Source organism: Actinoplanes sp. NPDC051861, from assembly GCF_040681145.1.
Taxonomy (GTDB): domain Bacteria; phylum Actinomycetota; class Actinomycetes; order Mycobacteriales; family Micromonosporaceae; genus Actinoplanes.
In genome coordinates, this window is the sequence record NZ_JBFAYE010000028.1 from 1 (window position 1) to 56,472 (window position 56,472).

Genomic DNA, 56,472 nt, shown 5'->3' on the forward strand with positions numbered 1-56,472 from the left:
ACCATCAACCCCTGCAACCTGCAGCTTCTCTACCAGGGTCGTTCGCCCAGCTCGGGCGGCGACTACGGCCTCCTGCCGTACCGGCCGGGCCTGCTGACCCTCCAGCGATAACGCAGAAAAGTGGCGGGGCACCGGAGAGGTGCCCCGCCACTGTCATGTCAGCAGCGGCCCAGGTCCTGCCACTGCTCGGTCCAGCCGGGCTCGGAACCCTGGGTCCACCACCGGGCCTTCCACAGGTGCACGCCCTGGCCGGACTTCGGCCCGGACGGGTCGCCGTACTTGCTCTTCTCGTGCTTCACCACGCTGCCGCCCGGATAGGCGGTCGCGAACTGCCAGTTCGCGGCGCTGGAACAGTTCCCGGCGGGCGGCGGCGTGGAGACCGACGGGGAGGCTGTCGGGGAGGACGGCGGCGTCGTCGGGTTGACGCACGGACCCGAGGAGGCGACCGTGTCGGCGAACCGGGTGCCCGCCGACCGGTAGGACGCCGTCTGCGACGACACCTGGGCCGGAGTGAGCACCTGGTTCTTCGCGAACAGCACCCAGTCCACCTGCTCGATGTACGTGGAGAGCCCGCCGCTGTGCGTGGCCGTGTCGATGAACCACAGGTTCCAGTTGATGGTCATCGTCTGGCGCGGGAAGTACTTGCCTCCGTGGTCGCCCACCTGCACGCCGTCGATCCAGTAGACGACGTGCCCGTTCGCCACCTGCGCCACCAGGTCGTGCCAGCCGTCGAGGCTCGACCGCTGTTCGGAGTGCAGGTTGTCGGCGTACCAGGGGTCGGCGCGGTACGTGTACCAGGTGGTCTGGTAGTTGATCGGCCCGGTCTCGCCCCAGCCGCCGTTCGGCAGGTACTCGGAGATGTCCAGCTCGCTGTAGGTGGGATCCATGTCCCCGTTGAGCGGGCTGATCGTGAAGAACGTCTGGTTGATGTGGTCGCCGTCGTTGCCGCTGACCGGTGCGTCGGTGAACCGGACCCGGCTGGCGTAGGTGCCCTCCAGGTAGCGCTTCTGCGTCGAGTACAGCTCCGCGTGGTTGGTGCCGGCGGCGGTGCCGTCCGTCGACGCGGTGAGCTGCAGGACCTTCTGACCGGCGTTGGTCGGGAAGGTGATGTTGCCGGCCGACCAGTTGGCGCCGGGCACGCCCGGCCCGCCCTGGTAGCTGCGCGGCGTCCAGCCGTTCGCGGTCAGGGCCGGGTCCGACGACGAGTTGTAGTGGAAGTCGTCGAACAGGTATCCGCAGTCAGCGGCCGAGGCCGAGCCCGAGGTGAGTGCAACGGTGCCGCCGGCGACGGTCAGCACCAGCGCGGCCAACGATGCCAATCGATGTTTCATGGACGGACTCCTCCCGAGGGGGAATGGGGCAAAGGAGTGTTAACGGACCGCGCCGGCGGTCATACCGGCTCGGATGTGCCTCTGAAACGCGACGTAGGCGACGAGCACCGGCAGCATGGCGATGGTCAAGCCGGCGAACAGACCGCTCCAGTCGCTGCGATACCCCTGGCTGACCGACAGGGCGGCCAGACCCTGCGCCAGGACGTACCGGTCCGGGTCGGGATTGAGAACCAGGGGGAGCAGGTACTGGTTCCAGAGCCCGAGGAAATTGAAGATGCCGACCGCGACCAGGCCGGGTCGGGCCAGCGGCAGCATGACGCGGAAGAACACCGCGGTGTGCGAGCAGCCGTCGAGCACGGCGGCCTCCGCGACCTCGTTGGGCAGGGTGCGGAAGAAGGCATGAAGGAAAAAGACCGTGAAGGGTACGGCGTACGCGCTGTACACCAGGATCAGGCCGGGATACGTGCCGAGCAGCCCGAGTTGCTGCACCACGAAGAAGAGCGGTACGAGTGCCAGGAACACCGGGAAGAACATCGCCGCGACGAACGTGTAGTAGATGAACCGGTTGCCCCGGAACGGATACCTGGCCAGGGCATAGGCGACCATCGAGCCGAGGAACATGGTCAGCACCAGAGCGCCGCCGACCACGATCAGGCTGTTCAGGAAATAGCGGCCGATGTTCGCCGCGGTCCAGGCCCGCGACCAGTTCTCGAAGTGCAGCTCACCGGGCATGCCCCACGGCTCGTTGAGGATCTCCTGATCCGTCTTGAGCGAGCTGATCACGGCCCAGAGCAGCGGCAGCGCGGTGACGACCGCCCAGGCGAACATGGCGAGGTGCGGCAACGGGTTGCGCCGCTCCTTGACGACATCGGCCGGCGAAACGACACGGGACGGGCGTTCCATCAAAGTGGTCATGCCATCTCCACCTGGTTGCGGCGGCCCCAGCGCAGCGCGAACACCGCGAGGGTCAGCGCGGCGAAGAACAGCGCCACCCCCATAGCCGTGGCGTAACCGAACTTCCCGTACGTGAACGCCGTCCGGTACAGCGAAAGCCCGACCACCTCGGTGGCACCGTCCGGACCGCCCGGCCCGACCGTCATCACCTGGACCAGCACGAAGCCGTCCAGCGCGGCGATGCCCAGATAGACGAACGCCACCTGCACGCTCTCCGCGACCAGCGGCAGCGTGACACCGCGGAACGTGGCCCACCGCCCGGCGCCGTCCAGGACCGCCGCCTCGAACAGCTCCTTCGGTATGCCGTCGATGGCGGCGCTGAACAGGACCACGTAGAAGCCGACCGAGGACCAGACCACGACTGCCATCACCGAGATCAGCGCGAGCGACGGCTCGGCCAGCCAGCTGCGGGTCAGGCCGTCCAGCCCGACCGCGCGCAGGCCCGAGTTGAGCAGCCCGGTGTTCGGGTTGTAGACGAAACCCCAGAGCACCGCGATGATCACCAGGCTGAGCATCTGCGGGAAGAAGTAGACGATCTGGTACGCCGACGAGCCGCGAACCGGCCGCCGCCCGTGCAGCATGCTCGCCAGGAACAGGGCCAGCGTGATCGTGGCGGCGGGCACCACCAGCAGCATGACCGCGTTGTTGCGGACCGCGTCGAGGAAGAGCGAGTCGCCGCCGAGGCGGACGAAGTTGTCCGCCCCGACGTAGTGCGCCTCGCCGGCCACCCCGGTCCAGTCGGTCAGGGAGAGGTAGAACGCCTGGGCGTACGGGGAGAGCACGAAGACGACGTGCAGCACCAGCGCCGGCCCGAGCGCGGCGAGCAGGAACCGCCACCGGCCGTGTCGCATCAGCGCGTGTACTTCACGACGGTGGTGTCCTTGGCCAGCGAGTCCGACGCCTTCTGGATGCGGGTGGACCAGTCGGCCGGGCTGATACGGCGGTTCACCAGTTCGCCCGTGGCGTCGTCGACCGCCTTGGCGAGCGGTGCGTACCACGTACGAAATCGGTAGTTGAAAGCGTCACCACCCGCGGCCTTGACCGCGTCACGCACCGAGCCCAACCCGCTGGAAAGCGTCAGCCCTTCGGTGGCGCCCGCCACCGCCGGAAGGGTGCTGTTGGCCTGCGCGAACGCCGTCGCGGACTCCTTGGAGAAGAGGATCCGCAGGTACTCCAGGCCGCCCGCGACATTCTTCGCCTTCGCCGGCACCAGGTAGGACTCGCTGCTCGCGGCCTGGATCGCGGTGACCGGGAGCGCGCTGCCGGCGGGCACCGGAACGGTACCCATGACCATGTCGAATCCGGCCGGCGTGACGTCCTTCTGCTCGCTCTCCAGCCAGGAGCCGCACGGGATGAACGCGGCCTTCTTCTGACACCACGCGGCCTGCGCCTCGGTGTGCGACAGTGCCTCCGAGCCGGACATGAGATAGCCCTTGCCGGCCAGCTCGGCGAAGGCCTCGGCGGCCTGGGTGAGACCCGGCTGCGTCCACGCGTCCGGCAGCAGGTTGTCGACGGCCTTCACCAGGTCCAGTCCGCCGATCTTGGCGGCCATGGTGAGCAGCGGGTCGTTGATGTACTCCGGGTACTTGCCCTGGTAGGTCCAGGGTGCGATGCCGGCCTTCTTGATCGTCTCGCAGAGCGCGAGCATGTCCGACCAGGTCGCCGGGTACGCCCAGCCGCGCTCCGCGAACAGCGACTTCGAGTACCAGACACCCCACACCGTGTACGTGAAGTTCAGCGTGACCGTGCTGCCGCCGAACGTGCCGTCGTCGACCACACCGGGCAGCAGCGTGTCCCGCACCTTCTTGCCGGGCTGGTCGAACGCCGGGGCGTCGAGCAGTTCGGCCAGGTCGGAGACCTGCTTCGCGCTCACCAGCGTGGCGATGTCCAGCCGGCCCGCGCCGGTGTTGTCGACGACGTCCGGTGGGTTGCCGGCCACGAAGCGGGGCTGCATGGCCTCGCCGACCTTCTGCAGTCCCTTGTGGTCGATCTTGGCGGCCGGGTACTTCTCGGTGTACTTCTGCTCCGCCTTGATCGCGTACTCGTCGCCGTACCCCCCTTTGAAAACGACCACCTCGAGAGGGGCGTCGGGCTTGACCCCCAGGGGGTTGTCGGCGCTCTTGGCGCCGCCGCCGTTGTCCGCCGGCGCGTCGTCGTCCGCGGCCGTGACACAGGCGCTGAGCAGGGGTGCGGCAAGTGTCGCGGCACCCGCCGTCCGGAGCAGGCTTCGCCGGGTGGGGTACGGTCTGTGCAGGGATTCAGGGTTCATCAGCGGGCTCTTCTTTCCCTATGCGGTACGCCGGATGCGCCCGGCGTACCGCGCCTCGAGTTCTGCGTTGTGTTCCTTGCCGCCGGGCACGTTGTCCGACAGATAGACCGGCGGGGTGACCCCCGCCGCGAGCAGACGGGCGACCACCTCGGTGACGATCTGCTGGGCCAGCAGCGCCGCGGTGATCGAGGAGACCGCGCCGACCGCGCCGCCACCGGGCAGCGGCAGGGTCGCGTCTCCGTAAGGTGCGCCGTTGTCGAGCACGACGTCGGCGATGTCGCCGAGCTTGCGGCCGCTCGGGTGCCGCGACGCCACCCCGGCCGAGTGCTCGGCCGACGTGATCGCGATGAGCGGGTGACCACGTTCCTTGACCAGCAGCGCCATCTCGACGACGGCGCCGTTGATGCCCGAGTTGGACGCGATGACGAACGCGTCGTCGGGCTTGACCGGTGCGAGCTGGTAGAGCTTGTGGGCGATCTCCGGCTTGCGCTCGACGGTCGGGTCGGCGAGAGCCTCCAGGGGCTCGCCGCCGTACAGGACGATGTCGCGCAGGGCGATCCGGTTGGTCGGCACGAGGCCGCCGGCCCGCCCGGCGATCTCCATGGCCAGGGCCTCGGAGTGGCCGCAGCCGAACGCCTGGATCACGCCCCCGTTGCGGACCGCCTCGGTGAGGAGATCGGCCGCGTGATCCTTGCGCTCCTGCTGGCCGCGGCCGATCCGCTCCACCGCCTCGGTGATGCGCTGCAGGTAGTCCCCGCTGGTGATGCTCACGGTGTTCCTTTCTCCGACCTGCGTTTGCGGGTCGGCATCTTTTCCGGCAACCGGTGCGCGTCGACGGCCCGGACGGTCAGCTCCAGCGCCTCCGCGGTCCGCTCGTATGTGCGCTGCGCCACCGCCACATAGATCAGGTCGAGGACCAGCAGCTGCGAGTGCAGGGCGGAGAGCGCGGCAAGCCGGAACGTGGTCTCCAGCACGCTCGTGGTGAAGACGACGTCGGCGACCTCGGCCAGCGGCGAGCGGTTGAAGCTGGTCACCGCGACGGTCAGCGCGCCGTGGTCGGCCGCCTCGGCGAGCGTCTCGATCACCTCGCGGGTCCGGCCGGAGTGCGACAGCCCGATCGCGACGTCACCCGGCAGCAGCAGCGCGGCGTTGGTCAGCGCGGTGTGGCTGTCCTGCCGGTGCCAGACCGGGACCCTGATCCGCTCCAGCCGGAACGCCATCTCGCGGGCCGCGGTGCCGCTGCTGCCGAGCCCGAACAGCTCGACCCGCTGGGCGCCGGCGATCGTCGCGGCAACCCGCTCGATGTCGGGGATCGACAGGCCGGCCGCGGTGCTCTGGATCGCCCGGGTGTCGGCCGCGGCCACCACGCTGAGCACCTGATCGAGCGGGTCATCCGGGGTGATGTCGCCGCTGATGTCGGTTTCCCAGCGGGCTTGCTCGGCACGACCGGTCTCGGTGGCGACCGCGACCCGAAGGCTCGCGTAGCCCTTGAAGCCCAGGGTGCGACTGAATCGGGTCACCGTCGCGGTCGACGTCCCGGAGCGCTCGGCGAGATCCACGATGCTGGCGTGGGCCGCGGTCTCCGGGTCCGCCAGAATCGCCTCGGCGATCCGGCTCAGCGCTTCCGGCATCTGCGGCCCCTCGATGCGCAGCCGCCCCAGCAGCCCGCCGCTCTCACCCGTCATCCCGTGGACATCCTTTTCATCGATTGCCTTTGACGATGAAAATTACGACCGTTGCGTGAGCTAGTCAACAATGAATTTCTGTGCTTCGATCCTCGGCATGGCATTCGTGGTAGGCGTCGACGCTGGTGGGACAGCGTCGCGGGCGGTGGTCGCCACTCTCTCCGGTGCGGTGGTGGGCCGCGGCCGCGCCGGTCCCGGCAATCCCTTCGCCGCCGGTCCGGCCGCGGCTTCGTCGATCGCCGACGCGCTGCGTCAAGCGCTGTCCGGTGTGGACTCCGACCTTGTCACCGCCGGGGTGCTCGGCCTGGCCGGGACCGGTGCGTGCGCCGATCCGGCGATCACGAAGGCTCTCGACGACGCCTGGCGATCAGCCGGCCTGTCCTGCTCCTGGGAGGTCGTCGGGGATGCGGTGACCGCTTTCGCCGCCGGCACCCCTTCGCCGTCCGGGGCGGTGCTCATCGCGGGGACGGGCGCGGTCGCCGCCCAAATTCAAAACCATGCAACGGTACGGGTGGCAGACGGCCTCGGTTGGCTCCTGGGCGACGAGGGGTCCGGCCACTGGTTGGGAATGAGCGCCCTGCGAACAGCCGTCCGATCCTGGCCGTCCCCGTCCCCGTCCCCGTCCCCGTCCCCGTCGCCGTCGCCCTTCGTCGTCGCCGTCGCCGAGCACGCTGGTGTCGACGACCGTGACCAACTGATCTCCTGGGCGCAGCGGTTGCCGCACGCCCGGATCGCCGCCCTCGCCCCGCTGGTCTGCGCCCACGCCCGCCTCGGCGACCCCTCCGCGACCGCCATCGTCACCGCCGCGGTCGGCCACCTCACCGCAACCCTCGACGAGGTCGCCTCGGTTGGCCCGGTAGTCCTGGCCGGCAGCCTCCTCACCGCCGACACCCCCATCCGCGACGGCGTCCTCACCGTCCTGCGAACTCGCGGCACCACCGTATTGACCAGCGGAGACCCCGCCGCAGCCGCCGCCTGGCTAGCCGCACGCCCCCTACCAGGCACCAACCCCACCGCACTCCACACCACTCTCCTAACCCCTCGCGTGTGAATTTCGGGTGCGCAGCGGGGCCGAACTCCACACGCAGGATGGTGCGACTTCTTGTGTGTGAAATAGGGGTGCGCAGCGGGGCCGAACTCCACACGCAGGATGGTGCGACTTCTTGCGTGTGGATTTGGGGTGCGCAGCGGGGCCGAACTCCACACGCAGGATGGTGCGACTTCTTGTGTGTGGATTAGGGGTGCGGAGCGGGGTCGAAATCCACACGTGGGGTGGGGGCGTGGGAGCATGAGGTGGTGACAGCCGAGAGCGTCGTGCGGCGCGGGCGGCGGCGGGATGCCGAGGAGAATCGGGACCGCATCCTTCGGGCGGCGCGGAATCTGCTGGTGACGCATCCGAACGCCAGCATGGACGACCTCGCGCAGGCCGCGGGCGTGGTTCGGCGGACGCTCTACGGACACTTTCCTAATCGGGACGCGCTGCTCGCCGGGCTGGCCGACAAGGCGACCGCGGATCTGCTGGACGCGCTGAGCCGGACCGACCGGGCGGACCTGGATCCGGCGGTCGCGCTGGCGGAGTTCTCGCTGACCCTGTGGCGGGCCGGCGATCAGTATCGTCTTCTCATCTCGCTGGCCGAGAGCGAGTTCGGCACCGCGGCCCTGCGTGACCTGCTCACCCCGATCCGGGAGCAGGCCCTCGAGCTGCTCACCCGGGGCCGGGAGGCCGGCCGGTTCGCGACCCACCTGCCGCTGCCGGTGCTCAGCACCACGCTGCAGGCCATGACGATCGCGTTGCTCCAGGCGGTCAACGACGGTCTGTGGACCTGTGACGGTACCCAGTCCTCGATCGCCATCCTGATCGCCGCCGGGCTGCCTGCCGCCGAGGCCGAGGCCGCGATCCAGCAGGCCCGTTCGCTGCGGTAAGAGGTCACTCTCACATTAAATTGCACGCCTCTGAGCAAGCTCGCTAACCTGCACATGACTGTGCATGTTCGTGCGTGTTCGGAGGCACCGTTGTCGTCCTCTCTCTTCCGCCTCGCCGCGGCCGTCGTCCGGCATCGCGGGCGGACCGTCGCCGTCTGGCTCGCCGTGATCGCGCTCCTGGCCGGCGCCGGGAACCTGGTCTCCCGTGGCACCGACGACGCGTTCACCATCCCCGGGTCGTCGTCGCAAACCGCGCTGGACACCCTCAAGCGCGTCTTTCCACAGGTCAGCGGCGCTTCGGCTCAGCTGCTCGTGACGCTTCCGCCGGGTCAGGATCCGCGCGGTGATCAGGTTCGGGCAGCCGTCGCACGTGCCATCACGGAGGCCGAGCGCGTCGACCGGGTAGCGGCCGTCGTCTCTCCCTATGACGAGAAGGTCAAAGGCGCGGTGAGCGGACAAGCCGCGATCATCGTGGTCCAGCTGGAGGTGCCGATCACGGCGGTCGAACCCGGCACCCGAGAGGCGTTGGCCGAGGTTGCCGCCGGACTCCAGGAGCGGCTCGGGCCGGGCGCGGAGGTGCTGGCCGGCGGCGACGCGTTCTCGAACCGGGTGCCCAAGCTCAGCCCCACCGAGGGACTCGGCCTGCTCGTGGCGCTGATGGTTCTGCTGATCACGTTCGGCTCGCTGCTCGCCGCCGGGATCCCGCTGCTCACCGCGGTGCTCGGTGTGGGGCTGTCGGCGTCGCTGCTCTACGGGCTCACCGTGGTGGCCGGGGTGCCGTCGACGGCCGTGATGCTCGCGGTGATGCTGGGGCTGGCGGTCGGCATCGACTACGCGCTGTTCATCCTGTCCCGGCACCGCGACCAGCTGCGCGACGGCCTGGCGGTGGACGAGTCGATCGCGCGGGCGGTGGCCACGGCCGGCTCGGCGGTGGTGTTCGCCGGGCTCACGGTGATCATCGCGCTGGTCGGGCTCGTGGTGGCGGGCATTCCGTTCCTGACCACGATGGGGCTGTCCGCGGCACTGTCCGTCGCGATCGCCGTCCTGATCGCGATCACCCTGATCCCCGCGCTGCTGGCGCTGGCCGGTGAACGCATGCGCCCACGCCGTCGCCCGAGCGCCGGCGAGGAAGGGGGCGGCGAGGAGAGGGGCGGCGAGGAGAGGGGCGGCGAGGAGAGGGGCGGTGGGCGCGAGCGGCCGGAGGCCCCCGGCAACGGAGGTGGCCGGCAGGGACTCAGACAGAGCTGGGGCAGACAGAGCTGGGGCAGGCGGGGCTGGGGTCGGCGGGGCGGCGGGGGTCGGCTGGCGCGCGTTGACCTGGGTGGGCGCTGGGTGCGTGCCGCCACCCGCCGGCCGGTGATCACGGTTGTGGTGATCGTGCTCGGGCTCGGTGTGGCCGCCCTGCCCGCCGGCGAGCTGCGCCTGGCCCTGCCGGACAACGGCAGTGAGGAGCACGGCAGCGCCGCGCGGGAGACGTATGAGGCGATCAGCGAGCACTTCGGGCCCGGGTACAACGGGCCGCTGCTGGTCACCGCGAACATCATCTCCAGCAGGGACCCGGTCGGCGTGATGGACCGGCTCGGTGCCGAGATCGGCGAGCTGCCCGGGGTGGCGCTGGTCGCGCTGGCCACGCCGGATCCGAAGGGGCAGGTCGGCATCGTCCAGGTGATCCCGGCGAGCGCACCGGACTCGCGGGCCACCACCGAGCTGGTGCACCGGTTGCGCGACCTGGAGCCGCACTTCCACGACGCGTACGGCGTGCACACCGCGGTCACCGGCATCACCGCGGTCGGCATCGACGTCTCGGCCCGGCTGGGTGCCGCGCTGGTGCCGTTCGGCCTGCTCGTGGTCGGGCTCTCGCTGGTGCTGCTGACCATGGTGTTCCGGTCGATCGCGGTGCCGATCAAGGCCACCGCGGGCTACCTGCTCTCGGTCGGCGCGGCGTTCGGTGCCACCGCGGTGGTGTTCCAGCGGGGCTGGTTCGGCGACGCGCTGAACGTCTCGCACACCGGCAGCGTGATCAGCTTCCTGCCGATCATCCTGATGGGCGTCCTCTTCGGACTCGCCATGGACTACGAGCTGTTCCTGGTCTCCCGGATCCGCGAGGAGTACGTGCACACCGGCGACGCCCGCCACGCCGTCGACGCCGGGTTCCGCGCCTCGGCCCCGGTCGTGGTTTCCGCCGCCGTGATCATGCTCGCGGTCTTCGCGGCGTTCGTCCCGGACGGCAGCGCCACCATCAAGCCGATCGCGTTCAGCCTGGCCGTCGGCGTGTTCGTGGACGCGTTCCTGGTCCGGATGACGCTGGTCCCGGCCGTGCTGGCGCTGCTCGGCGACCGAGCCTGGTGGCTGCCGGCCAGGCTTGACCGGGCGCTGCCCGCACTCGACGTCGAGGGCGAGGGCATCACTCGTGAGCTGGCGCTCGCCGACTGGCCGGAGCCGGACTCGGCGTATGTGGTGGCCACCGAGAACTTCACCGTGGGCGACGGGCTCTTTCCTCCGCAGAACCTCCGGATCGGTCCGGGCGAGATCGTCGAGGTCATCGGCGAGGAGCACCAGACCAGGGCGTTTCTGCTTGCGCTGGGCGGGCGGCTGGGCCAGGTGCGGGGCACCGCGAAGGTGGCGGGCCTGCTTTTGCCACAGCGTGCTTCCAGCGTACGCAAAAAAGCCCTTCTGTCCGCACGAAGCGTGCCCCTCGCCGCCGCCGCACCGCTCCTCCTTATCGACGGTCTGGACCACGTCGTCGGCCGTCAGGCGCGTGCCGAAGCCTTCGGTGCGCTGAGCGCCGCGGCGGCCGCCGGCACCACCGTGATCGTCACCGCCCGTGACCACGACCCGGATCTCTTCTCCACCCGCACGATCGAGTTGACCCCTGCCGAGGTGTACGCATGAAGCCGCTCCGCACCGCGATCCTGCTGGTCCCCGTGCTGATCGCCACGGTGCTGCTCGCCGCCGCCGACAGCCCCGCCCGCCAGCTGCACACCGTCACCGCCGCCGTGGTCAACAACGACGAGCCGGTGCAGCGCGACGGGAAGACCGTTCCGCTCGGCCGCGAGCTGGCCGCGCGGCTGGTCGATCACAGCGGCGACAACTACACGTGGGTCCTCACCGACGCGGAGGACGCCGCCGCCGGCCTCGACACCGGTGAGTACGCCGTGGCCGTCACCATCCCGGCGAACTTCTCCGCGGCGGCCGTCTCCACCGGCGGGACCGATCCCAGCGCCGCCGAGCAGGCCAGGGTCCAGGTGACCGCGTCCCGTGCCACCGCCGGTGTCGACCCGATCGTCACCCGCGCGCTGACCGGCGCGACCGTGGAGACCCTGAACCGGACCGTCGTCGAGACCTACCTCGACAACGTCTACCTGGGCTTCAACGGGATGCACGACCAGCTCGGCGAGGCCGCCGACGGCAGTGACCAGCTGGTGGTCGGACTCGGTGAGCTGGCCGACGGCACCGGTGACCTGGCCGACGGGCTGGGCCGGCTCACCTCCGGCAGCCGTGATCTCGCGAACGGGGTGTCCCGTCTGGACGACGGCGCGGGCCGGGTCGCGGACGGCGCGGGGCAGCTCGCGGACGGCGCCGGACAGCTCGCCGCCGGGCTCGGCACGCTGCGGAAGAGCACCGCCACCCTGCCGGCACAGACCCGCGAGCTGGCCGACGGCGCCCGGCAGGTCGCCGACGGCAACCGCGAGCTCGCCGACACCGTCGTTCCGCTCGCCGACCGGGCGGTCGACGGTATCGACCGGCTCCCGGACCTGCGCGCCGAGGCGGCTCGTGCCCGGGAGCTGGCCGAACAGTGCGAGACGCCCGAGGAGCTCTGCGGGCAGCTTCGGGAGATCGCCGATCAGCTCGTCGCCGAGGCCGATCGCGCGGAGTCGGCCAAGGACGACGTCCGTGGCCGGGTGGTCGAGGTCCGCACCGGCATCAGCGCGCTCGCCGACGGCGCGGAGCGGGTGGCCGACGGCACCGACGCCCTCGCGAAGCAGACCCCGCGCCTGGTCACCGGCATCAAGCAGGCCGCGGGCGGTGCGACCCGGCTGGCCGGCAGCGCCGGTCAGCTCGCCGTCGGCGCGGACCGGCTTGCGGACGGTGCCTCCGACGCCGCCGGTGGCGCGAAGCGGCTCGCTGACGGCACGGCCACCGCGGCCGGCGGTGCCGGGTCCCTCGACGACGGCGCGCACCGGGCCGAGGACGCCGGGCAGCGGCTCGCCGACGGGTCCGGAAAGCTGGCCTCCGGCGCCGACGAGCTGGCCGGGGCTCTCGGTGACGGCCGGGACCGGGTCCCCACGTACACCGAGGCCGAGCGAGAGCATCTCCGGACGGTCGCGGCCACGCCGGTGACCAGCGATCTGGACCTGGGCGACGTCGGCGGCCGCGTCGCCGGGGCGATTCTCGTGATCGCCCTCTGGGTCGGCGCGATGCTGATTCTGCTGGTCGTGCCGCCGGTCGCGCAGGACCCGCTGACCTGGAGCGGGAGCACCTGGCGACTGGCCGTACGCAACGCCTGGCACCCGTTCCTGCTGGCACTCGCCCAGGCGGCCGTGGTCACCGCCGCGGCGCAGGTCTTCCTCGGCCTGCACGCCCTCGAACTGCTCGCACTCCTGGTCGTCGACATCCTGGTCAGCGTCACCTTCGTGATCGTCAACCAGGCCCTGGTCGCCGGGTTCGGCAACGCGGGCCGGATGCTCGCGACCGTCGTGCCCGCGGTCACGCTGGCCACCGCGGCCGTCTCGGGCGTGCCGGGCTGGCTCGCCACAGTGGACGCCCTGCTGCCGGGGCAGGGTCCGGCGTACGCCATCCGCGCGGTCACCGCCGACGCCGGCCTCGGCCCGTACGGCATCGCGCACACCCTGGCCTGGCTGATGCTCGGCACGGCCGGATACCTGATCGCCACCGCTCGGCGACGCAGTATCCCCGTATTGCGCCCGGCGGCGGGTATCTTCGGGCCATGAGAACGGTGACCAGGCGTTTCGCCCTGCAGCGGGTGGATCTCGAGGGTGCCGTCTGCCCGGTCCCCGAGGAGATCGCCGAGGCACTGCGGGGCCGGGAGTCGGTGTCGATCGTGCTTCAGCACCGCTATCACGGCGTCACGCCGGTCGAGGGGACCGTCGAGCTCCCGCCCGGGCCGGAGATCGCGGTGAGCTGGCCGGACGACATGCGACCCGGGGTACTGGTCACGCTCTCCTGGCGGCCCGCCAAGGACGACCTCCTGATCAAGACCGTGCCGCTGGACGACGCGCTCGCGATCGACGGCGTGGAGTATTTCCATGAGTACGACGCGGCCGCCGTCACCCGCGACTTCGATCCGGGCCGCTCCAACCACGGGCAGGTCCTCGGTGTGGTGCGCCGGCTGGGCCGCGTCTTCGAGGATGGCAGCGCGGTCTTCGCCGAGGACGGTCTCGTCGCGAAGTCCGGGCTGGGCCGCGGGACCAAGGGCAGGTTCCTGCTGGCCAACGCGGTCGAGCAGCTGATCCGCGAGGGCTTCGTGACCCGCGTGACGGGCAGCCTGGACGCGGACGGAGAGCCGTCGTACCCACCGGTGGACGGCGAGGAGACGGCCGACATGCTCTTCTATGCCCCGCTGGTGGAGCCGCTGCCGCACGCCAGTGATCGCGGCGAGCACTGGGTCAACGGGTTCGTCCGGAAGCTGCCGCGCGGGGCACAGCCCTCGGAGAAGCAGCTCGCGATGTACGAGCAGCTCTCCGAGGAGACGCTGGCCCCGGGTTACACCTTCGTCAAGAAGCACCATCGGACTGGATGACCGGTGCGGGCTGGGCCGGCTCCGGCGGTCCGTCGTTGGTCTGGGCGAAGAAGAGGAACCCGGCGCAGAGGACGAACAGCAGGCCGATCGCCGCGATCGTCGCGAGGATCCACAGTGGCCGGCGGTCCGGCGGTGTCCTCACCGGCGAGGCGACCGGCGTTGCAACCGGGATGTCCTCGGCCGCGACCGCGGCGATGACCGCGGGCTCGCCCAGCCGCTCCAGGATCTCCCGGACCTGATGCTCGGTCTCGTCCGGCAACTCGGCCCGGCCGGCCTCGATGTGCTCGCGCAGATCGCGGACCAGCTCGTCACGCCGGTCCCGCGGCAGGCCGGCCGTCGCTCGCGCCACGGCGGCCAGATAGTCCGCGACCAGCGAGTCGTTGCGCTCGGTCATGGCTGCTCCGTTCCCCATCCCGATACTCATAGCTGCCCCGTTCCCAAGATCCGGTCGACCCCGGCGCGGAAGGCGGTCCACTGCACCCGGAACTGATCGAGTGCGACCTTGCCGGCCGGGGTGAGGGTGTAATAGCGGCGCGGCGGCCCGCTCGGCGACTCCCGCCAGCCGCTCTCGATGCGCCCGGCCCGGCGCAGCCGGGAGAGCAGCGGATACATCGCGCCTTCGCTGGTGGTCAGTTGCAGCTCGGCGCTGACCGTGCGGACCAGCTCCATGCTGTACATCTCCTGCTCGGCCAGCAGGCCGAGCACGCAGTACTCCAAAGTGCCGCGTAGCAGCGCGGTGGTGGAAGGTTCCTCACTCACGCCACGCATAGTACCTTGCGATGCAAGGGTCAGGCCCTGCCTGACAAATCAAGATCGTCAGGCGTAGCCTGACCGCCATGCCAGACCGTGACGATGTGTGGAACCAGACCGACGAGGCCTCGCCGTACACCGACGAGGCCCGCGCGCTCGTCGAGCTGGCATCGATCGCCAGGGAGCTCTCCGACGCCTCCCGCACGTTCGTCGCCGCGGGCGGTCAGCCGCAGGTCAGCCTGATCGAGAAGGCGTCGCGGACGGTCACCGGCGCGGAGCGGCTGCTGTCGGCGGCGGTGGTCGCGTGCCGCGCGGCCGGCATCTCCTGGAAAGACATCGGGGAGTCACTGGGAGTGACCAAGCAGACCGCGCAGGGCCGCTTCACCGGCGCGGTGAACCAGTGGACGGACGCGCCGGCCACGGACTGGTTCGCCCGCGCGGCCGAGCTGGACGCGTGGATCCCGTTCTCCGGCGGACTGCGGCGGATGGGCCCGTTCGAGGAGCAGCTCGAGATCTCCGACCGCCGCCGGCGACTGCTGGAGGGGCACATCTTCCCGGCCGCTCAGTTGGCGCCGCTCTACGACCGGGAGGCGGTGCTCTATGACCGGCTGGCCGCCGGTGGCGTCGACGTGGCGACCAACATGGCCGCCGCGGACCGGGCTCGCCGACGGGCCCAGGAGTGCCGCGAGCACCTGGCCAAGGAGTACCCGCCGCTGACCATCGAGACCGCGAACGGGCCACGGATCGCCGCGACCTGGGAGTCGGACGCCGGGAAGTACCGGTGTCCGGTCTGCCCGGCGCTCAGCGCCACCACCTCCGAGGCGATCAGGCACGCGGAGACCGGTCACGAGCTGCCGGTGCCGCCGGGCTTCTGAGCGGCACCACCAGCGGAACACCCGTGACCGGATGGGGCAGCACCTCGACGGGATGCTGGTAGACGTCGGTCAGCAACCCCTCGGTGAAGATCTCGGCGGGTGGGCCGGAGCTGCGGACACGGCCCTCGGCGAGGATGTAGGCGCGGGTGGCGTACGCGGCGGCCAGGCCCAGGTCGTGCAGCACGACGACCACGGCCGCGCCCGCGGCGGCACGATCCCGGGCCGCCGCCATGACCAGCTCCTGGTGCCGCAGGTCGAGTGCGGCGGTCGGCTCGTCGAGCAGCAGGGCCGGCGTGCGCTGGGCGAGCACCCGGGCGAGCGCCACCCGGGCCTGCTCACCGCCGGAGAGCGCCGGGAACGGGCGGTCGGCGAAATCGGCCGTCTCGGTGAGCCGCATCGCCTCGGCGACCTCGCGCTCGTCGTCGGCCGCCTCGGGACGGCCGAGCCACGGCGCCCGGCCCATCCGGACGACCTCGCCGACCGAGAACGGGAACGACAGCGCGGCCTTCTGCGGCAGCACCGACCGTCGCCGGGCCAGGTCGATCGGCTTGCAGGTGGTCACGTCCCGGCCGTCGATCTCGACGGTCCCGGTGTGCCGCACGTCGCCGGCCAGAGCCGCCAGCAGCGTGGACTTGCCGGCACCGTTCGGCCCGACGAGCGCCACCACCTCGCCGGGGCCGGCGTGCAGATCCACCCCGTCGACGACCCGGCGCCCACCGAGGTCGACGGAAACACCTGTCGCTCTCATCCCCAGCCTCCGGCCCGGGCGCGGGTGCGGCGCAGCAGCCAGAAGAAGGCCGGGCCGCCGACCACTGCGGTGAGCACCCCGAGTGGGAGTTCCTGGTACTCGATGGCGGTCCGGGCGATCAGGTCGCCGGTCACCACGACGACCGCGCCGGCCAGCGCGCTCGCCGGGATCAGCACCCGGTGCCCGGGACCGGCGATCATCCGGATCAGGTGCGGCACCACCAGGCCGACAAAGCTGATGATGCCGGTGAACGCCACCGCCGACGCCGTGAGCAGGGCGGTCGCGACGATCGCGGTGAGGCGCAGCCGCTCGGTGTCGACGCCGAGGTGGCGGGCCGGGCGTTCGCCGAGGGCCAGCAGGTCGAGGCGGCGGGCGCAGACGCCGGCCACCGCGAGACCGATCAGGGCGCAGGGTGCGGCGACGGCGACGGCGTTCCAGGTGGCCTGGGCGAGGCTGCCCAACTGCCAGAAGGCGATGGCGCGTACGCCGTCGTCGTCGGTCAGGAACATCAGCAGGCCGAGCACGGCGCCGGCTGTTGCGTTGACGGCCACACCGGTCAGGACGAGGGTCACCACCTCCGTGCGGCCGGCGGCGCGCGACATCGCGTACACGATCAAGGTTGTCACCATGCCGCCGGCGAACGCCGCGGCCGCGATGCTCCAAGCCCCGAAGATCGTGATGCCGCCGACGATGGCCGCGGCAGCGCCGACCGCCGCGCCCGCCGAGACACCGACGATGCCCGGCTCGGCCAGCGGGTTGCCGAAGACGCCCTGCATGAGCGCACCGGCGCAGCCCAGCGACGCACCGACCACGACGGCGAGCACCACGCGCGGGAAGCGGACCAGCCAGAGCGCGTTCTCGCCCTGCACAGCGGCGGGCAGCGGCCCGACGTCGAGACCCAGGCGGTGCGCCAGTGAGCCGAGCACCTCGGCCGGGGAGATCGGGACCTGGCCCCGGCCTGCGGCGATCATGGCGACGGTAAGGAGCGCGACGCCCAGCAGGCCGATCGTCGCCACCCTCTTGTTGATCAGTTGCACGGGCCGTAGACCGCCTTGGCCAGCGCCTCGACCGCCTTGCCGGTACGCGCACCGAAGTTCAGCAGAATGCCGTCCTCCATGTCCACGATCCGCCGGTTGATCCCCGCCGGGGTCTGCGAGACACCCGGCAGCTTCAGCAGACCCTCCACGCCGTCCACCGACTTCAGCCCCTCGGTCATCACGAGGATCACGTCCGGTGCCGCGTTGATCAGGCCCTCGCTGGTCAGCGGCCGGAACTTTTTCAGCCCGGCAGCGCTGCCCGCGTCCACCGCGCCGATCGCCTCGATCATCGCGTCGGATCCGGCGCCGTCACCGCCGATCAGGAACACGCCCGCCGTGCCGCGCACGTAGAGGAACGCGATCCGTGGCGGCGTGCCGTCGCGCGGCTTCTTCGCGGCGTCGATCTCCGACTGGACCTGCTCGACGAGTTGCTCGCCCACCTCGGGTACGCCGAGCGCCGTCGCCACCGCCCGGATGTGCCGGGGCACCGACTCCAGGTTCTGCTCGTCGTCGACGATCACGACCGGGATGCCCGACTTGCGGATCTGATCGAGAACGGCCGGCGGCCCGATGCTGTCGTCGGCGAGCAGCACCGTCGGGTTCAGCTTGAGGATCGCTTCGGCGGAGAGATCGTGCCCCTGGGGTGTGACCAGGGGAAGGTTTGCCGCGCTCGGAAAGGTCGTCGACGTGTCCCGGCCGATCACCCGGTCGCCGAGGCCGAGGGAGAAGACGATCTCGGCGAGGGAGCCGTAGAGGTTCACGGCGAGGATCCGGTCGGCGCTCCTGACCGTGACACCGTCCACAGTGACCGGGAGCTTCGGGGTGGGGTTCTGGCTGATCGGGGTGACGTCGTCGTTCGCGAGCTTCGCGGTGGCGATTCCGCAGCCGGTGGTGTCTTGTTCGGGGCCCACTTCGCTGACCGCGGTGCAGCCACCGAGCAGGAGAAGCACGACTAAAAGGATCTTTTTCATGCCTTCTCCTGCTTTTGGCGGCGGAGGCGGCCGACCACGCTCGCGGCCATCGCGCCGACCATGAACGCGCCACCGATCGCCCACCAGTGACCGAGCGGCGTCGCGCTGCTGGTGCGGCTCAACGCCGGCTCGGCGGCCAGCGCGGCAACCGGGGTCGTCGCCTCCGGCGGTGCGGCCGTGGCGAGCTTGCCGGCGGGCGGCCCAACCGGCTTCTTGGTGGGCTTCTTCGTCCCGGTGGGCGTGACCGGATTCACGGCAGCGGCGGTCGTCGAAGTCGCGGCGGCCGGCGCGAACCGGATCGGCACGCGTTTGTCCTGCGAGCGGTCGGCGGTGCGGGTGTGGTCGGCCCGCGTGACGATCGCGCAGCCGCGGACGGCGCAGTCGATGTCACCGATCATCTGGCTGACCCGGATGGACACCCGGAACGAGCCGCCGCTGCGATAGGGCTGTGCCAGGCCTTCGGCGTACGACGGGGGGTTCGACGAGATCCACGCCGATGAACCCGAGGAGCCGGACATGTCGGCGCCACCGCCGCACGGCGACGGCAGCACGCCAGGGCCGTTGTCCAGGCAGAACGCCACGTAGATGCCTTTGGTCTCGTCGTACCCGCTGCCGGAGACGGTGACCGTCTCACCGGTCCGGTCCAGGCCCTTCGTCTTGGAGACGGTGAGCCGTTTCGCGGCCAGTGCGGGCGCGCCGACCGAGCCCGTCACCAGCAACGCCAGAGCCGCCACCGCGACCCTCACGCCCATACGCACCGTTGCCCTCCGATCTTGCGTTGATCACCAGATTAGGTGAGGCTAGCCTAACTTCACGCTTCACTTCGGAAGGAAATCACGAACATGGGCACAATCAACGGCCCGCATCGGGTCGCCATGTGGGCCGGTGCGATCGCGCTCGGCGCCGCCACCGCGCTGACCGGGGTCGCACCCGCGCTCGCCGCACCGGTCAATGTGGCCGGTGGCAGCCTCGACTGGGGCTTCAAGGCGTCGTTCCGGGCGTACGTCGGCACCGGCAACGGCAACCCGCCCATCGGGTTCAGCAACGGGGCCAGCCGGAATGCGGACGGGACGTTCGACTTCCCGGCCAACGGCGGGACCTACGACGCGGCTGCCGGTACGGCGACGGTCAACTATGGCGGGACGGTCGTCTTCTCGTACCCGGCTCATATGTTTGAAATCACCCTCGCCAACCCGACGCTGGTCGTGGACGGCGACGGGACCGGATCGCTGCTCGCCGACGTCGACCTGGTCGCCAACAACGGCACTACCCAGCAGCACCTCGACCAGGCCGAGATCGCCACGGTGGCGACCACCGCGCCCGCGGTCTCCGGCGGCGACATCGCGTTCTCGAATCTCGCCACCACCCTGACCGCGGCTGGAGCGAGCGCGTTCACCGGGTTCTACGCGGCCGGCACCGCACTCGACGCGCTATCCGCAACCGCGTCGACCTCGGCCACCGACCCGACGGACCCGACGGACCCGACCGATCCGGACCCGACGGACCCTGAGCCGGGCAACGGGTCCGCCACTCAGAAGATCACCGCAGCCGTCTCCGGCGGTGCGCTGACGCTGGCCTCGGCCGGTTCGGCAGTGGCGCTGTCGGCGGCCACGCCGGGGCAGACCGCGACCGGCAACCTCAACGCCGTGACGGTCAGCGACCTGCGCGGCACCAACGCCGGCTGGGACCTGGTCGGCCAGGTCACCGACTTCACGTCGGCCGGTGGCGGCTCCATCCCGGCCGCCAACCTCGGCTGGGAGCCGTCCGCAGCGGTGACCGGCACCGCCCTGGTCGCCGCCGACGGCGTGAAGAACGCGGTGACCCCGGGCAACCCGGTCGCGCCGGGCACCGGCCTGGGCACCAGCCGCACCCTCTGCACCGCCGAAACCGGGAGCAGCCTCGGAAGCTCCACCTGCGGCGCGGCGCTGAAGCTCGGTGTTCCCGAGTCCAGCGCGGCGGGTGAGTACAGCGCCGTGCTCACTCTCACGCTGGCCTGAACCCGGGAACCGGCCGGGGATTCCGCAACAATCCCCGGCCGGCTCGAACCCATCGTAAGGAGCAACATGATCGCGCGGGGCGCGCTTCTTCTGACGTTGCTGGCGGCGCCCGTGCCCGCGCCCGCGCACGCGCCGGGAGACAGCGGTGTGCGCTGGTCGGTGCAGCCGTCGACGGCCAAGGGCCCGGACGGCCGCGACTTCATCCTGCGCCGTGCCGCGCCCGGCGAGCGGCTCACCGACTACATCGGCATCACCAACCTGACGAACAAGGCGCAGACCTTCTCCGTGTACGGCACCGACGCCTACAACACCGATGACGGATCGTTCGCCCTGCTCCCGGCCGCGGACAAGCCGTCCGACATCGGTTCGTGGATCGCTCTCGGCGCCCGCTCGTTCACGGTGCCGGCGAACACCCGGCTGGACGTGCCGTTCTCGATCACCGTGCCGGTCAACGCGACGCCCGGTGACCACGCGGGCGGCGTGATCGCCTCGATCGCCGAGGAGACCACCGGCGCCGACGGCCAGAAGGTCCTGGTCGACCGCCGGGTCGCGGCCCGCGTTTATCTCACGGTCGCCGGGGCGGTTGCGCCCACGTTGAAGATCGATACGGTACGCCTGGAGTACGCACAATCCGCGAACCCGTCCGACGGCGGTGTCATGACCGTGCGCTACCTCGTCCGCAACACCGGCAACCAGCGGCTCAGCGGCACCGGCGCGGTACGTGTGACCGGCCCGTTCGGCTGGCGGCTCGCGCGTACCGAGGCCATGGAGATCCCCGAGTTGCTGCCCGGCGGCTCCGTGACGATCACCGAGAAGATCCTGGGCGTGCAGCCGACCGTTCGCCTCGACGCACGTGTCGAGGTCGAGCCCGCCACCTTTGAGCAGAAACTCCCCACGGTGTCCCGCAGCACCGGCGTCTGGGCGTGGCCGTGGGCCCTGGTCGCCCTGGTCGGCGCGCTCGTTCTCTACCTACTTATCCGCCTTATCCGACTTGTTCGGCGTCGTCGTGCGACGCGACCTCTGGACATCGTGCCCACCCCGTGACGACCATGAACACGACACCGAGGTCGTGCCGGATCTTCATTGCTCCGCAGATCAGGAAGGACGAGCCGACATGACCGGATTCGCCGCCCGCATCCGTCGCGCCACGATGGTCGAACATCGTGAGGCCGAGAACCGTACGTTCATCTCGCGCCTGATGGCCGGCACTGTCCCGGTGGCCGGCTTCGCCGAGCTCACCGCCCAGTACCTGGTCATCTACCGCGAGCTGGAGGCGGCCGCCGACGCCATGCGCGACGACGAGTTCGCCGCGCCCTTCGCCGACCCGGCCCTCTACCGGGTTCCCGCGCTCGAATCCGACCTGGCCCACCTCTACGGCCCGGACTGGCGCGCCACGGTGCCGACGCTCGCCTCCACTGCCCGGTACGCCGAACGCCTCCGTGCCTTCTGCCGCACCTCACCCGCGCACTTCATCGCCCACCACTACGTGCGCTACCTGGGCGACCTGAGCGGCGGCCAGCTGATCGGCCGCACCCTCGCCGAGAAGTACGGCCTGGACCGCAGCGCCACCGCCTTCTACCGCTTCGAGGGCATCCCGGACGCCCGCGCCTACAAGACCGCATACCGGCAGAAGCTGGACGCTCTGCAACTCCCCGAGGCCCAGCTCGCCGTGGCGGTGGCCGAGGCGCAGCTCGCCTTCACCTGCAACAGCGCGATCTTCCAGGAGCTGGGCGCCGCTTACCCGGACGACCTGATCTCCGCGGCCTGAACCACCCGGTCCCGCGGCGACAGCGCGAGCCCACCCACGACCTCGCGCCCGCGCCACCAACGCAGCCGTCAGCGCACGTCGCCATCGGCGCCCCGAACCCACGGCCTCCCGCTGAAATGAGAAACAACAGCCGCCTGCCGTCCCAAGCATTGCGTCTGCCGGGCGGTCCTCGGTCCTCGGAGGCGCCGGCCTCGCCAACCGACTGCGACCTTCCGGGGCGCCGGCGCTCCTCCCCGGGCGCTGGCCTGCCGGATGACGGCTCCCCGGATGGCGGCCCTCGCGCGGCGGTCCTCGCGCGGCGGTCCTCGCGCGGCGGCTCTCGCGCGGCGGCCTCGGCCGGCCGCCCAGGCGGGCGCAACGGCGGGGGCGTGACGGGCGCAACGGCGTGACGGGCGCAACGGCGGGGCGGGCGCACGGCGGGGCGGCACTACGCCACGGCGAGGGCCGGACGGGCGCAACGGCGGGCGGGGCGGGCGCTACGGCGGGGCGGCGCTACGGCGGGGCGGGGCGGTTACGGCGAGGTCAGGTCGGTCAGGTTGCGGAGTAGTTCGGAGGCGGTGACCGGGTCCAAGCGGCCGAACGGAATCCGCCCCTTGCCCGCCGGACCCCACTTGCTGCCGGTGCCGTCGTGCAGGTAGATCTCGGTCAGTTTCTGGTCGGGGAAGGTGGTCAGGTCGCCGATGGCGATGCCGGGGTCCAGTTCGATGGCCACCTCCAGCTCGGGGCTCAGGTGTAACTCCATGCGGTCCTGCATGCCGGCGTCCTGCGGGGCCTCGCGCTGCCAGCCGAAGCGTTCGAGACCGATCACCCTGGTGGTGGGCAGCGTGATGTTCTCGAAGCGGGCCAGATGGGTGGCCTCGCGCTCGTCCGGTGTCAGGGTGAGGACGGGGCGGCTGAGCTGCGGGAAGGGCTGCAGGATCTCGTAGTCGGCGAAGAGCTCGGCCCAGGCGGGCACCGCCGTGCCCAGGTGGACCGGGTGGGCGACGCCGACGAGGGCGTCGTCCGGCAGGGTGAACGCGTCGTCGTCCACGGTGGAGAAGGAACGGTCCTCGGCGACCCGGAACGCGGCGCCGGAGGAGTGGTCGGCCCAGACCAGGCGGCGGACCAGGTGCCAGAGCAGCGGGTGGGCGACGAAGAGCTGCCGGAACTCGGTGCCGGTCCAGCGGCGGCCGGTCACCATGGCGCGCTCGAGACGGCGAACCTGGTCGGCGGCGACGGTGCGGACGTCCTTCTTCAGGGCTGCGAACTGTTTCCAGGCGGCGGTTGCCAGCTCGGCGTCGTCGCGCGCGCCGGGCTTGGGCAGGGCCTTGAGTCGCTTGCCGGCGCTGTCGGTGACGAACGGGCGCAGCTGCTCGTCGAAGCCGACGACGAACTGGCGCGGGCCGTAGTCGAGTCGCAGGCTGCCGTCGGCCGCCAGCCCGAAGTCCGGGACGAGCCGGTCGGCGAGCTGGTCCGCGGTGAGCCCGAGGGCGTCCGCGACCTCGGTGATCTTCTGTTGGGCGGCCGACTTGAGGCCTTTGAACTTGGCCCGCTGGGCGACGCTGTGCAGGTGCATCAGCGCGACGTCGGTGCCGATCGTGGCGAGGATGTCGACGCCGGTGACGGCCTTGGCGTGGCCGCCCTCGCCGGGCCAGGCCAGGATCAGCGGGGTGAGCCGGCGGACGGTCTCGTCGTCGCCGAGCAGGCCGAGCGCGGTGAGCGCCCAATTCTCCTTCGCGTCGCCGCCGGAGGACTGCCAGCGCTGGAACACCGCCCAGGCGAACTCGGCCAGGTCGGACGGCTCGCAGGCGTCACGGACGATCGCCAGACCCGCGTAGGGCTCGTCGAGCTTGGAGATGGACAGGATGGTGATCACGTGCCCGACCGCGTCGGCGGGCAGCGCACCGGAGCCGTCGCGCAGGCGCACCGGCGGCAGGACGGCCGGGATCGCCCAGGTGGGCGTGGGTGGCATCCTGGCCGGGAGCACGGTGAGCGGGTCGGTGGCGAGCAGCGTCTCGATCGCGGCCGCGGCGTCGGGGCCGTAGGACGCGGCGGCCGTGCGGACCGCGTCGGAGTGCCCGTTGGCGTGCAGCGTCAGCAGGGCGCCCTCGGCCTGGCGGCGAGCCGGCCCGGCCTTGCCGAGCGCGGGTGCGACCAGGGCCCGTGCGGCCTCGGGATGCCGCAGCAGCCACGTCATCGCGACGCGGCGCAGGCTCTTGAGCCGGGCCAGCCACTCGGCCATCAGCACGGCGATCTCGGGTGACGAGTAGGGCATCAGCAGTGCGGCGTAGTCGGGCAGTGCGCGCTGCGCCAGCGGCAGGGCGTGCGGCAGCGCGTCGAGCTCGAAGCGGGCGACCAGCACGCGCATCCAGTGCTCCGCCTGCCAGGTCTCGGTGGACCGCCAGCCGGCGAGCAGCGGGCGGGCCAACTCCTCGGGCGCGTCGGCGAAGAACTCGAAGCCCTCGAACCACCTCGCGGTGCCGGCGGCGATCGACGCGGCGATGGCCGGCCAGTCGCGCACACCCTCGCTGTAGCGGGGGAACGGGGTGGTCCGCCAGGTCTCGCGCTCGCCGGGCAACCAGCTGACCGACACCGGGTCGGTGCAGGCCAGGCCGGAAATCACCACCGGCTTGACGGGCTTGCCGCGGTGCAGCCACGGCGGATCGGTCAGCAGCGGTGGCAGCGCGGTGCCGGGCGCGACGGTCATCGACGCAGTCTGCTGGATGATCCGCTCCACCCGGCCGGCCGACTCCGGATCCAGCGAGGGAAGGGCCCGCTCGGCCAGGTCGGTGTGCGTGAGCACGTGCTCGGCCAGCAGGTCGGGAGCGGCGTCGCTCTCGGCAAGAACTCGCAGGGCGATCTCGGGGTGACGCTCGGCCGTCTTGCGCAGGGCGGTCGTCACGTGTTTGCCGTCGGCGCGCTCCAGCAGACCGCGCACCACCTCCTCGCTGGGGAGCACGGTGAGGATCGAGAGCACACGCTGCCGGATGTCGGTGCTGCCGGCCGAGGCGTCGAGCCAGTGGAACAGCGCCGGTGCCGCGCCCACGCCGACCCCGTCGACCAGCGTGGTGAGCACGGTCATCGAGCTGACCACGGTGTAGTGGTGCGCCACGGCGGCGAGGGCCGAGGCCTGGGCCCCGGTGCCGGCCGCGGTGAGCAGGACCGCCGCGCGGAACTCGTCGTTGTCGGCGATCGCCGAGGCGATGTCCGCCTCGACCCACTCGTGCCGCGCCGGGACCAGCACCGAGGCGGCGAAGCTCGCGTAGGGGTGTGTGGCGCGGTGCGGCGCCAGGGCGGCGACGACCGCCGTGTAGTCCTCCTCGGAGGCGGTGGCGACCGCCTCGCGCACCCGCAGCAGCACCTCGGTCCGGATGTCGATGATCCAGGCGTGATGCGACTCGCCGGGGCGCATCGCCCGGACGCCGTAGCGCGTGTCGGGCCCCGAATAGCGATGGAAGTCGTCGGTCATGAGCATCGCCTGCAGCGTGACCGCCGCCTCGGCGGCGAACCGGACGCCCCGCTCGGCGACCCAGGTGTCCGCGATGGCGACGGCGCGGGGGCGGTCGTTGAAACCGCCGGTCGTCGCCGCCGCGGCGGCGGCCGCGCCGAACGGTGTCGCGTCGGCTGCGCGGTCCAGCCAGGCCCGCGCGGCGAGCCGGGTGGACTCGCCGGTGGTGGGCGCGGCGAGGATCACGTGCGCCTGGCGGTCGCGGACCGCCGCGTCGAACGCCTGCCGGGCATCCGGGCCCGGCACGAAACGCTGTGCCCCGGCGCTGCCTCGGCGCGCGATGCGGTGCCGGTGCCACGCGGAGGGGAGGACGAAGTCAGCCATGGCCCGGAACGTTAGCGCCGCCCTCCGACAAATTCGGGCTGGCCCACCATGGTCAAGATCTGCGATTATCCGGCCATGTCGGACAACACACGACAACACCGCCTGGCCGCCATGCGCGCCTGCGACCGGATCCTCTCCGGCGTCCGCCCGGTGACGATGCGCGAGCGCCTCGCCGACCTCGGCGCGGGCGGTGACCTGGACGGACTGCCCGACTTCTACGGCGACGGGCCGGTCACGGCGCTGGAGGAGAAGGTCGCCGGCCTGCTCGGCACCGAGGCAGCGGTCTTCTTCCCGACCGGGACGATGGCGCAGCAGGTCGCACTGCGGTACGGCGCCGACCGCACCGGCATCCCGGCCGTCGCCCTGCACCCGCTCGGGCATCAGGAGATGCACGAGCGGCACGCGTACGCGGACCTGAGCAACCTCCGCGCGGTCCGGTCCACATCAGCGGCCCGCAACCCCACCGCCGCCGACATCGCCCTGCTGGACGAGCCGGTCGGCACCGTGGTGGTCGAGTTGCCGTTGCGGGACGCCGGGTTCGTGCTGCCCACCTGGGACGAGTTGACCGAGACGTGCGCGGCCGCGCGGGCGTTCGGCGCCCGGATCCACTTCGACGGTGCCCGGATCTGGGAGTCCACCCCGTACCTCGGGAAGACGTTGCGTCAGGTCGCGGCGCTGGCCGATAGCACGTACGTCTCCTTCTATAAATCTGTCGACGGCATTGCCGGCGCCGCACTCGGCGGGACCAGCGACCTGGCCGCGTTCGCTCGCGCCTGGCGGCACCGGTACGGCGGAAACGTCTTCCAGCAATGGCCCACCGCGCTGCTGGCGACGGCCGGTCTCGACCGCGAACTGCCCCGGCTGCCCGGCTATGTCAGCCACGCCCGGACGATCGCCACCGCCCTGGCCGGCCTGCCCGGCGCCCGGGTGCATCCGCAGCCGCCGCACACTCACCAGTTCCGCCTCTTCCTGCCGTTCCCGGCGCGTGCCCTGGACGCCGCCGCGCTGGCCCTGGCGGAGCAGGAGAAGATCTGGTTCGTCGGCGGCTGGCGGGACACCGAGGTCCCGGGCGTCGCGATGACCGAGGTGACGATCGCGGCCGCGGCCCTGGAGTGGACCGCGGCCGACGTGGTGGAAACCGGACACCGTTTCCTGCAGAAGGTGACCGGCATCACAGCGAGGTGAAGATAGGCTCGGCCCGATGGGGACATGGCTGGCCACGATCCGTTTTCCGGACGGCGCCGTGCGGTTTGCGAGCTACAGCACCGTCGTCGAGTCCGTCGGGACGACGCTGCATCCCGGCGTGCGTGACGACGCCGGCCGCGCACAGCCCGCCGGTGAGCCGTTCCCCCGTTTCCCCGACGCTCCGCAGGCGCCGATCGGCGACCTGATCCTGGTCACCGTCGAGCGCGAGCCCGACGACGATTCCTGGCACGCGCTGTACTGCCCGAACCGCGCGGACCTGGTCGGTCCACTGTCTCCCCACTACCGGTACCGGCTGCAGGAGGAGTACGACCTGGTCCGGGACGAGGACGGCACGCGGCACCTCTGCGAGTGGGCCGGTGAGAAGGCCGAGTGCGGCCGGGTCGTCACCGGCGAACCCCTCGGCCTGCAGTATCCGGCGTGGGGGATGGGCATCGAGCCGTCGCCCGCGTACCGGGGTGACCCGCCACCCGCGCCCGACCTGTTCGAGGAGTGGGACGCGCCGGACATCTGCCGTCCGTGCCTCCTGGCCTGGCTGAAAACGCCGGAGGTGCCTGCTCCGGCCGTTTTCGAGCGCCGGCAACCGAGGCCCTGGTGGCGATTCGGCCGATAGCGCCCCTTGTCCGGAACCCATCCGGCGGCCTACGCTGCCAGCAGCAGGAAAGCGCTTTCCTCATGACCGCCCGGAGGAGTTCCACATGGCAGCGCGCAGATCGATCGGAATCGTCATCAACGGGGTGACCGGTCGGATGGGCTACAGGCAGCACCTGGTCCGTTCGCTGCTCGCGATCCGCGAGCAGGGTGGCGTACCGCTCGCCGGCGGCGGGCACATCTGGCCCGAGCTGGTCCTGGTCGGCCGCGACCCGGACCGACTGGCCGCGATCGCGTCCCGGCACGGGCTCACCGAGTGGACCACCGATCTGGACGCGGCGCTGGCCCGGCCGGACGTCGAGGTCTACTTCGACGCCCAGGTGACCGCCCAGCGCGAGAAGGCGATCCGGCAGGCGATCGCGGCCGGCAAGCACATCTACACCGAGAAGCCGCTCGCCGAGAGCTCCGCGGCCGCCGAGGAGCTGGCCGAGCTGGCCACCACGGCCGGGATCCGCAGCGGCGTGGTGCAGGACAAGCTGTTCCTGCCCGGCCTGCGCAAGCTGAAGCGGCTGATCGACGGCGGGTTCTTCGGCCGGATCCTGTCGGTCCGCGGTGAGTTCGGATACTGGGTGTTCGAGGGCGACTGGCAGGTCGCTCAGCGCCCGTCGTGGAACTACCGGGCGGCCGACGGCGGCGGCATCGTGATGGACATGTTCCCGCACTGGAACTACGTGCTCGAGGAGCTGTTCGGCGCGGTGCGCGGGGTGCAGTGCACGATCGCCACGCACATCCCCAAGCGGGTCGACGAGCGCGGCGAGGAGTACGTGGCCGACGCCGACGACGCCGCGTACGCGATCTTCGAGCTGGAGGGCGGCGTCGTCGCTCAGCTGAACTCGTCCTGGACGGTCCGGGTCAACCGCGACGAACTGGTCGAGTTCCAGGTCGACGGCACCGAGGGCAGCGCCGTCGCCGGCCTGCGCGGTTGCAAGATCCAGCACCGGGCGACCACGCCGAAGCCGGTCTGGAACCCGGACCTGCCGCTGACCGGGGCCTCCTTCCGTGACCAGTGGACCGAGGTGCCGGACAACGACGAGTTCGACAACGGCTTCAAGGTGCAGTGGGAGGCGTTCCTGCGGCATGTGGTGGCGGGCGAGGAGTTCCACTGGGACTTCGCGTCGGGCGCGCGTGGCGTACGCCTGGCCGAGGCCGGTCTGCAGTCGGCGCGTGAGGGCCGCCGCATCGAGCTGGGGAACGCCTGACATGGCCACCGTGAACCTGCCCGGCGGGCGCAAACTCGTCCTCACCGACCGGACGGCCTGGGCGAAACCGGTCAAGCCGGCGGAGAGCCGGATCGCCTACGCTGCCGCGCACGTCGTCGCGGACCCGCTCGCGGAGAACTCGCCCGGCGCGCCCGCGGTCCTCGACTGGGAGTCCACGCTGGACTTCCGCCGCCATCTCTGGGCGCACGGTTTCGGTGTCGCCGAGGCGATGGACACCGCGCAGCGGGGCATGGGCCTGGACTACACCGCGACCAGGGAGCTGATCCGGCGAAGTGCGGCGGAGGCGGCCGCGTGCGGGGGACGGATCGTCGCCGGCGTCGCCACCGACCAGCTTCCGGTGGGTCCGGCTTCTTTAGATCAAGTGCATGCAGCGTACGGAAGCCAGCTCGCCGATGTTCTGCATGCCGGCGCGACCCCGGTGCTCATGTGCAGTCGTCACCTGGCGGCCGCCGCGCGCGACGCCGACGACTATCTCCACATTTACCGTGATCTGCTTGATACTTCGGACAAACCGGTTGTCCTGCACTGGCTCGGCACCGCGTTCGATCCCGCACTCGAGGGCTACTGGGGCTCCTCCGATGTGGAGAAGGCCACCGAGACCGTCCTCGAGCTGATCAACGCCAACCCGGCCAAGGTCGACGGCATCAAGATCTCGCTGCTCGACGCCGACCACGAGATCCGGTTGCGCCGCCGCCTCCCCGCCGGTGTCCGGCTCTACACCGGGGACGACTTCAACTACCCGACGCTGATCCGCGGCGACGAGCAGGGTTACTCGGACGCACTGCTCGGCATCTTCGCCGCGATCGCCCCCGCCGCCGCGGCCGCCCTCGCCGCGCTGGACCGGGGCGACCTGGACGAGTACGACCGGATCCTCGCACCGACCGTCCCGCTGTCCCGGCACATCTTCAAGGCGCCGACGTTCTACTACAAGACCGGCATCGTGTTCCTCGCCTGGCTCGCCGGGCACCAGAACCACTTCACCATGGTGGGTGGCCTGCAGTCCGGCCGGTCGGTGCCGCACTTCGCCAAGCTGATCGAGCTGGCCGACGCGGCCGGCCTGCTGCCCGACCCGTCGCTCGCCGCGTACCGGGCGAACCGATTCTTCGAGGTGACCGCGGGATGAACCGGCTCTCCTTCAACCAGATCACCGCGAAGCACTGGGCGCTGCCCGACCTGGTCCAGGGCCTGACCGAGGCCGGCGTAGGCCAGGTCGCGCTCTGGCGCGAGCCGGTCGACGAGTACGGCCTGGAACGCTCCGCCGCCCTGGTACGCGACGCCGGCCTGTCCGTCACCTCGCTCTGTCGCAGCGGCTTCTTCCAGGCCCCGGACTGGTACGACGACAACCGCCGAGCCGTCGACGAGGCCGCCGCCCTCGGCACCTCGGTCCTGGTCCTGGTCTCCGGCGGCCTGCCCGAGGGTTCCAAGGACATCGCCGGCGCCCGCAAGCACGTCGCCGACGCGATCGCCCAGCTCGTGCCGCACGCGGCCGCCGCCGGTGTCACGCTGGCGATCGAGCCGCTGCACCCCATGTACGCCGCCGACCGCTGTGTGATCAGCACCTGGGACCAGGCGATGGCGATCGCCGAGCAGCATCCGGTCGGCCAGGTCGGCGTCACCGTCGACACCTACCACCTGTGGTGGGACGACACCGCGCTCGACAAGATCGAGCAGGCCGGTGAGCGGATCGCGATCTACCAGCTCGCCGACTGGATCACCCCGCTGCCGGCCGGTGTGCTCACCGGCCGCGGCCTGCCCGGTGACGGCTGTGTGGACATGCGCGCCTTCCACGCCGCGGTGGAGAAGGCCGGGTACACCGGCCCGATCGAGGTCGAGGTCATGAACTCCGAACTCTGGCAGCGGCCCGGCCGGGACATCCTCGCGGCGACCATCGCCGGCTATCGACAGGTCTTCTGAGCTCCGGATCGGTTCTTCTGAGCTCCGGATCGGCGGCGAGGGTCAACGGCGCCCGCTCGCCCCGACTCCGGTCTCCCGGCGCCGCCTCCGCGCCGTCAAGGCGGCGTCGGGAGCTACCCTCTTTCCAAGATCTTGATTGACAGGGGGTGACCATGGCGGGCATCGACACCCCGGCCGGGTACACCCGTCTGGAACGGATGAGCACCGGGCCCGAGGGCGACGTCTACCAGGCGTGGGACGAGCACGCCGGCCGTCACGTCGCGCTCAAGCTCTTCCACCGGTACGCCGGTGGGAGAGCCGAGGAGGCCTCGTTCGCCGCCTACTGCGCGGTTGCCGTCGGCCTCGGCCGGCACCCGTCGATCGTGCCGGTCCGGTACGGCGGGATCACCGCCACCGGCCGCCCCTGGCTCGTCCTGGACCTGATCGAGGGCGGCACGCTGGCCGAGGCGATGCGCGGCGACTCCCCGCCCGCACCGGCTGACGCGTTGCGGATCGCCATCGCCCTGGCCGACGCGATGGCCTGGGCACACTCGCTCCGGCCACCCGTCGCGTACGGCCGGCTGCGACCGGATCACATCCTGCTCGACCCGTCCGGTGCGCCGATGCTCGCCGACTTCGTGGCGCCGTTGGTGACCACCTCGGCGTCACCGGCCGCGGATGTCGTCGCCCTCGGCACGCTGCTGTTCCAGATGCTCACCGGAAATCCCTGGCCGGGCGTGCCGGAGCGGGACGACCCGCTGGTCGCGGCGTGGCCGGGACTGACCCGGCTCCTGGATCAGGTGGTGGCGCCGATTCCGCAGGTGGGCACCATGACGGAGTTCGCTGCCCGGTTGCGTGAGGTGCGGGCGGGGCTCACCGCTGATGCGCCCGGAGTTCCACCAGAAGACCATCACGATCAGTGAGGACCGCGCCGAGGATGCGCCGACCCGCCGCGAGCAGGTCCGCCACTCCGGTGTTCAGCGCGTACATCACCAGCGACCCGTCGCGGAACGAGCTGACGATGCCGGCCCGGCGGAGCACGGCCAGCTGCTGTGACAGGTTGGACGCTTCCACGTCGATCTCCGCGAGCAGGTCACGTACGGGTTTGGGACCGTCCTGGAGGAGTTCCAGCACCCGGATCCGTACCGGATGACCGAGCGTGCGGAACATTTCTGCCTTCGCCTGGTACAGCGGCACTGACACGGCGCGTCCCTCCGCCTGGACCGGTGGCTTTCAACGCATCACAACGCCGTCGCGGCGCACTGGTGACGGGCGATGAACACTTTCGGAGTTGAAGAAATCCGCAACTGGATCGACAAGCGAAATCAAAGTCGCATGGGCACTTCTGTCCGAACCGGACAGCATGTGCGACCGGTCCGGCCCGACCTCGGAGAGGCTGCTGAACCAGAGTCGAGAAGAGGCCCGGGGAGGAAACGCAATGCCGGACATGGACGTAGCCCTCAAGGACGCGATGCAGATCGACGGCGCCATCGGCGCCGCTCTCGTCGACCGGTCCAGCGGGATGGCACTGGGCATCGCCGGCGGAGGCCGGGAGTTCGACCTCACCGTGGCCGCCGCCGCGAACACCGAGGTGATCCGCGCGAAGCTGCGCACCATGGAGATGCTCAACCTGCACGAGAAGATCGAGGACATCCTGGTCAGCCTCGACACGCAGTACCACCTCATCCGGCCGCTGACCGGGCGGTCCGGGCAGGGTCTCTTCCTCTATCTCGCGCTGAAGAAGGACCGGGCGAACCTGGCGCTCGCCCGGCACCAACTCAAGCGCATCGAAGAGGGACTGGATATCTAAAGCCGGGTCGACGGGCGGCGGGGGATGGGCGTGAAGTAGTTGGTGGGTGCCGGGACCGGTTCGCGTACCGGGTCGCCGTCGAGGATCTCGGTCATCCGGCGCACGGTCGGGTCGCCCTCGTCGGCGACGTAGTCGTGGTCGCGCGTGTGGTCCCGGCCGTCGGGGATGCCCAGTCCGCGGAAGATCGGCGTCAGCGCGAAGGTGAGGATCAGGTTCACGGCCAGCGCCACGACGCCGACATAGATGCTGGCGTTGCTGTCGATGCCGATGGTGTCCAGCGGCCAGGCTGATCCGCCGAAGTGCTCGCGCACCACGGTCCGGCCGTCCGCGCCGCCGAACTTGGGCACCTGGTACAGCATCACCATGCCGACCAGCAGGCTGGCGCCGATCCCGGTACCGAGCGCCCACCGGTGGAACCAGTTGGTGTAGAGGCCGAGCGCCACCGCGGGCAGCGTCTGCATGATCACCACGCCGCCGATGAGCTGGAGGTCGATCGCGAACTGCGTGTTGAGCAGCAGGATCACCAGCAGCGCGCCGAACTTCACGGTCAGCGAGACGGTCTTGCTGACGTACGTCTCCTCCTTGGCGGAGGCGCCCGGCCGGAAGTACTCGCGGTAGATGTCCCGGGTGAACAGGTTGGCCGCCGCGATCGACATGATCGCGGCCGGCACCATGGCGCCGACACCGATCGCGGCGAAGACCATGCCGGCGGTCCAGGCGGGTGAGTTGTCGGCGAACCACTGGGGTACGACGGTGTTGCTGTTGCCGCCGACGGCCTGCGTGTTGCTGTAGATCGCGGCGAATCCGACCAGCATCAGGATGCCCAGCGTCAGTGTGTAGATCGGCAGCACGGCCAGGTTGCGCCGCAGCGTGCCCCGGTTCCGCGCGGCCAGCACACCGGTCAGCGTGTGCGGGTAGAGGAAGAGCGCCACCGCCGACCCGAGCGCCAGCGTCACGTAGTTGAGCTGGCTCTGCTCCGGCAGCAGCAGCCCGTCGTCGGTACGCGGGGTCGCCGCGAACTTCGCCTCCGCCAGCCGGAACACCGGATCCCAGCCGCCCGGCATCATCGACACGATCATGACGACGGAGAGCACGGCCCACAGCACCAGCGTGTCCTTGACGATCGACACCAGGGCGGGCCCGCGCAGCCCGGAGCTGAACGTGTAGAGCGCCAGCACCACGAACGCGATCGTCAGCGGCCAGCCCTTGGGCAGGCCCATCACCTCGAAGACCGCCTCGATGCCGATCAACTGCAGCGCGATGTACGGCATCGTGGCCACGATCCCGAGAACGGCGATCACGGTGCCCAGCTCCCGTGAGCCGAACCGGGCGCGGACGAACTCCGCCGGTGTGACGAAGCCGTGCACGTGGCAGACCGACCAGAATCGGGCAAGCACCACGAACAGCATCGGGTAAACGATCACCAGGAACGGCACTGGGAAGAAGCCGGCCGCGCCGAGCCCGTACACGAGGGTGGGCACCGCGACGAACGTGTACGCCGTGTAGACGTCGCCACTGAGCAGGAAGAACGTCACCCAGTTGCCGAACGCGCGCCCGCCGAGGCCCCACTCCTCAAGACTGTGGATGTCGTTCGGCCGACGCCATCGAGAGGCCGCGAACCCCATGATCGCAACCAGTCCAAAGATCAACGTGAAGACGGCGAGCTGCATCCCCTGGTCGTCCAGTGCGGGCATCTCAGCGGTCCTTCAGGTGGACGTAGGCGATGACACTGCTGGCCAGGAACGCGAATCCGAGCTGGCACCAGTAGAAGAACGGCAGTCCGAGGAAGGACGGCTCGAGCCGGTTGTAGAGCATCGGCATCAGCGGCAGCACGATGGGGATCAGCAGCAGCCAGTGCCGGGGATGGGAGTCGGGGCGCCGGAAGAAGCCGCGCAGGGTCCGGCGTACCGGGATCACGTGGTCGGGCGCGGCGTGTCGCGGGTGGACGGCCGGCATGCTCCGCGGGATCTCGGCGCGGGGCGGCCATTGGGGGGGTGGGCCCTGGATGGTGGTGTGCCAGTCAACTTGTCCGTAACGCCTGTCCGCCATGGCAGCCTCCGGAGGGTGATCATCTGTCCACCGGCCGCAATGTTTGCAGGTGACTTTAGTCACGATCATCGTCCGTTCGGCTGACGGGTGATCGTCCATCCATCCACTTCTATCAATCGTTAGTACGGTTTGCCATGCGGTTTGACGCCGAGCATCCACAACTGAAGGCAGCTGTTCCATTCGCCCCTGAACGGTGCGTTGCGTTGGCAAACTGGGCGGGGAGGTACGCGTGGACAAGATCCGCACCGCCATGATGGTTCAGCAGTGGCGGCAGCTGACATTTCTGCACTGGCGTTACCCGGCCGACGTGGTGCAGCGATTGCTGCCCGCCGAGCTGACCCCGCACACCCACGACGGTGAGGTCTGGGTGGGATTGATCCCGTTCCTGATGTGCGAGGTGCGGCCGCCGAAGCTGCCCGAGTTGCCGTGGCTGTCCCGGTTTCCGGAGACCAACCTGCGGACGTACGTGACCGGGCCGGACGGCGGCCAGGGCATCTGGTTCTTCTCGCTCGACGCGGCCCGTCTCGCGGCGGTGGCGACGGCCCGTGCCGGGCTGAGCCTGCCCTACCGCTGGTCGCGGATGTCGCTGCGACGCGAGGGCGACGTCACGACGTACCAGGGTGCCCGCCTCTACGAACCGCGGGGCGCCGGGTACCGGATCAGCGTCCGATCCGGCGCCGGCTGTCCGGAGGCTGAACCCGGCTCACTCGACCACTTCCTCACCACCCGGCACCGGCTGTACACGGTGAAGATGGGACGCCTGGTCTCCGTCGACGTGTGGCATCCGCCCTGGCAGTTGCACCGGGCCGAGGTGCTCGAACTGCGGCAGGACATCACCGCGGCGGCCGGGCTGCCCCGGCCGCACGGTGCGCCGCTGGTCCATTACTCGCCCGGGGTGCGCACCCGGATCGGGCTGCCGAAACTCATCCGCTGAACTCGGTCTCGAGCATCCCGAACTGACGTGGCGTAGCCCTGACCGGCGAACTCCGGGTAGCCGGGTATCCCCGGGTTGTTCGCACACCAGTTCGAGTTATCCACACCCTGTGCGCACAGCCTGTGCATTACCGGCGGCGGTCCGGCCGGTCAGCAGCAGAAGCAGCGACGCGATCGGCGCGCTGATCTCCTGTCCGGCGCCGGCGCTCCAGTCGGCGTCGGTGGCGACCAGCCGTGTTCCCTTGAACCTGCGCCGGGCCCAGAACGGCCAGCCCATCGTCCACACCCGATCGGCACCCGCCACGGCCGCGTCCCGCGGCATGCCCAGCCGGCGGCGGAGCGGAACCGCGATGTCCTGCGCGTGCACCAGGACGTCGAAGAGGATGTTGCGGTAGTTGGTCACCGCCGGCAGCCGCTGCGAAGCGGCATGCTGCCGCAGCTCGGCGACGAGCTCCACCGGGGATCGCGCCGCGTGCCGCACGGCCATGTCGTGGTTGAGCCGATGGAAGCGGCCGCCGGCCCGGATCGCCGCGGCGGTCATGGCCAGCGGTCCCGGTGGCTGCGGTGCCAGCGCGAGGTGAGCGGCCACGTCACGGGCCCGCCAGCCCGCGCAGAGCGACGGCGCCTCCCACTCGGCATCGGTCAGCCCGTCCAGCAGATCGGCCACCGCGAGCCGCTGCGCGGTGATCACTCGCCAACTCTCCGCGGCGTCCATGGCGCCCCCCAAGAAGTCAGATTCTCGTACTAAAGTAGTCAGCGTATCTGACTTTTACTCAAGGGGAATGTCGCATGCCGCAAGAGACACCGAACGTGGGTGTGCTGATGTTCGTGGCGTACCGGGAGATGGAACGGCGCGTCCTCGACGCCGTCGTCGCCGCGGGTTACGACGTCACGCTCGCCCAGGCGCGGATCTTCCAGCGGATCGGCCCGGACGGCACCCGGCTCGTCGAGCTGGCCGATCAGGCGCAGGTCACCAAGCAGACGGCCGGGTTCCTCGTCGATCAGCTGGAGCGGGCCGGTTTCGTCGAGCGGGTGGCCGACCCGACCGACGGCCGCGCGCGGCTGGTGCGGATCGCGGAGCGGGGCCGGCGGGCCGGTGAGATCGCGGCCGGCGTGGTCGCCGAGGTGGAGGCGGAGTGGGTGGCCCACCTGGGCAAACGGCGGATGGGCCAGCTGCGCGACACGCTCACCAAGCTGCGCGAGATCACCGATCCTTACGCGCGGTGACGCTCAGTCCGGGCGATGCGGTCGCCCGGTGTCGGCCCGCCGGTGTCAGAAGCGGTCGCGGCCGGTGTCGACGTGCCGGCGAACCAGCAGCCAGGCTCCGGGCAGCAGGGCCGCCGCCAGCGCCGTCTTCAGGACGTCGCCGATGACGTACGGGAAAAGGCCGTTCGCCAGCGCGGAAGCCAGGTCCATGCCGGTTGCGAACGCGAGCCACGGCACCCCGACCAGGTAGATGAGCGCGTTGCCGGCCGCCATCAGCGCCACCGTGAGACCCGGGCGGCGGTCCGCACCGAGCGCGGCGAGCTGACCGGTGAGCGCGGCGGCGAGGACGAACCCGACGAGGTAACCGGCGGTGGCGGTGGGCCAGCCGGACGCGCCGTCGGCGAACCACGGGACGCCGAGGACGCCGGCCGCCATGTAGAGCACCATGCCGGCGGCACCGCGGCTCGCGCCGAGGGTCGCGCCCACCAGCAGGACGGCGAAGGTTTGACCGGTGATCGGAACGGGTGATCCGGGAACCGGGATCGCGATCTGCGCGGCGGCGCCGACGGCGGCCGCGGCGCCCAGGGTGAGGGCCACGTCCCGCACGGCGGAGCGGCCCCAGACGTCCGCCAGGACGCCGGTCGACCGGCCCGGAACCACTGCGCTGAACGTCACCGCGAAGCCCTTCTGTACACCTGGTGTGGACCCTAGGCTCCGCCCGTCCCGAGCGGCAGGGTCCGAGTGCAAATGTGATGATCGTGTGATCGTTAACACGAACCGGGACCAGGGGTGGTGACCCCTGGTCCCGGCTTCGTTATCAGACGGTGAGGGTCCACGTGTTGATGTAGCCGGTGTCGTTCCGGTAGGTGTCCTGGACCTTGAGGCGCCAGGTGCCGTTCGCCGCCTCGCTGGACAGGTTGGTGGTGTACGTCGCGTTGACGTTGTCCGCGCTGTCCGAGGTCGAGATCGGCTTGAGGTTGTAGGTGCTGCCGTCCGGTGCGACCAGGTCGACCCGCAGGTCACCCCGGTACGTGTGGACGATGTTCACCGCCACCGTCGAGGTCGACGACGCGTTGCGCGCGCAGCCGCTGATCGCGATGTCGCTGTACACCGCGGCGCCGAGGTCCGGGATGGACACGTCGGTCGCGTTGGTGCCGGTGCAACCCGCCGGGGCCGGGGTGGTGGCCGTCGGCGAAACGGTCGGGGACGTCGAGCCCGAGCAGGTCGGGTCGGCCGTCTGAGCCGGCACGCTGACCGCGTCCCAGGCCGCCTTGGTGGTGTTGAAGAGCCCGCACGTGCTGTCCAGGGCCTTGGCCGCGGTCAGGGTCCAGGTGCGGTACTTCACGTACGACGAGCTGGACGTCTTCATCAGCATCGCGTTGTACATGATCTTCATGGCGGTCTGGATGCCGACGCCGGTGATCGCGCCGGAGCCGCTGCACCGGGTGCTGGCGGGCTGGCCGTTGGTCGGGTTGGTGCCCTCGGCGAGCAGGTAGAACCAGTGGTTGCCGGGACCGGCCGCGGCGTGCACCTCGTCGCTCGGCGTGCTGCTGGAGTAGCAGTTGTCGTCGCCGGCCAGCGACGGGTTGTACATGTACCGGATCGGGCCGCTGCCGACCAGGTTGACCTCCTCGCCGACCTGGTAGTCGGGGGCGTCGTTGGCGTTGTTGGCGAACCACTCGGTGGCCGCGCCGATCGTGTCGGCGACGAACTCCTGGGTGCCGCCGCGCGAGATGCCGCCGGGCGTGGTGTCGTCGACGCCGTGACCCAGCTCGTGGCCGACCACGTCGGCCGAGCTGATCCACTGACCGGCGGTGTTCTTGCCGATCTGGATCTGGGTGCCGTCGTAATAGGCGTTCTGCTGGTTCAGGCCGACCCGGATCGGCCAGCCGCCGCCGCTGCCGTTGAAGCCGTTGCGGCCGAGCCAGCTGCTCAGCATCGCCTTCTGCTTCTGCGCGGTGTAGAAGGCGTCGACGCAGCCGGTCTCCTTGCTGGTGCCGGTGCCGTTGCCCCACGCGTTGTCGGTGCCGCTGAAGACCGTGTTGGTCGACGAGTCCTGGCAGCTCAGCGTCGTCATCGACGGGTCGCGCAGGCTGTAGGTGGAACCGGAGAGCGTGGTGTCCAGGCTGACCGCGCCGTTGATCCAGCCGGTGCCGGTGCCGGCCACGTCCATCACGTTCTCGTACGTGCGCAGCACCGCGCCGGTGAGGGCGTCGACGTCGACGGTGAGCCGGCTGATTCCCTCCTCGCTGGTGCCCTTGATCGTCGATTCCCAGGCCAGGCGCGCGGTGCCGTTGGTGGCCTCCACGACGAGCCGGGTGCCCTCGACCTCGCTGACGGTCTTGAGCTGCTTCTTGGCGATGGTCAGCGAGTCGGCCGCGGTCAGCTTCGGGGTCACCGCGAGCGAACCGATCGGCCGGCTCTGCGCCACCGAGGTGTACTTCGTCTGCCCGGCGTTGTCGGTGACCACGACGAGGTCACCGCCGATCACCGGAAGGCCCTTGTAGGTCCGGTCGAAGGGCACGTAGTGGAGGTTTCCGGAGGTGATCACCTGGTGCTGCACGAACGCCTCGTCGGCGCTGGCCTGCAGCACCGGCGGGCGGTCGGCCACGAGTGCCGACGCGGAGTCCGCAGCCGTGGCTGCCGCCACGGCGGGTTCTACCGGCTGGGCGGTCGCCGGTCCGGCGACCGCCACCATCGCCGACGCCACCGCGGTCGCGGCGGTCACGGCGATGACGACAGGGGTACGGGATTTCACGCGCATACTCCTCTCCCGCCCGTGGGGTGCCGGGCAGGCCTCGACCGTCCGTCCATGGACGATGGGTCACACCTGGGTGACTTGAGGTGAGACGTTATGCATCGACGGACGTAACCGAATCGGGGAAAACCCTTGCCGTTCGCCGGTAGCGAACGGATCGAGCCTTGGCGATACTCGGCAGCTATGGAGGAACAGCGTCCCGAGCTGGGCCGCGATCTCGCTCACGCGCTGCGTACCGGACCGTTCTCGGCCGCTCTGCACCTGGCGATCGAGGACCGCGGGGTGCGTCTCGACGAGATTCAGCGGCAGCTGTCCGCGGCCGGGATCCACCTCAGCCTCACCACGCTCAGCTACTGGCGGCGCGGCCGGAGCCGCCCCGAGCGCCCCGAGTCGCTCAAGGCGGTACGGCTGCTCGAAGGGATCCTGTCGCTGCCCGAGGACTCGCTGATCGTCCAGCTGGGCCCGCGGCGGCCGCGGGGGCGCTGGCTCACCAGGCCGCCCGGCACCATCGATGTCGACCGGCTGTTCACCGACGGGGTCAGCGTCGCACGGGCGATCAGCGGGCTGGACCGGTGGATGTATCACGAACTGACGCGGCTCAGCCTGCACGACCTCTACACCGTCGGCCCGGACCGGGCGGAGACCGCGCTCGCCTGCCGTCAGGTGCTGCGGGCCAATGTGGACCGGGTGGCGCGCACGGTCGGCCTGTTCGCCAGCGACGATCCGGCCGCGATCACCTCGATCAACGCGATCCGCAACTGCCGGATCGGCCGGACCCGCCACGACACCGGCGCGGGCCTGATCGCCGCCGAGATCGTCTTCGACCGGATGCTGTCCCGTGGCGAGACCGTGGTGATCGAGTACGAGTACCGCAGCGAGTCCCGCGTACCGACCGAGAACTACTACCGCGCCTTCACCACGCCCGTGAACGAGTACGTACTCCAGGTCCAGTTCCACCACGACTCGGTGCCGTCGCGCTGTCACCGCTTCCAGCGCCGCGCGCTCAACGCTCCCGATCAGGGCGTCTGGGAAGCATGGATCGGTTCCACACACGGTGCTCATCTGGTCGCCTCCGACGTCGCGCCCGGCATCGCCGGCCTGAAGTGGGAGTGGGAGTGAGCGGGCCGATCAGACCCGCTCACTCCCGCCGGGTCAGGACGACGCGCTGACGGACACGTCGTCGATCACGAAGCTGGTCTGCAGGGACCAGTCCTCGACACCGGTGAACACGAGGTCCACCGTCTGCCCGGCGAAGGCGGACAGGTCAACCGCCTTCTCCACATACCCGGATGTTTTGTCCAGGTTGGTGTACGCCGCGACGGTCGCACCGCCGGCGGTCAGGGTGAGCCGGTCGTAGACCTGCCCGTCGTACTCGGCCGTCGCGATCCGGATCCAGAAGCGCAGAGTGACCGTCTCGCAGGACGGCAGCGTCACCCGCTGTGAGAGCGTGTCGGTCTGTGCCTGGCCGCCGCCGTTCAGCCACGCGTTGCGGGTGCCGGTCCGGGCCGGGTATTGCGACCAGGTCCCGATCACGTTGGCGGTCGAGGTCCACGGGCTGCTGCCGGACTCGAAGCCCGGGTTACCGATCGGCTGGTTCGGTGTGCAGGTCGGGTCGGGATCCGGGTCCGGACCCGGGCCTCCGCTCAGGAAGCCCGTGTAGAGCAGCACGTTCGGGGATCCACTGCCGCCGCCGGTGATCTTCCCGGTGGTGCCGTTGGTGACCAGCGCGTCGCGGACCTGCGCCGGCGACGCCGACGGATTGATGCCGAGGTAGGCGGCTGCGGCACCGGCGACGTGCGGCGAGGCCATCGACGTGCCGGTCATCGTGGCGCTGCCGGTGTTGCTCGAGTACGACGCCGAGACGATGCTCGTGCCGGGCGCGAACAGGTCGAGACACGAGCCGTAGTTACTCGTCGTATAGCGGGCATCCGAGCTGTTGCTGTTACCCACCGTGATTGCTGCCGGCACCGCCTGCGGGCTGTAGTAGCAGGCGTTGTCCGACGAGTTGCCGGCCGCCTGCACGAACTGCACCCCGGACCCGATCAGGTTGGTGACCGCGCTGTCCATGGCCTGGCTGGTGCACCGGCTGCCGCAGCCGATGCTGTAGTTGGCGACGGCCGGTCTCTGGGCGTTCGAGCGCACCCAGTTGATGCCCGCGATCAGGTCGTCGTTGGTCCCCGAGCCCTGGCAGTTCAGCACCCGTACGGCCACCACGCTCGCCTTCTTCGCGATCCCGTACGTGGTGCCGGCCGCGGTGCCCGCCACGTGCGTGCCGTGACCGTGGCAGTCGGCCGGGTTGCTGTCGCCGTCGACGATGTCGACGCCCTGACGCACCCGCCCGCTGAACTCGGCGTGCGCCGCGTTGATGCCGGTGTCCAGCACATAGACGGTGACGCCCTGCCCCGGGCCCGCCGGGTAGGTGAAGCTGCGGTCCAGCGGCAGTGACCGCTGGTCGATGCGGTCGTCGCCCCAGTTGGGCGGGTTGGTCTGGGTGTCCTGCACGGTGATCCGCTGCACCTGCTCGACCGAGGCGACGGCCGGGTCGTCGGCCAGTCTCCGCGCCTGGCTCTCGCTCATCGCCGCGGAGAAGCCGAACCCGACCTGGTCGAAGACGTGCCGGACCTGTCCGCCGAACCGGCGGGTCAAGCCCCGCGCCTGGTCACCCACCCCGGAGCGGTCGGCGAGCGTGACGATGTAGCGGCCCGGTACGGCGTCCGGGCTGTCGGTGTACAGAACCGGGCCGGCGGTAGCCGGTGTACCCGCTACGACCACTCCTGCCAGGGTCGTGACCAGGGCGAGGCCGGCGGTGGAAAAGCGTTGCCACACGGGGGATCTCCTCCTTCGCGTCGTGCTTGCGGCGAAGGTAGGAGGGTGCTCGGGCGATCAGGCAGATCGAGAAACAGCAATGGACGACCGGCGGCGGTCAAAACTGTTTATGCGGCGCCGATCTCGGTGACCTCGACGAAGGGCTCGTTGTTCCACCACTGCGCGTGGATCACGAAGCTGCGCTCGGTCGAGGTGAAATAGATCGCGAGGTTGGTGTCCGAGCCCTGTTTCTGCACGCTGTAACCGTCGGCGGGCGTGGCCGTGACCAGCGAGACGATGCCCTGGCTGGTCATCTTGATCGCGGCGGTGCCGCCGTCGCAGCGGAACGTCCGGACGTACGTCTTCACGCCGTCACCGCCGGTGGTGACCGTCCAGCCGTTCTCGGTGGTGGTCGGTGGCGTCGTGGTGGCCGGCGCGGTGGTCCCCGGCGCGGTGGTGGCCGGTTTCGTCCCCGGCTTCTTCGACGTCCTCGTCGGTGACGGATCGTCCGTCTCGGGCGCGTCGTCGGTGGGCTCGGGACGCTCCGGGACGGCCGGCGGCGGTGTGGGCGACGCGGTCGTGGTGACCGCCACCTGGGCGGGTGGCAGCTGATCGAGGTCGGGCAGGGCGCCCCCCTCGGCCCGGGCGGCGTTCAGCACGGGCGAGAGCGCGAACGAGGAGAGCACGATGCTCGTGGCGGTGGCCACACACCACCCGGCTATCGGCAGCCACCTGGAAGATCGCACGAGGGCATCCTCTCACCTTGCCCTATGGTTTCCGCCATGGCGTTGATCCTGTTGGTCGAGGACGACCGCATCATCACGGCCGCACTGACCCGTGCGCTGACCGACGCCGGGCACGTCGTACGCCCGGTCGGACAGGCCGCCGCGGCACTGCGGATCGTCACTCAGGAGCGCCCGGACCTGGTCATTCTCGACCTGGGGCTGCCCGACATCGACGGCACCGACGCGCTGCGGATGATGCGTACGGTCTCCGACGTCCCGGTGATCGTGGCGACCGCCCGGCGCTCCGAGGCGGACATCATCGCGCTGCTGCAGGCCGGCGCCGACGACTACGTGACCAAACCGTTCTCCGGCGGGCACATCCTGGCCCGGATCTCCGCGGTGCTGCGCCGGGCGCGCACCACGACCGAGCAGCAGCCGAACACGATCACCGTGGGCGAGCTCGTGATCATGCCGAGGCAGCGGCGGGTGGAGCTGCGGGGTGAGCCGTTGCAGCTCACCCGGCGGGAGTTCGACGTGCTGGCGTACCTGGCCGAGCGGGTGGGCCAGGTGATCAGTCGCCGCGAGCTGATGAACCAGGTCTGGCAGCAGGCCCGCATCGGCGAGGAACAGACCATCGACGTGCACATCTCCTGGCTGCGCCGCAAGCTCGGCGAGACGGCCGCGAAACCTCGTTTCCTGCACACCGTCCGAGGAGTCGGCGTCATGATGGTCGATCCGCAATGAGGTGGGCGCTGAACCGGCTCGCGCTGGCGATCACCTCGATGGTGGCCCTGGCGTTCCTCGTGCCGCTCGCCGTCGCGACCCGGCAGATCGCGTACGACCGGGCCATCTCCGAGGCGCGGCAGCAGGCCACCGCGATGGTGACCGTGCTCGGCGTGGACAGCGACCTGGTCGAGCTGACCAACGCGGTGGCCAGCACGACGGCGGGCAGCGCCGGCCGGCTCGCCGTCCACCTGCCGGAACTCGCGCCGATCGGCGTCTCGCACCTGACCACCGACACCGTGCGCCGGGCCCTGCAGGAGCGGCGTTCGGCGACCGCCGAGGCGCCGGGCGGCATCGCGTATCTGCAGCCCACCGTGCTGACCGACGGCCGGACCGTGGTGGTCGAGGTCTTCGTGCCGGAGGAGGAGACCCGGCGGGGTGTCTGGCCGGCCTGGCTCGCGCTGGGCGGGCTCGCGGTGGTCCTGGTCGGCGGTTCGGTGCTGCTGGCCGACCGCCTCGGCAGCCAGCTGGTCCGCTCCACCCGCCAGCTCGCGGCGGCGACGCGCCGTCTCGGAGGCGGCGAGCTCAACGAGCGGATCACCCCGACCGGGCCGCGCGAGCTGCGTGACGCGGCCAAGGACTTCAACACCATGGCCGATGATCTGCGGCGCCTTCTGGATCGCGAGCGCGAGCTCGCTGCCGATCTTTCACACCGATTGCGTACGCCCCTGACGGGCCTTCGGCTCGACGTGGAGGCGATGCCGCCCGGTCCCATCGCCGAGCGCATGCGTCAGGCCTGTGACCTGCTCGACGAGGAGCTCGAGGCGATCATCACCGGTGCCCGGCTGGGCGTGCAGGAGCGTGGCTCCGAGCAGTGCGACCTGGTCGAGGTGCTCGCCGACCGGCTGGCGTTCTGGTCGGTGCTCGCCGAGGACCAGGAGCGACCCTGGGAGGTGGTCGGCGGCAACGAGCCGGTGATGATCCCGATGCCGCGCAGCGAGGTGATCCTGGTCGTCGACGCGATGCTCGGCAACGTCTTCTCGCACACGCCGGACGGTGTGGCGTTCCGGGTGCTGGTCTCGGGCAGCGGGCTGCTGGTCGACGACGCCGGACCGGGCATCGGTGACCCGGAGAACGCGGTGAAGCGCGGCTTCAGCGGCGCCGGATCGACCGGGCTCGGCCTCGACATCGTCCGCCGGGCCGCCGAGACTGTGCGCGGGCAGCTGGTCATCGACCGCAGCCCGCTCGGCGGCGCCCGCGTCGGATTCCTGCTCCACAGCGCCCCGGCGGAACCCGAACCTCAGCCCCGCCGCGGTCGCAGCGCGTTTTATTAAGGGTTTTCGGTCGCTTTAAGGCTCCGTTATGGCAGCGGCTCCTAACGTTCCCGGCCGTAAGGAACGCCAGGACGAGTTGTCTGGAGAGCTGACATGCGCAGGAAGATCGCCTACCCGCTGGCTACCCTCGGGATGGTCGCATCGAGCTTGGCCGTCGCGTCGTCCCCGGCCCTGGCGCACGGATACGTCTCCTCGCCGCCCAGCCGCCAGGCCCAGTGCGCCGCCGGCACCGTCGCGGACTGCGGTGCCATCCAGTTCGAGCCGCAGAGCGTCGAGGCGCCGAAGGGCTCGGCCCAGTGCAACGGCGGCAACGCGAACTTCTCGGTGCTCAACGACAACTCGCGCCCCTGGCGCGCCACCAGCGTCGGCAGCTCGGTCACCTTCAACTGGGTGCTGACCGCCCGGCACCGGACCGCCACCTGGGTCTACTCGATCGGTGGCCGGCAGATCGCGTCGTTCAACGACAACAACCAGATCCCGAACGCCACGGTCTCGCACAAGGTCGACCTCAGCGGCTTCTCCGGCCGGCAGACGGTGCTCGCCGTCTGGAACATCGGGGACACCGTGAACGCGTTCTACAACTGCGTGGACCTGAACATCGGCGGTGGCGGCGGCTCGACCCCGACCACCGCGCCGACCACGGCCGCGCCCACCCAGCCGCCGGCCACCACGCCGACGACCGCCCCGACCACGACCGCTCCGAAGCCGCCGGCCACCACCAAGCCCACCGGCTCGGTCTCCGGCAAGGAGTGGGCGCCCGGTGTGGCGTACAAGGTCAACGACGTGGTGACCTACAACGGCGTGCGTTACCAGTGCCGCCAGGCGCACAGCTCGATCCGCAGCTGGGAGCCCTCCATCTGGACGCTCGCCCTCTGGCTGCCGCTGTGAAGCGCCGCGTCGTAGCCCTCGCCCTGGCCGCACCGCTGTTCCTGCTCGGCGCCTGCGGCACCGACACCGCCAAGGACACGTCGGCCGCTCCGGCGTCCGCGGCCGCCGGTACGCAGAACGTCAAGAACGTCTCCGAGATCACCGCCGGGTCCACGTTCAACGACACCGACGTGATGTTCCTGCAGATGCTGGTCGACAACCAGCAGCAGGGCCTGGAGATGGTGGAGATCGCCGCCGAGCGGGCCGAGCGCCCGGAGGTCGTCGACTTCGCGAAGGCCGTGCAGGCCACGCAGAACGACGAGGTCAAGATGATGCAGAACTGGCTCACCGAGTGGGGCAAGCCGACCACGGTCGACAAGCGGGTCAGCCTGCACGCCGACCACGGCGGCATGCCGAGCACCGGTGACCAGGAGATCGAGGCGCTCCGCACGATCAAGGCGGGCAAGTTCGAGACGGCGTTCCTCAACCTGTTCCTGGCGCACCAGCACAACGCTGTCGAGATGGCCGGCCTGGAACTGGACAAGGGCGGCAACGAGCTGGCCAAGTCCTACGCGGAGCGGGTCCGGCAGTCCCGCGCCGACCAGGTCCAGCAGATGCTGAAGCTGCTCAACGGCTGAGCCGGGGCGATCAAACAGGGCGATCCGCGTGGGGAACCGCGGGTCGCCCTGTTTTGGGTTCGGGACCGGTTTGACCCGAATACGGTACACATATGCCAGCTTTTACCCGTACCCCCGCAGTGGTTTTGTCCATCGCACTCGCTGCCGCCGCGGCAGCGACGCCCGCTGCCGCGGCGCCCGCGTCGCTCTGGGACCACCCCGGCTATGACGCCGAGGACAGCTACTACAACCCGGCGGAATCGGTCATCAACGCGGGCAGCATCGCGAAGCTAGGCAAGAAGTGGTCGGTCAACCTGCGCAAGAGCGACGCGAGTTGCTCGGGACCCTCTGCTCCGGTGCTCGCCGGCGGCCGACTCTTCGCCACCGACCACCTGGGGATCTCCAGCTACGCGGCGGCCGACGGGAAGCTCGGCTGGCGCTTCGACTGGGCCGACATCATGGACAACGAGGTGCCCCGGCTGGCGGTCAGCGACGGTTTGCTGATCGCCGCGAACGGCGACTGCAACTCGCAGAGCGACCCGGACGGACAGCTCACCGCGATCGACGTGGTCACCGGCAAGCAGCGATGGCAGCTCCCGCTCGACATGCCGATCTACTCGGCTGTGGTGGACAAGGGTGTCGTGGTGGTCACCGGCTGGTCACAATCGGACGAGGAGGCGGTTGTCGCCTACCGCGCGCGGGATGGCAGGCAGCTCTGGCGCAAGGTGAACCACTCCACCACCGGCGTCTCCGCCAACGGCGTCCTGCTGATTCACAAGACCGACGGGTACGGCGAGCCGGCCGGTGACACGGCGGCTGTCGACATCGGCACCGGTGCCACCCGATGGACCCGCAAGGGCGGGTGGACCGCCCAGGCCGCCTCGCCGCGGGCCGACCGCTTCTATGTGACCTCGCAAGACCGCAGCCTGGTGGCGATCGACGCGGCGACCGGCAAGGCGGTCTGGACGGCGGCCGGCAAGGAGTCGGCGCTCGTGGCGGCCGACGGGACGCGGGTTTATCGCACCGAGGGCCGCGGCGTCGAGGCGCTGGACGCCCGCACCGGCAAGCGTGCCTGGATCACCCAGCTGGGGGTGGAGGCCACGCAGCCGGTCCGGGCCGGTGGCCTCCTGTACGCCGGGGGAGCGGTCCTGAACGCGTCCGACGGCACGGTGGCCGGCCCGGTGTTCGGCGGCCGCGTCGTGGTCACCGGCGGGCTCCTGTACCAGGTACTCGGCAACCTGCTGGTGACCTACGGCGTGCGCTAGCGGCCCTCATGCGTGTGGAGTTGCGCCCCGCTCCGCACCTCAACTTCACTCGTCGGGCTGGGTGCCCTCGTGCGTGTGGAGTTGCGCCCCGCTCCGCACCCCAACTTCACACGAGCGGGCCGAGCGCCAGGCGGGGCGGGCCTAACGCTTCCAGGTGCGGGTGGACAGGTACCGGATGTTGCCGACCCTGTCCTGGGCCCGCAGCTGCACCTTGAGCGTCTTTCCGTACTTGCTGGTCTTGATCGAGAAGGCGTATCCCGAGGTCCAGTCCCACTGGACGAGCTTGCCGTTGATCCACAGGTCGACCCGGTAGACGCCGGATGCGTCCTTCGCGGTCGCCTTGACCGTGACGGTGCCCTTGACCTTGGCGCCGTTCTTCGGGCCGGAGGTCCAGGTCAGCGTCGGGGCAAGGTTGTCGGCGACCGCGTTGCGGTAGATCGAGCCCATGTTGCCGGCGCGGTCGAACACCCGCCACTGCAGCGAGACCGTCTTGTTCAGGGTGCCGCTGTTGTAGCGGACCGCGTACGGCGCGGAGTAGTCGGTTCCGACGTACTTGCCGTCGGCGTACAGCTGGGCGTATGCGAGCCCGGAGCCGCCGGCGTCGGTCACCCTGTCCGCGGTCACCGTGATGGTGCCCCGGAAGCGGGCCATGTACGACGGGGTGACCAGGCCGATCGCCGGCCGGGAGGTGTCGACCTTGACCACCGCGCGGTCGGCCGCGACCTCACCGAAGGCCAGCCACTTGTCGGTGTCGGCGGGCGGGGTCGCGGTGGTGGTCAGCGCGTTCTCGAGGGTCCACTGGTTGGCGGCCGGGGTTCGCGACTTGATGAGGCCGGCCACGCCGGAGGTCAGCGCGGTGGCGAACGACGTACCGCAGACGTCCTGGGTGCCGCCGGAGGACGTAGCGGCGGTGGCGCAGAGCGGGGCGGCCAGGTCGACCCAGGTGCCGAAGTTCGAGTCGGCGTGGCGCTTGCCGTCGGTGTCGGTGCCGCCGACGGCCAGGACGCCCGCACCGGCGGCGGGGAAGTACTTCAGGTTGCCGCGGGCGGTGTTGCCGGCGCTGGCCAGCACGATCGCGCCCTTGGAGCGGGCGTAGTCGATGGCGGTCTGCACGACGGCGCCGGAGTTCGGGTCGTTGGTCTGGTCCGGGGCGCCGAACGAGAGGTTGATGATCTTTGCGCCCTTGTCTGCGGCGTAGGTGATGCCCTCGGCGGCCTCGCTGTCGTAGACGCCGCCCCACTGGTCCGCCGCCTTGACGGGGAGAATGTTGCAGGCCGGGCAGGCGGCCTTGACCAGGGACGCCACGGCGGTGCCGTGACTGGCCTTGTTGTCGTCGGCGGTGTCGTTGGGGTCCGGCGCGCCCTCGATGACGTTGGCGCCGGGCAGGACCGCGCCGGCGAGGTTGCCGGCCGGGGTGACACCGGTGTCGACGACGGCGATCGTGACCGTGGACCAGGTGGTGGCGGTCTGCAGGGCGGCCGGAACGCCGAGCTGGTTCAGGGCGTCGGTGACCGAGGGGCCGGCCGCGGCCTGCTCGTCGGTCGCGTCGCTTTCTGCCGCCGGGGTCTCGCTCTCCTCCGTCGGATCGGCCAGGACCGTCATGCGGCGGTCGAGCTGGACGAACTCGACGCCCTCCTGGTTGCGCAGCTTCGCGGCGACCTCGGACGCCTCGTCCTCGGGCACCTCGACGGTGGCGGCGCCGAGCTTGTCCAGCTGCGCCGAAGCCTCCAGGTCGTAGCCCTTGTCGTCGAGCCGGTCGGTCGTGACCGCCTCCTGGCCGGACTCCAAGCCGACGATCAGCCGTACATCCGGATCTGTCCCCGCCACCGCGGGAAGGGTGACGCCCGCGCCTGCCAGGGCCACCGCGGTGAAGAGGGCGATCTTGATCTTCTGCCGGGACCGGCCCGGTCGTGCGTGCCGGCTCATCGGGCGGTCTCCACTTGGATCTCGGCGAGGCCGACGTTGGCGGTCTTGGCGCCGACGCCGGTCACGGTGAAGGTGACACCGGTGACCGTCCGGGTCGGGAAGGTGACGGCGTAGGCGGCGCCGTTGTTCGGCAGCGCCGGAACGTTGACCTTGCTGCCGTCGCTGAACGTCAGCGTGCCGGCGGTGACCTGGTCGTTGCCGTTCGGCCGGTCGTAGAGGACCACCTTGTTGATCGTCTGCGGCTTGTCCCAGGTCAGCTTCAGCCAGCTGCCGGCCTTGCCGCCGGTAGTAGCCCACTCGCGGTTCGTGCCGATGCCCGAGCCGACCGTGTACCCGTCCACCGCGCGGATCGCCTGCTGGCTGGTCGCGGTGTTCTGCGACGAGGCGGTGACGGTGGCCTGCGGCGCGACCGTGGAGGCGAACGCCTGGATCTCCGCGAGCCCGACGTTCTTCGTGGTCGCGCTGACCGCGGTCACGGTGAACTTGAAGCTCCACATCGGCTTCGGCGCGAACGTCACAATCTTGGCCTCGCCGTTGTTCGGCAGCGCGCCGACCTTGATCGACGTGCCGTCGGTGAAGCTCAGCGTGCCGGCGGTGACCTGGTCGTTGCCGTTCGGCCGGTCGTAGAGCACGACCCGGTCGATGGTCTGCGCGTTCGCGAAACGGCCGTAGATCCAGCTGCCCGTCTTGCCGCCGACCGTCGCCCACTCGTCGGTGCCGGCGATCGGGGAGCCCTTGGTGGACCCGTTCACGGCCTTCGCCGGGGTCTGGCCGGCCGTCAGGTTGTACGACGAGGCGCTGATCGTGGCGAGCGGCGCGACGTTCAGGACACCACCCTGCTCGGCGGCGTTCTTGAAGCGGCGGAACGAGCGGATGTCGTACGCGCCGTTGAGGCACGCGCCGGTCGTCTGGCAGACCATCGAGTCGTGTTCCGCGTACGCCATGAACGCGTCCATCTTGCGGTCCTCGACCGTGTAATAGACGTTGGCGGGCAGATCGGCGACGGCGTACGCCATGTACGCGCTGATCCGGTGCGGCGTCTTGTACTTCAGATGCGCGTCGAACGTCAGGTACGCCGTGGTCCGGTGGTCGCTGTGATCCGAGGCGCGGTTCTTGTCCGAGTAGTCCAGCGTCTGGATGGTGTCCGGCTGGAACGTCTGCATGACGTCGAGCAGCAGCTCGGTCAGGCCGGCCTTCGTGTACGTGTTGGCCCCGTCCACCGAGTGGATCTCGGAGAGGCTGCCCTGGTAGAGCTCGGCGAGGCTCTCGCCGTCGTTGGCCGGCCAGCCACCGCCGCCGCCGTCCGGGCCGCGCAGGTGGACCAGCGCCACGTCGGGGCGATCGGCGAGTGACTCGTAGCGGACGTCGTAGTCGCCGAACGTGACGGTCTTGGAGTTCCACTCGTCGTCGACGTCGGCCATGTAGGCGTATGCCGCACGCGGACCCTTCTCCCGCTCCCGCCAGTACTGCTCGCCGGCGCCGGCGTCTCCCGCCGTCATGAACACGGTGAGCGTGCACTTGTTCGCACCGATGTCGCGCTGCACGTCAGGGTTCATGAACAGCAGGTCGTCGTCCTGGTGCGCGACAACGTTCAGCACCCGCCCGCGCGAACAGCCCGAAGTGTCCAAAATGCCGGCACTGGCCTGCATCGTCACGGCGGTGGCACCGATCAGAGCGAGCACGCCAGTGAGCGTGCCGGCCCACCGGCGTTGGGTCTTGCCCAGCATTCGCACCCCCGTGATCAATCTGGACGGGGGGAACGATACCTATCGGTGTCGAATCGACGCGAGTCCCAATTCACGCGTGTGACATTGCCTGTTAACCCTTTACACCGCCAGAACGAAACGCTACCGTCCCGGCCTCCACGCGGTCGCCACGGCGTCGTCCCTGGTCATCGCCGGATTGGTGGGGCGGCGTTGGGTGGCCTGGGCTTCGCGGCCTTGATCCTGCCGATCGCGGTAGGTGCGGTTGTCTTCGGGCACGGTCATGCATCCAGCAGGACACGAGCGAGGGGGAGCGGGGTCGTGCCCTGGCCGCGGGGGCGGGGCGTGGTTCTGGCCAAGATGAACGGGTTTGTTCGCGTCGCTGCCGGTGATGCGTCACACGATCGAACAGCTGAATTGATGCAGGAGTGATCGTAACCGCCGTCCGGTCGCGAGAATGTGACCGGGCGGCTGCTTGTTTCCTGGCCTTCCATCCAATCTTCGACATCGCTCCACGAGCAACCCGTGAGAGGCGAGTTTGGCGTCACCGGCCGACACCGCTTCCGATAGGTTCGACCCAGGATCGGGTCGGAGGGGTAGGGCATTGGACGCCTTCTACACAGTGTTCGCGGACTGGGCGCGCAGATTCGGTGTCGACGCAGCCGTGTCGAGATTCGGCGATGCGTTGGCCGCCGGAACCGTGAGTAGTTATCGGCAGCAGTTTCTGGCCGACAAGGCGAAGGTTCAAGCCGGTGGCCCACCGATCATCACCGCCGGGGCGGAGGACTGGTACAGCGGTTCTGTGGAGACCGACCGATTCTGGCCGGCTCTTGCGGAACAGTTCGAGAACGAGGGCTGGGACGAGGACCGGATCGATTCCGTGAACCGCTCCTCGGGAACGGTCGTGGCGCACACCCCGAGGCCGGACAAGGCGTCCTGGAACGCCAAGGGCCTGGTGGTGGGGTATGTGCAGAGTGGCAAGACCACCAACTTCACGGCGGTCATCGCCAAGGCGGCCGATGTTCAGTACCGCCTTGTCATCGTGCTCTCCGGCATCCACAACGGTCTTCGGCGGCAGACGCAGGTCCGTCTGGACGAGTACCTGAAGGATCTGAACCCGGACGACTGGATCCCGATGACGTCGGTCGAACGGGACTTCGTCAGTCCCACGCACGGTGCGGCGTCGATTCTGAATCTGGACAAGCCGGTCCTGGTGGTGGTGAAGAAGAACGCCGCCGTACTCACTAAGTTGATCAAATGGCTAGGAGCTCCCAATGCGCGAAAGGCGCTGGAGTCGGCTCCCGCATTGGTGATCGACGACGAGGCTGACCAGGCTTCTGTGGCAACGGGTCGGATCAACCCGCTGCTTCTGAAGCTCCTCGGCCTCATGCCGCGATGCACGTACGTCGGGTACACGGCCACGCCCTTCGCGAATGTCTTCGTCGACCCGGCGCAGGACGACCTCTACCCGAAGTCGTTCATCCTGAACCTGCCCCGCCCCGACAGCTATTTCGGGCCGGAGAAGATCTTCGGCCGTTATGCGGTCGAGTGGGAGGACGACGCCGCAGCGAACGAGCCACTGGACGGGTACGACATGGTCCGTACCGTCCAGGAAGAAGACGTGCCGCTGCTCAGGCCGGGAGGTAAAGAGTCGGCCGAGGGCTTCACGCCCACGATGATCGACGAATTGATTGATGCGGTTCGCTGGTTCTGGCTGGCCACGGCGGCACGTCGGGCACGACACGACACCGGTCACAGCACGATGTTGATCCACACCTCGGTGAAGATCGCGGTACACGAGAGCTACCGAGCCCCGCTCGAACATCTGCGGACGACAGCTCTGAAAGAGATCGCCACCGGTGACGAGGCTGTTCTCGACAAGTGGCGCGCGCTCTGGGAAGCGGAATCCGCCCGAGTGTCGGCCGAAGACTTCGGCCGAGCGCAGAACTCCTTCACCGAGGTGCTGGAGCACTTGGCGGGCGTGGTCGAGGACACCCGTGTTGTTCTGGACAACTATCGAAGTCAGGATCGGCTCGACTACTCGGAACCGTCGGTCGTGGCGATCGCCGTCGGCGGCAACACGCTGTCGCGAGGCCTCACGCTGGAGGGCTTGGTCGTCAGCTTCTTCGTCCGAGGGGCTACAGCCTATGACACTCTGCTCCAGATGGGCCGTTGGTTCGGGTACCGCGGCGGCTATGAGGATCTTCCGCGGATCTGGATGACGCCGAGTCTCGAGGACGCATTTCGGCACCTGGCCACCGTCGAGCACGAGATGCGCGACGACATCGATCGTTATCAGCGTGAGAACTTGACTCCGACCCAGGTCGCGGTACGCATTCGGACGCACCCCTCGCTACGCATCACAGCGAAGATGGGCGCCGCTCAACCCGCCTACATCTCGTACGCCGGACGACGTCTTCAAACCCGCTACTTCTTGCATCGGGACAAGGAGTGGCTCGACGCCAACCTGGAAGCCGCACAGAGCCTTGTCCAGGAAGCGGTGCTGCACGGTGACGAGGAGCCGCTGAGCACGGCTCGTCTGATCCGCAATGTTCCGGTGTCTCTGATCAAGACTTTTCTCGGCAGGTACGAGGTTCACGAGGATTCTCCGGACCTGGATCGCGCCATGATGATCAAGTACATCGACAGCCGACTGGCGGATGAGCGGCCGAGCTTGGCGACCTGGTCCGTTGCGGTTGTGATCGGTGAGGGGGCGGAAACTCGGTTCGGTGGTCTCGACGTCCAATATGCGGTTCGCTCTCGTCTCGACGACGCTCGTGCGGACCGGGCCGATATCAAGACCCTCATGAGCAAGCAGGACCGTGCCCTTGACCTGGGACTGACGGTGGCGGAGGCCCGTCAGAAGAGCGAGGACGACCTGGTCAAACTCCGCAACGCTGACAAGGTGCACCACAACCGGGGACTCCTTGTCCTTTACCTCATCGACCCGCTCAGCACTCCGGCAGAGCGTAAGCCCGACAGCCGCTCGGCCACCCGACGCGTGCCACTAGCGGCCGTCACTCCGGTAGTCGGCATGGGTATCACGTTTCCGGGCGATCCTTCGTCGCAGCGCAGGATCCAGGCCAGCCACGTCGCAGTCGATCTCTCGGACGTAGAGAGCGAGAACTTGGACGAGGCGCTGGACGTCGACACTGAAGAGCTGGCGTGAGCGCGAGCGGACTGAGCGAGCTCGAACGTGCATGGGCGGTTCTCGGTAGACCGCGGATCGAGGAGTTTGTTTCTTTCCCCCTCACGCTCGTGTTCGGTGGTGAGGTTTGCCGGGCAGCGGTAGACCGGTCCGGCGCACGGCATCTGTTGATTCCGGTGGACGGCGAGCACCTCATGGTGGATCCGCGCCCATCCGTCCTCGGCACTTCGGTCCGCCGGCTCGGATTCGGCGGAGCGGTGGCGACATATGTCGATGTGACCTGCGCCGACGGCGAGCTGTTCGAGGAGTTCAACGAGGTTCTGAGCGACGTCCTGGACACCATTGAGGGCTCGCCGAGGCCGGGCGCCGAGGCAATCGAGGCAGTGGGCCGATGGCGACGCTTGTTTCGTAGCGCCCTGGCCCGGGGCCTCACCCGACCGGCGAAACTCGGCCTGTTCGCCGAGCTCACGGTTCTGGGGGCATTGCTCGCGGCCGCGCCGGACCTGCCGATTGAGGCATGGCGGGGCCCGCTCGGGGCACCTCACGACTTTGAGGCTCCCGCGCGGTGCCTGGAGGTGAAAGGACTGGGATCGGAAACGGACTCCATTGTGGTCCACGGCCTCGCGCAGCTCGACAACCATGACAAACGTCCGTTGGAACTGGTGCTCGTGCGTGTGGTCGACGACCCGGACGGTCGTACGGTCGGTGACTTGGCCCAGGAACTTCCGATTCAGGCGAAGGACCGTTCGAGATTCAAATCCCTTCTCGCAGCGGCCGGGTGGCACTCCGATCTCGACCGACCCGACGGCGACACGTTCGCCGTCGGGGAGAAGTTCATCGTCCCGGTGACGGACGGAGTACCCCGACTCGTCGCCTCATCCCTGACTGAAGGACGGTTGCCGGAAGGGGTCGGCCGCCTCCAATATCAGCTGGAACTGACTTCGCTCCTGCCACACGTGACAAAAGCATCCTTGAACGAGATAGCGGTGGAATCGACTCGATGAGCCTCCAATGGTGGTCACAGCCCTTTGCCCCTGAGGGCTCCGCCGCCGCCGAGGGCATCGTCAAGCAGTTGGGTCGGCCGGCGCTCGACCCCTTGACGGTGTTGGTCCGCGAGGCGGCGCAGAACAGCTGGGACGCTCGTGTGCCGGGTCAGATTGTCGACTTCGACGTCGACATCCGAGTCCTCGGGGACAGCGCTGCACGGTGGCGGGATCTGTTGCTGCCTGGACCAGCGGCAGAGTCGAAGCTGGAGATCGAGGGAGTTCTTCGGCCCGAGTCGGCCGTTCTGGTGGTCTCGGACCGGAACACCGTCGGTCTCGGGGGACCTCTTCGTGCCGGGGTGAAGGCGGCTGGCGGACAGAAGGCCGACTTTGTGCAGTTCCTTCGGAACGTGGGCGAGCCGAGCGATCACGAGTTCGGCGGTGGCACCTACGGCTTCGGCAAGGGAATCTTTTATCGACTGAGCCGGGTCGGTGCAATATTGGTGAACACCCGGACGCACTCGACCGGCTTCGACTCGCGTCGGTTCATGGGCGCGGCACTCGGCCACAGCTGGTACCAAGGCGACCGTCGCTTCACGGGTCGGCACTGGTGGGGGGAAGTCGGCCCGGACGGCATTCCGGACCCTGTTCTCGGCGACAGAGCGGCGGATTTTTCCACTCGGCTGAGCCTGCCGGACTTCGCAGACGGTCGAACCGGAACTGACATCGTGGTCCTCGGTGTTGATCTCGGCGTCACCGGTCTCGGCAACGAA

Annotated in this window: 50 protein-coding genes (1 of these 50 only partly in view); 27 read left to right on the forward strand and 23 right to left on the reverse strand. The window is 70.0% G+C overall.

Going from position 1 to position 56,472, the window contains the following annotated elements; translation table 11 throughout:
• Nucleotides 1-158: 158 nt before the first annotated feature.
• The 6 genes from AB0M02_RS41745 to AB0M02_RS41770 are packed head-to-tail and all read right to left on the reverse strand — an operon-like array spanning nt 159 to nt 6,239.
• Nucleotides 159-1,331, reverse strand: coding sequence for a glycosyl hydrolase (locus AB0M02_RS41745; RefSeq protein ID WP_364237920.1), 1,173 nt, complete (start codon nt 1,329-1,331; stop codon nt 159-161).
• 39 nt (nt 1,332-1,370) lie between these two features.
• A complete protein-coding gene (locus tag AB0M02_RS41750) occupies nt 1,371-2,246 on the reverse strand; it encodes a carbohydrate ABC transporter permease (RefSeq protein WP_364237922.1) in 876 nt (291 codons plus the stop codon).
• Nucleotides 2,243-3,136 (reverse strand): sugar ABC transporter permease, encoded by an 894-nt coding sequence (locus tag AB0M02_RS41755; protein WP_364237924.1) that lies wholly within the window; start codon nt 3,134-3,136, stop codon nt 2,243-2,245. Before AB0M02_RS41755 ends, AB0M02_RS41750 begins: the two co-directional genes overlap by 4 nt.
• Nucleotides 3,136-4,554 carry an N-acetylglucosamine/diacetylchitobiose ABC transporter substrate-binding protein gene (ngcE, locus tag AB0M02_RS41760; RefSeq protein WP_364237926.1) on the reverse strand — a complete coding sequence of 473 codons (1,419 nt, stop codon included), beginning with the start codon at nt 4,552-4,554 and terminating at the stop codon, nt 3,136-3,138. Before ngcE ends, AB0M02_RS41755 begins: the two co-directional genes overlap by 1 nt.
• 18 nt (nt 4,555-4,572) lie before the next feature.
• Entirely contained in the window at nt 4,573-5,325 is a 753-nt protein-coding gene (locus tag AB0M02_RS41765) for an SIS domain-containing protein (RefSeq protein ID WP_364237928.1), read from the reverse strand.
• The gene (locus AB0M02_RS41770; protein WP_364237930.1) at nt 5,322-6,239 is read right to left on the reverse strand and encodes a MurR/RpiR family transcriptional regulator; all 918 of its coding nucleotides are present in this window, start codon (nt 6,237-6,239) and stop codon (nt 5,322-5,324) included. The genes AB0M02_RS41765 and AB0M02_RS41770 overlap by 4 nt, the downstream gene beginning before the upstream one ends.
• Nucleotides 6,240-6,336: 97 nt before the next feature.
• Here AB0M02_RS41770 and AB0M02_RS41775 point away from each other — a divergent pair, with 97 nt between their 5' ends.
• The 5 genes from AB0M02_RS41775 (at nt 6,337) to AB0M02_RS41795 (ending at nt 13,923) form a co-directional block, all read left to right on the forward strand.
• Nucleotides 6,337-7,290 (forward strand): BadF/BadG/BcrA/BcrD ATPase family protein, encoded by a 954-nt coding sequence (locus AB0M02_RS41775; protein WP_364237932.1) that lies wholly within the window; start codon nt 6,337-6,339, stop codon nt 7,288-7,290.
• Nucleotides 7,291-7,535: 245 nt separating this feature from the next.
• Nucleotides 7,536-8,162, forward strand: a complete 627-nt coding sequence (locus AB0M02_RS41780; protein ID WP_364237934.1) for a TetR/AcrR family transcriptional regulator — start codon at nt 7,536-7,538, stop codon at nt 8,160-8,162.
• A 90-nt stretch (nt 8,163-8,252) separates the two neighbouring features.
• Entirely contained in the window at nt 8,253-11,054 is a 2,802-nt protein-coding gene (locus AB0M02_RS41785; protein WP_364237935.1) for an MMPL family transporter, read from the forward strand.
• Nucleotides 11,051-13,114 (forward strand): YhgE/Pip family protein, encoded by a 2,064-nt coding sequence (locus tag AB0M02_RS41790; protein ID WP_364237937.1) that lies wholly within the window; start codon nt 11,051-11,053, stop codon nt 13,112-13,114. Before AB0M02_RS41785 ends, AB0M02_RS41790 begins: the two co-directional genes overlap by 4 nt.
• Nucleotides 13,111-13,923 carry a hypothetical protein gene (locus tag AB0M02_RS41795; protein ID WP_364237939.1) on the forward strand — a complete coding sequence of 271 codons (813 nt, stop codon included), beginning with the start codon at nt 13,111-13,113 and terminating at the stop codon, nt 13,921-13,923. The genes AB0M02_RS41790 and AB0M02_RS41795 overlap by 4 nt, the downstream gene beginning before the upstream one ends.
• Here the strand turns inward: AB0M02_RS41795 and AB0M02_RS41800 are convergent.
• Entirely contained in the window at nt 13,898-14,317 is a 420-nt protein-coding gene (locus AB0M02_RS41800) for a hypothetical protein (protein ID WP_364237941.1), read from the reverse strand. The genes AB0M02_RS41795 and AB0M02_RS41800 overlap by 26 nt on opposite strands.
• Before the next feature lie 26 nt (nt 14,318-14,343).
• Nucleotides 14,344-14,691: a PadR family transcriptional regulator gene (locus AB0M02_RS41805; protein WP_364237942.1), complete on the reverse strand. Its 348-nt coding sequence runs from the start codon at nt 14,689-14,691 to the stop codon at nt 14,344-14,346.
• A 68-nt stretch (nt 14,692-14,759) separates the two neighbouring features.
• On the opposite strand from AB0M02_RS41805, the gene AB0M02_RS41810 reads away from it, so the two are divergent.
• Nucleotides 14,760-15,548 carry a hypothetical protein gene (locus AB0M02_RS41810; protein ID WP_364237943.1) on the forward strand — a complete coding sequence of 263 codons (789 nt, stop codon included), beginning with the start codon at nt 14,760-14,762 and terminating at the stop codon, nt 15,546-15,548.
• Here the strand turns inward: AB0M02_RS41810 and AB0M02_RS41815 are convergent.
• The 4 genes from AB0M02_RS41815 to AB0M02_RS41830 are packed head-to-tail and all read right to left on the reverse strand — an operon-like array spanning nt 15,499 to nt 19,050.
• Nucleotides 15,499-16,296, reverse strand: a complete 798-nt coding sequence (locus AB0M02_RS41815) for a heme ABC transporter ATP-binding protein (RefSeq protein ID WP_364237945.1) — start codon at nt 16,294-16,296, stop codon at nt 15,499-15,501. The two genes, AB0M02_RS41810 and AB0M02_RS41815, sit on opposite strands and share 50 nt — an antisense overlap.
• Nucleotides 16,293-17,333: an iron ABC transporter permease gene (locus AB0M02_RS41820; protein WP_364237946.1), complete on the reverse strand. Its 1,041-nt coding sequence runs from the start codon at nt 17,331-17,333 to the stop codon at nt 16,293-16,295. Before AB0M02_RS41820 ends, AB0M02_RS41815 begins: the two co-directional genes overlap by 4 nt.
• On the reverse strand, nt 17,324-18,304 hold the full coding sequence (locus tag AB0M02_RS41825; protein WP_364237948.1) for an ABC transporter substrate-binding protein: 981 nt from the start codon (nt 18,302-18,304) through the stop codon (nt 17,324-17,326). Before AB0M02_RS41825 ends, AB0M02_RS41820 begins: the two co-directional genes overlap by 10 nt.
• A complete protein-coding gene (locus AB0M02_RS41830; RefSeq protein ID WP_364237949.1) occupies nt 18,301-19,050 on the reverse strand; it encodes a hypothetical protein in 750 nt (249 codons plus the stop codon). The genes AB0M02_RS41825 and AB0M02_RS41830 overlap by 4 nt, the downstream gene beginning before the upstream one ends.
• A 96-nt stretch (nt 19,051-19,146) precedes the next feature.
• Between AB0M02_RS41830 and AB0M02_RS41835 the strand changes: the two genes are divergently transcribed.
• The 3 genes from AB0M02_RS41835 (at nt 19,147) to AB0M02_RS41845 (ending at nt 22,069) form a co-directional block, all read left to right on the forward strand.
• Nucleotides 19,147-20,301, forward strand: a complete 1,155-nt coding sequence (locus tag AB0M02_RS41835) for an HtaA domain-containing protein (RefSeq protein ID WP_364237950.1) — start codon at nt 19,147-19,149, stop codon at nt 20,299-20,301.
• 66 nt (nt 20,302-20,367) lie between these two features.
• Complete coding sequence (locus AB0M02_RS41840; protein ID WP_364237952.1) at nt 20,368-21,345, forward strand: DUF916 domain-containing protein; 978 nt, start codon at nt 20,368-20,370, stop codon at nt 21,343-21,345.
• A gap of 70 nt (nt 21,346-21,415) precedes the next feature.
• Complete coding sequence (locus tag AB0M02_RS41845; RefSeq protein WP_364237954.1) at nt 21,416-22,069, forward strand: biliverdin-producing heme oxygenase; 654 nt, start codon at nt 21,416-21,418, stop codon at nt 22,067-22,069.
• A gap of 511 nt (nt 22,070-22,580) precedes the next feature.
• On the opposite strand, the gene AB0M02_RS41850 is transcribed toward AB0M02_RS41845, so the two are convergent.
• Nucleotides 22,581-25,880 (reverse strand): DUF4132 domain-containing protein, encoded by a 3,300-nt coding sequence (locus tag AB0M02_RS41850; protein WP_364237955.1) that lies wholly within the window; start codon nt 25,878-25,880, stop codon nt 22,581-22,583.
• A gap of 75 nt (nt 25,881-25,955) precedes the next feature.
• On the opposite strand from AB0M02_RS41850, the gene AB0M02_RS41855 reads away from it, so the two are divergent.
• The 6 genes from AB0M02_RS41855 to AB0M02_RS41880 all read left to right on the forward strand — a co-directional run bounded on the left by AB0M02_RS41855 (nt 25,956) and on the right by AB0M02_RS41880 (nt 31,770).
• Nucleotides 25,956-27,065, forward strand: a complete 1,110-nt coding sequence (locus tag AB0M02_RS41855; RefSeq protein ID WP_364237957.1) for a beta-eliminating lyase-related protein — start codon at nt 25,956-25,958, stop codon at nt 27,063-27,065.
• Nucleotides 27,066-27,081: 16 nt separating this feature from the next.
• Nucleotides 27,082-27,696, forward strand: a complete 615-nt coding sequence (locus AB0M02_RS41860) for a hypothetical protein (RefSeq protein WP_364237959.1) — start codon at nt 27,082-27,084, stop codon at nt 27,694-27,696.
• A gap of 85 nt (nt 27,697-27,781) precedes the next feature.
• A complete protein-coding gene (locus tag AB0M02_RS41865; protein ID WP_364237961.1) occupies nt 27,782-28,933 on the forward strand; it encodes a Gfo/Idh/MocA family oxidoreductase in 1,152 nt (383 codons plus the stop codon).
• 1 nt (nt 28,934) lies between these two features.
• On the forward strand, nt 28,935-30,077 hold the full coding sequence (locus AB0M02_RS41870) for a dihydrodipicolinate synthase family protein (protein ID WP_364237963.1): 1,143 nt from the start codon (nt 28,935-28,937) through the stop codon (nt 30,075-30,077).
• Entirely contained in the window at nt 30,074-30,868 is a 795-nt protein-coding gene (locus AB0M02_RS41875; protein WP_364237965.1) for a sugar phosphate isomerase/epimerase family protein, read from the forward strand. Before AB0M02_RS41870 ends, AB0M02_RS41875 begins: the two co-directional genes overlap by 4 nt.
• A 152-nt stretch (nt 30,869-31,020) precedes the next feature.
• Nucleotides 31,021-31,770: a protein kinase gene (locus AB0M02_RS41880; RefSeq protein WP_364237966.1), complete on the forward strand. Its 750-nt coding sequence runs from the start codon at nt 31,021-31,023 to the stop codon at nt 31,768-31,770.
• Here AB0M02_RS41880 and AB0M02_RS41885 read toward each other — a convergent pair.
• Nucleotides 31,721-32,050 carry a metalloregulator ArsR/SmtB family transcription factor gene (locus AB0M02_RS41885; RefSeq protein ID WP_364237968.1) on the reverse strand — a complete coding sequence of 110 codons (330 nt, stop codon included), beginning with the start codon at nt 32,048-32,050 and terminating at the stop codon, nt 31,721-31,723. The genes AB0M02_RS41880 and AB0M02_RS41885 overlap by 50 nt on opposite strands.
• Nucleotides 32,051-32,285: 235 nt before the next feature.
• Between AB0M02_RS41885 and AB0M02_RS41890 the strand changes: the two genes are divergently transcribed.
• Entirely contained in the window at nt 32,286-32,657 is a 372-nt protein-coding gene (locus AB0M02_RS41890; RefSeq protein WP_364237969.1) for a hypothetical protein, read from the forward strand.
• Here the strand turns inward: AB0M02_RS41890 and AB0M02_RS41895 are convergent.
• A complete protein-coding gene (locus AB0M02_RS41895) occupies nt 32,654-34,351 on the reverse strand; it encodes a sodium:solute symporter (RefSeq protein WP_364237970.1) in 1,698 nt (565 codons plus the stop codon). The genes AB0M02_RS41890 and AB0M02_RS41895 overlap by 4 nt on opposite strands.
• 1 nt (nt 34,352) lies before the next feature.
• A complete protein-coding gene (locus tag AB0M02_RS41900; RefSeq protein ID WP_364237971.1) occupies nt 34,353-34,706 on the reverse strand; it encodes a DUF3311 domain-containing protein in 354 nt (117 codons plus the stop codon).
• A gap of 229 nt (nt 34,707-34,935) precedes the next feature.
• On the opposite strand from AB0M02_RS41900, the gene AB0M02_RS41905 reads away from it, so the two are divergent.
• A complete protein-coding gene (locus AB0M02_RS41905; RefSeq protein WP_364237972.1) occupies nt 34,936-35,640 on the forward strand; it encodes a DUF2071 domain-containing protein in 705 nt (234 codons plus the stop codon).
• A gap of 96 nt (nt 35,641-35,736) precedes the next feature.
• Here the strand turns inward: AB0M02_RS41905 and AB0M02_RS41910 are convergent, their stop codons facing one another.
• Nucleotides 35,737-36,354, reverse strand: a complete 618-nt coding sequence (locus AB0M02_RS41910; protein WP_364237974.1) for a maleylpyruvate isomerase family mycothiol-dependent enzyme — start codon at nt 36,352-36,354, stop codon at nt 35,737-35,739.
• A 74-nt stretch (nt 36,355-36,428) separates the two neighbouring features.
• Here AB0M02_RS41910 and AB0M02_RS41915 point away from each other — a divergent pair, with 74 nt between their 5' ends.
• On the forward strand, nt 36,429-36,866 hold the full coding sequence (locus tag AB0M02_RS41915) for a MarR family transcriptional regulator (protein ID WP_364237976.1): 438 nt from the start codon (nt 36,429-36,431) through the stop codon (nt 36,864-36,866).
• A 45-nt stretch (nt 36,867-36,911) separates the two neighbouring features.
• Here the strand turns inward: AB0M02_RS41915 and AB0M02_RS41920 are convergent, their stop codons facing one another.
• Nucleotides 36,912-37,520 carry a biotin transporter BioY gene (locus AB0M02_RS41920; protein WP_364237977.1) on the reverse strand — a complete coding sequence of 203 codons (609 nt, stop codon included), beginning with the start codon at nt 37,518-37,520 and terminating at the stop codon, nt 36,912-36,914.
• Between the two features lie 142 nt (nt 37,521-37,662).
• Complete coding sequence (locus AB0M02_RS41925; RefSeq protein ID WP_364237978.1) at nt 37,663-39,603, reverse strand: M4 family metallopeptidase; 1,941 nt, start codon at nt 39,601-39,603, stop codon at nt 37,663-37,665.
• 183 nt (nt 39,604-39,786) lie between these two features.
• On the opposite strand from AB0M02_RS41925, the gene AB0M02_RS41930 reads away from it, so the two are divergent.
• Nucleotides 39,787-40,722, forward strand: coding sequence for a hypothetical protein (locus tag AB0M02_RS41930; protein WP_364237980.1), 936 nt, complete (start codon nt 39,787-39,789; stop codon nt 40,720-40,722).
• A gap of 33 nt (nt 40,723-40,755) precedes the next feature.
• Here AB0M02_RS41930 and AB0M02_RS41935 read toward each other — a convergent pair whose 3' ends face one another.
• On the reverse strand, nt 40,756-42,429 hold the full coding sequence (locus AB0M02_RS41935) for a S8 family serine peptidase (RefSeq protein ID WP_364237982.1): 1,674 nt from the start codon (nt 42,427-42,429) through the stop codon (nt 40,756-40,758).
• Nucleotides 42,430-42,536: 107 nt separating this feature from the next.
• Entirely contained in the window at nt 42,537-43,154 is a 618-nt protein-coding gene (locus AB0M02_RS41940) for a DNA mismatch repair protein MutL (RefSeq protein ID WP_364237983.1), read from the reverse strand.
• A 36-nt stretch (nt 43,155-43,190) separates the two neighbouring features.
• Between AB0M02_RS41940 and AB0M02_RS41945 the strand changes: the two genes are divergently transcribed.
• The 5 genes from AB0M02_RS41945 to AB0M02_RS41965 all read left to right on the forward strand — a co-directional run bounded on the left by AB0M02_RS41945 (nt 43,191) and on the right by AB0M02_RS41965 (nt 47,939).
• Complete coding sequence (locus AB0M02_RS41945) at nt 43,191-43,877, forward strand: response regulator transcription factor (protein WP_364237984.1); 687 nt, start codon at nt 43,191-43,193, stop codon at nt 43,875-43,877.
• Nucleotides 43,874-45,190: a HAMP domain-containing sensor histidine kinase gene (locus tag AB0M02_RS41950; RefSeq protein WP_364237985.1), complete on the forward strand. Its 1,317-nt coding sequence runs from the start codon at nt 43,874-43,876 to the stop codon at nt 45,188-45,190. Before AB0M02_RS41945 ends, AB0M02_RS41950 begins: the two co-directional genes overlap by 4 nt.
• Nucleotides 45,191-45,283: 93 nt before the next feature.
• Nucleotides 45,284-46,078 carry a lytic polysaccharide monooxygenase gene (locus tag AB0M02_RS41955; RefSeq protein ID WP_364237987.1) on the forward strand — a complete coding sequence of 265 codons (795 nt, stop codon included), beginning with the start codon at nt 45,284-45,286 and terminating at the stop codon, nt 46,076-46,078.
• Nucleotides 46,075-46,695, forward strand: a complete 621-nt coding sequence (locus tag AB0M02_RS41960) for a DUF305 domain-containing protein (RefSeq protein ID WP_364237989.1) — start codon at nt 46,075-46,077, stop codon at nt 46,693-46,695. The genes AB0M02_RS41955 and AB0M02_RS41960 overlap by 4 nt, the downstream gene beginning before the upstream one ends.
• A 92-nt stretch (nt 46,696-46,787) precedes the next feature.
• On the forward strand, nt 46,788-47,939 hold the full coding sequence (locus tag AB0M02_RS41965) for a PQQ-binding-like beta-propeller repeat protein (protein ID WP_364237991.1): 1,152 nt from the start codon (nt 46,788-46,790) through the stop codon (nt 47,937-47,939).
• Nucleotides 47,940-48,080: 141 nt separating this feature from the next.
• On the opposite strand, the gene AB0M02_RS41970 is transcribed toward AB0M02_RS41965, so the two are convergent.
• On the reverse strand, nt 48,081-49,865 hold the full coding sequence (locus AB0M02_RS41970) for a S8 family serine peptidase (RefSeq protein ID WP_364237993.1): 1,785 nt from the start codon (nt 49,863-49,865) through the stop codon (nt 48,081-48,083).
• Nucleotides 49,862-51,547 (reverse strand): discoidin domain-containing protein, encoded by a 1,686-nt coding sequence (locus tag AB0M02_RS41975; RefSeq protein ID WP_364237994.1) that lies wholly within the window; start codon nt 51,545-51,547, stop codon nt 49,862-49,864. The genes AB0M02_RS41970 and AB0M02_RS41975 overlap by 4 nt, the downstream gene beginning before the upstream one ends.
• 625 nt (nt 51,548-52,172) lie before the next feature.
• On the opposite strand from AB0M02_RS41975, the gene AB0M02_RS41980 reads away from it, so the two are divergent.
• The 3 genes in view from AB0M02_RS41980 to AB0M02_RS41990 are tightly spaced (each overlapping or abutting the next) and all read left to right on the forward strand, a layout consistent with a single transcriptional unit that may run on beyond the window.
• Nucleotides 52,173-54,737, forward strand: a complete 2,565-nt coding sequence (locus tag AB0M02_RS41980; protein ID WP_364237996.1) for a Z1 domain-containing protein — start codon at nt 52,173-52,175, stop codon at nt 54,735-54,737.
• Nucleotides 54,734-55,720, forward strand: coding sequence for a PD-(D/E)XK motif protein (locus AB0M02_RS41985; protein WP_364237998.1), 987 nt, complete (start codon nt 54,734-54,736; stop codon nt 55,718-55,720). The genes AB0M02_RS41980 and AB0M02_RS41985 overlap by 4 nt, the downstream gene beginning before the upstream one ends.
• On the forward strand, nt 55,717-56,472 hold the 5' end (the start) of the coding sequence (locus tag AB0M02_RS41990; protein ID WP_364238000.1) for a hypothetical protein. Its footprint extends 1,116 nt past the window's final position; only the first 756 of its 1,872 coding nucleotides appear in the window; the start codon lies at nt 55,717-55,719; the stop codon falls past the right edge of the window. Before AB0M02_RS41985 ends, AB0M02_RS41990 begins: the two co-directional genes overlap by 4 nt.

Bases quoted from the DNA above. Each gene is read 5' to 3' on its own strand.
- AB0M02_RS41750 (WP_364237922.1), bottom strand. From the start codon at position 2,246: ATGACCACTTTGATGGAACGCCCGTCCCGTGTCGTTTCGCCGGCCGAT.
- AB0M02_RS41790 (WP_364237937.1), top strand. From the start codon at position 11,051: ATGAAGCCGCTCCGCACCGCGATCCTGCTGGTCCCCGTGCTGATCGCC.
- AB0M02_RS41795 (WP_364237939.1), top strand. From the start codon at position 13,111: ATGAGAACGGTGACCAGGCGTTTCGCCCTGCAGCGGGTGGATCTCGAG.
- AB0M02_RS41955 (WP_364237987.1), top strand. From the start codon at position 45,284: ATGCGCAGGAAGATCGCCTACCCGCTGGCTACCCTCGGGATGGTCGCA.
- AB0M02_RS41890 (WP_364237969.1), top strand. From the start codon at position 32,286: ATGCCGGACATGGACGTAGCCCTCAAGGACGCGATGCAGATCGACGGC.
- AB0M02_RS41805 (WP_364237942.1), bottom strand. From the start codon at position 14,691: ATGCGTGGCGTGAGTGAGGAACCTTCCACCACCGCGCTGCTACGCGGC.
- AB0M02_RS41770 (WP_364237930.1), bottom strand. From the start codon at position 6,239: ATGACGGGTGAGAGCGGCGGGCTGCTGGGGCGGCTGCGCATCGAGGGG.
- AB0M02_RS41945 (WP_364237984.1), top strand. From the start codon at position 43,191: ATGGCGTTGATCCTGTTGGTCGAGGACGACCGCATCATCACGGCCGCA.
- AB0M02_RS41910 (WP_364237974.1), bottom strand. From the start codon at position 36,354: ATGGACGCCGCGGAGAGTTGGCGAGTGATCACCGCGCAGCGGCTCGCG.
- AB0M02_RS41840 (WP_364237952.1), top strand. From the start codon at position 20,368: ATGATCGCGCGGGGCGCGCTTCTTCTGACGTTGCTGGCGGCGCCCGTG.
- AB0M02_RS41850 (WP_364237955.1), bottom strand. From the start codon at position 25,880: ATGGCTGACTTCGTCCTCCCCTCCGCGTGGCACCGGCACCGCATCGCG.
- AB0M02_RS41775 (WP_364237932.1), top strand. From the start codon at position 6,337: ATGGCATTCGTGGTAGGCGTCGACGCTGGTGGGACAGCGTCGCGGGCG.
- AB0M02_RS41860 (WP_364237959.1), top strand. From the start codon at position 27,082: ATGGGGACATGGCTGGCCACGATCCGTTTTCCGGACGGCGCCGTGCGG.
- AB0M02_RS41915 (WP_364237976.1), top strand. From the start codon at position 36,429: ATGCCGCAAGAGACACCGAACGTGGGTGTGCTGATGTTCGTGGCGTAC.
- AB0M02_RS41810 (WP_364237943.1), top strand. From the start codon at position 14,760: ATGCCAGACCGTGACGATGTGTGGAACCAGACCGACGAGGCCTCGCCG.
- AB0M02_RS41970 (WP_364237993.1), bottom strand. From the start codon at position 49,865: ATGAGCCGGCACGCACGACCGGGCCGGTCCCGGCAGAAGATCAAGATC.
- AB0M02_RS41865 (WP_364237961.1), top strand. From the start codon at position 27,782: ATGGCAGCGCGCAGATCGATCGGAATCGTCATCAACGGGGTGACCGGT.
- AB0M02_RS41745 (WP_364237920.1), bottom strand. From the start codon at position 1,331: ATGAAACATCGATTGGCATCGTTGGCCGCGCTGGTGCTGACCGTCGCC.
- AB0M02_RS41755 (WP_364237924.1), bottom strand. From the start codon at position 3,136: ATGCGACACGGCCGGTGGCGGTTCCTGCTCGCCGCGCTCGGGCCGGCG.
- AB0M02_RS41930 (WP_364237980.1), top strand. From the start codon at position 39,787: ATGGAGGAACAGCGTCCCGAGCTGGGCCGCGATCTCGCTCACGCGCTG.
- AB0M02_RS41855 (WP_364237957.1), top strand. From the start codon at position 25,956: ATGTCGGACAACACACGACAACACCGCCTGGCCGCCATGCGCGCCTGC.
- AB0M02_RS41800 (WP_364237941.1), bottom strand. From the start codon at position 14,317: ATGACCGAGCGCAACGACTCGCTGGTCGCGGACTATCTGGCCGCCGTG.
- AB0M02_RS41815 (WP_364237945.1), bottom strand. From the start codon at position 16,296: ATGAGAGCGACAGGTGTTTCCGTCGACCTCGGTGGGCGCCGGGTCGTC.
- AB0M02_RS41950 (WP_364237985.1), top strand. From the start codon at position 43,874: ATGAGGTGGGCGCTGAACCGGCTCGCGCTGGCGATCACCTCGATGGTG.
- AB0M02_RS41965 (WP_364237991.1), top strand. From the start codon at position 46,788: ATGCCAGCTTTTACCCGTACCCCCGCAGTGGTTTTGTCCATCGCACTC.
- AB0M02_RS41870 (WP_364237963.1), top strand. From the start codon at position 28,935: ATGGCCACCGTGAACCTGCCCGGCGGGCGCAAACTCGTCCTCACCGAC.
- ngcE (WP_364237926.1), bottom strand. From the start codon at position 4,554: ATGAACCCTGAATCCCTGCACAGACCGTACCCCACCCGGCGAAGCCTG.
- AB0M02_RS41835 (WP_364237950.1), top strand. From the start codon at position 19,147: ATGGGCACAATCAACGGCCCGCATCGGGTCGCCATGTGGGCCGGTGCG.
- AB0M02_RS41900 (WP_364237971.1), bottom strand. From the start codon at position 34,706: ATGGCGGACAGGCGTTACGGACAAGTTGACTGGCACACCACCATCCAG.
- AB0M02_RS41825 (WP_364237948.1), bottom strand. From the start codon at position 18,304: ATGAAAAAGATCCTTTTAGTCGTGCTTCTCCTGCTCGGTGGCTGCACC.
- AB0M02_RS41845 (WP_364237954.1), top strand. From the start codon at position 21,416: ATGACCGGATTCGCCGCCCGCATCCGTCGCGCCACGATGGTCGAACAT.
- AB0M02_RS41880 (WP_364237966.1), top strand. From the start codon at position 31,021: ATGGCGGGCATCGACACCCCGGCCGGGTACACCCGTCTGGAACGGATG.
- AB0M02_RS41895 (WP_364237970.1), bottom strand. From the start codon at position 34,351: ATGCCCGCACTGGACGACCAGGGGATGCAGCTCGCCGTCTTCACGTTG.
- AB0M02_RS41875 (WP_364237965.1), top strand. From the start codon at position 30,074: ATGAACCGGCTCTCCTTCAACCAGATCACCGCGAAGCACTGGGCGCTG.